Origin of the sequence: Desulfovibrio psychrotolerans (assembly GCF_013340305.1) — a bacterium.
GTDB classification, from domain to species: Bacteria; Desulfobacterota; Desulfovibrionia; order Desulfovibrionales; family Desulfovibrionaceae; genus Halodesulfovibrio; species Halodesulfovibrio psychrotolerans.
Window position 1 is genome coordinate 1 of record NZ_BLVP01000003.1, and the last position, 55,855, is coordinate 55,855.

The window sequence follows — 55,855 nt, forward strand, 5'->3', positions numbered from 1 at the left end:
TTTGATGGTGTTCAGCATTTCCATCAAAAGGGAGAACCTCTCGATTTTCAAGAGGAACTGTCAGATCAAATCGAAACTACTTCAAATAAGTGGCAAAACCCTCAGCAGAATACGCACCTGCCTTTCATAGGGGCTCAAAACAGCACCTCTTCGCTCAATACTGGAACAGTTATCTGGAACTCTTTGTCCAACTTCCCACCCTTCACGATAACTCGCTTGCCGGAACCAAGGTCAACCACATCTTTTTCCAAGTCTTTGTACCATCTGTGGCCGGACTCCCGTGCCATATACAGAAAAAGCCGTTTAACCTTGATCGTTGCGCATTGCTCCAAAAGCTCTTGCATGATGCCCGGGCGCAGAGTGCCCATACCACCCACGAGCTGGAAGGCTTCATTAAAACCGACCTTCGCGGGAACATGGTAAAGAAGCTCCAGCACTGCCCGCTCAGGAGCTGAAACTGTCACGGCAAAAGCACCGGCGTCATATCGCGTGAAGCTTGTCGCCAAAGAAAACGGCAAAAACGACGATGCGCTGAAGACGATATCCGCCCCCTGAAAGCGCTTTCTAAACCATTCCGGAAGCTTGCACTTATGAGGACCAAAGAGGAAAAATCTCCGGTCGTCCATCGCCGCGTAATGAGAATACCCCAATAGCTCAAGAGCGGTCCTGCCTCCTGCATGGACCAAGTGCGCACTCTCGTACTGCATTCCGTGCAATGCTCCAAGCTTGGTTACTTTGCCGTGGGTTTTGGCATACGCCCCTCGTCCCACAGACACGAGCCATCCCTCCTTGATATAACGCTGCGTCAGGGAATTGCTCACGCCCAAGTCGGCCAATTCGGTTGCAGTCTTCACAGCACCCTCTGGCCACCCCTGTATCAGGCGGTTTATTTTTGTTCCTATTAACGTACTCATAGTGCTTTTATTAGCGCAATTTTAAACCATAGGCAATCATCAGTTTAAAATTTCACCTGTTAAAACACTATTAGTACGTTTTCTTGAGCGAAAACAAACCACCACCCGACCAGAAGCTCTAATCAAGCGAGCAGGACAACTTCTGCACATGAAGCCGCTGGGCATAACCATCACCACGCTTGCGAAACGGCTCGGCATATCCCGCAAGACGCTTTCCGTCACCGTGAACGAGCACCCGTCCCGCCCGTAGCTGCGTTCCCGCGTGCGGGCTGTTGCGACATGGCTGCGCGGGCATTGCCGCCCGCCTTTTGTGCGTAGGTTTCCCCCTCCCCGCCCCCATTGCCATCGGCATCGTCCTGTGCTATTCTTTCATCCAAGGGAGACATGTTCCGATGGTCGTCCTCCGCAAGGAGGCTTGGGCTTCGACCGGGGGTGCCGCCGGTGCTCGGACCGTCTCCCTGCTCCCCACTGCGCACGCCCTCAACAAACGGTTGCACTTCCTTCGGGCTTGTTATACATCGCCGCCTGAAACAGCACCCCCTCCCCCAACTGCGCCTGCTGCCCCATCTGCACACGCTGCAAAAACTCCACCCCGTCCCGCCCGTAGCTGCGTTCCAGCGTGCGGGCAGTGCGACATAGCCGCATCGGGCCGCACTCCTGTCTTCTGATAATATGTCGCCCCGTCCCCACTCCCCTTGCTACAGTCTTCGGGAGATGCTATATTTTCATCAGACGAGGATGTAGTGACCTGCGTACCGCAAGAGCCGTCAGGCTGATAGCGTACTTGATCCAAGGTATTGTTGGAGCGCAGGCGAGCATCCTCTTCTTTTTGTAGCTGAACCAAGCGCCCAGTGAAGTGCCCTATAGGTGACGGACACGAAGCGATAGGTTATCGCCCGCCCATGAGGAGAAGTACATGGGAAAATCGATCAAGTATTCGAAAGAGTTCAAGCTGTCCGCCGTTAAGCTCACCACGGAGTTGGGGGGTATCGATAATACGCCTCCCCACCCTCCAGCCCCTTGCCCCCTGTCTAATCAGGTACTATATTAGTCGCCTCTATGTTGCTTTGGCCCGTAGCGGTGGGGCCGTTGTCCTCCGGCCTTGCGGACAACGGCAGCGTATCGGGGGCGGTGCCGGTTTCCGCCTGCGAGGGCTCGCTCCTCGACCACAGCAACACCCTTCTTTTCTTTCCCAAAAAGTTATCCCGCGCGGAAAACGCCGCCTCGCTGAAGACAGAATAGTCCTGCGTCACTACCAACATGCCATCAAACACAGAGCATACCCCCATTGGGGGGGGCATCCCTTTACTGTCCAGAAAACAAGAAGTTTGCCTTTCGCCTATGCAAAGGATATTCTTTTGCTATGAACAACACACGAACCTACACGTTCTCCAAGGCAAAACGCCCCACAACCAAGGCTGAAATACAAGCACGCCGACTCAGACATGCCAAGGCATCCTTGGAAATTGAAGGGCTCTACCTCACCTGTGAAGAAATCGTCGTGTTTGAAGAATGCATACGCAATGGCTGCTCGCTTGAGGAACGCACCTCCCTGCTGAAAAAGCGTTTCCCCCATTATGACAGATCGCTACGCACATAGGGACGGATATACCTATCCGGACTCTCCCGTCCTCCGGAACAAGGCAGGCCATACGGACCAAGGGGCGCTTGACAAATTTGAGCGCCTTTCTGTTACCAACCGCATGGTTGAAGATCCCCCTGCGGGAAATTTTGACTACCTCCACCTAAAGGCCATACACCATCACCTGTTTCAGGATGTCTATGATTGGGCAGGCGAAGAACGAAACGTTTCCATATCCAAAGGCCAAACCCGATTCGCCACACCATGCTTTATCAACCAAGCAGTAACAGAGCTTTTCAACCGTCTGGCCAACGAAGACCATCTGCGAACGGCCCCGCCAGAACTTTTCGTAGAGAGAGCTGCCTATTACGCACTTGAATTGAACGTTGCCCATCCTTTTCGCGAAGGAAATGGTCGTGCAATACGCTACTTCCTTTCCCTGCTCGCCCAAAATGCAGACTACGAAATCGACGAAGAAGTACTCAAGGGAGGCTGGCTGGAAGCATGCACCAAGGGCATGTTGGACGACGGACTCCTCATGCGCAACGTCTTGGCCCATGCCCTCATAATTCTTGAAGACTAGCTAACATCAACTTTTGATTCTCTCCCCCTACCCCAAATACTCCAGAATATGCTTGGCCACCCCATCCACAAGCCCCGGCGCGAGCATGGTTTCGTGGGTTCCTTCCGTCCATCGCAGGTCAATGTTCTCCTTGCGCAGAAAACGGCTCCAGCCCTGATAGTCGTCATCGGGCACAATCTGGGCGTTGCCTGAAAAATCCAGCGCACGCACAAGCAATATGCGCTTGTCAGTGGGCGTAGGCGAGGTATACCGGGCAACGGCAATGGTGTTGATGCGGTAAGTCTGCAACAGGTTATCCATCTGCACGGCGCTGAACCCGGCAGGAAGCAGCCCTTCCCTTTCACCGCACTCCACAAGGTATGCCAGCTTCCCTTCGCGCGGCAACGAACGCAAAACCTGCTCGTCAAACCCGAACGATTCCTGCAACAGCGTCTTCAGCAATTCCACATCATCCTTGGCCGCTATCTTCCGGCTTTGGCTGCTATCCGCCACGGTATCAAGAATAAGCACAGGCCCCGCTCCATACCCCATCCGCTCATAGAGGCAGGCGGCCTCATACGCCAGCAGCCCCCCGAAGCTCCAGCCCCCGAAGACGATATCGCGCGTCTCCACCTTGAGTATCTCTTCCAGATAATAAGCCGCCAGATCCTCCACCCGGTGCAGTTCCGTGTTCAGGGCCGTTCTCTCCGGCCTGAACCCCGCCGCCTCCACCGCGTACACGGTGTATTCATGGCCCAGCAGACTCGCAAGGCCGCTGTAGCAGAACACGCTCCCCCCCACCGGATGGAACAGAAACAGATTCTTCCCGCCTTCCTTATGGCAGAGTCGTATAACCGGGCTGTCATTCGCCTGCGCCTTGCCCCGGAACAATCCGGCAAGCTGCGCTATGGTGGGGTGCGCAAAAAGCTCATTCACCGTAAGATGAACCCCCATCTCCTTCTCGATCATGGCAATCAGGCGTATGGCCAGAATGCTGTGCCCGCCCAGATTGAAAAAGCTTACCTCCGCATCGGCCACATCCACTCCGAGCAGCCGCTTCCACATCCCTGCCAGCTTCTCCTCAACCTCTCCCTCCGGCCTGCGGCCCCCTGTGGCAACATGCCGCCCCACCGGCGAAGGCAGCCCCTTCCTGTCCACCTTGCGGTTCATGGAGAAGGGAAGCTCCACCATGGGAACATAATACTCGGGCACGCAGTACGAAGGCAGCTGCACTTCCAGATAACTCCGCAACGCCGCCGTATCCACCTCCCCCACCACATAGGCAGCCAGACTCTTCTCCCCTCCGCTGCGAAAAGCCCCCGCCACCACCGCCACCTGCCGCACGCCGGGAAAACCGGCAACGGCGTTTTCCACCTCGCCCACCTCAACCCGGTTACCCCGAATCTTCACCTGCTGGTCCTCGCGCCCCACATAAAAGAGCAGACCATCCTTCATAAACCCGTTGTCGCCCGTGCGGTAGCAGCGCTCATCCCCGGCAGTCACAAAGGCACCATCGCCCCCGCTTCCGGGCAGATATCCTCTGCAAACCCCCGCTCCCGAAATCCAGATCTCGCCCGTCACGGAATCCGGCAGCACGCGGCCATCCCTGTCACGGATGGTAATATCCACCCCCTGCAATGCCCGGCCGATGGGATACGATGAAAACGCCCTGTAATTGCTGAAATCTATGCGAAACGCGCTGCTGTCCACCGTGCACTCCGTAGGCCCGTACACATTAAACAGCACCACCCCCTCATTCCCCGCAATACCGTAAAACTTGCGTATGGTATCCGGCCTGAGAATCTCCCCCGCCAGCAGTATCCGTCTGACAGGCAGCGCCAGCTTGCGTTCAAAAAGATACTCCACCAGCACATTGAAGAACGCCGGGGTCATATCACACAGGTCTATGCCGTTGCGCACAAGGCAGGCATGAAAAAGCTCCGGGCTTTTCCGCTCCGCATCAGACATCACATACAGCGTATTGCCGCAAAAGATGGATACCGCAAGCTGCTGCACGGACGCATCAAAAGAAAGAGGAGCAACCAGCGCAACCTTTCCGCACCCCTGCGCAAACTCCCGCAACGCCCGCAGGATATGCAGAAGATGCCGATGCTCCACCACAACCCCCTTGGGAACACCTGTGGAGCCGCTGGTATACACAATGTACGCCGCCTGTTCCGGGGCACAAACGGGCAGTTCCGCAGCAGCGAGCGAATACATATACTCCGTGCCGAACCGGCACCTCCCGGCTGCCTGCACCACCGCAGGATTCTTGCGGATAACAACGTCATAGCGATACTCCGCCAGTTCCGCATTGCCCACGTCAATGCCCGTTATGGCAATCTCCACGGGAACAGGCGATTCCGCCGCCCACTCCGCGAAAAACCGGCCGGGTACAAACAGCTCAGCGGCGGCATCCAAACGCAGCAGCCCGCTGTTGCTGCCGGATGCAAGGGCATGGGCCTTCAGCGCGTCACGCAACGCATCCCGCCTGTCCATGTCCCATACGCTCCCAACAAACAGCACCCCCTCGTCAGAGAGCATCTGCACGGCGGCATCCAACACACGGCGCAGATAGGCATACCCCGGAAAATTCTCCACCACCCCGTGCAGCGCAATAAGGTCAAACTCCTCCCCTTCCAGAAAAGAGATATCCAGCGCGTCCATCTGATGCGTCCGCACCGGCACGTCCGCCTTCCAAAGCCCTATGCGGTCCAGCTCGTTCCGCGCCAGTTCAACAGCCGTGTAGCAGTCCGATGCGCCCATGAGCGTGCGTGCCACAACACCCGAGCCGCTTCCGATATCCAGCACCCGCTTTTGCCGCATTCCGGCAATGCCGCTCTTGCCCAGCACATTGTCTGCCAGCGCGTGCAGCACCTCCCCGCCCAGCGGGGCGGCGTCAAACACGCTCTTCCACGCCCCATCGCTGCCCGCCTGCGCAACGTGCTCCCAGAATGCTGTGCTCGCAAGCTCGGTTCCCTTCTCCACGCACTGCGAAACCTCTGGCACGTCTATGCACAGCACATGCGCAATGCCGGGAAGCCGATACCGCAGATACTCCGCCTCCCGCAGGCAATGGCTGTCGGTTATGATCAGGCGCGCGGGCCTGAGCATGGCTTCCTGTCGGGCCAGCGGCTGCTCGCGTTCCACCGGCACATACACCGCTCCCGCCCGCAGCACCCCAAAGGCTGCGGCAAGAAACAATGCCCCGCGCCTGCAAAGCACTCCCACCGCCGCCTCGCTGCCATAGTCCATATGCACTATGAACCGGGCCACGGCAGCAGAAAGGCCATCCAGTTCCGAAAACCGCAACGATGCAGCCTCGTCCGCCAGTGCCGCACGGTCCGGATACCGCTCCACCACAGCGCGGATCATTTCCTCTAGGGTGGCACCGTCCCGCGCGGCCTCCCCGTTCTGCTCTCTGCGGTGTGCGGGCAAGTCGAGCCTGAGGTCGGAAAGCTTCATCATCAATGTCCTTTCGCCGTCTGACGATTAAGAAATCTTGGTCCCGCAAGCCGTTTGGAAACGACGTGCGGGACCAAAGAACCATGAAAAGCTGATACAGCGCAATACGGCACAATACGTCACTTGCACTTCGCCCCGGCAGATTCCCGGCCCTTAACGCGCTATGCCGGTCAGAAAATTCTCGTAATAACCAAGCCAGTCTTCCGCCGTTTCCACCGCCAGCACGCGGGTGTCATGGTCAAAGCGCACAACGGTTGCCTCCCTGCCGCCTGCACCGTCCTGCACAAGGCATACAAGATCATGCCCCCGTTCAAGCACGGCATTCTGCACACCGCTCCGTCCGGCATCACCATACCCGAACGCTATGCGCAGCACCCCACCCTCTCCCGTTTCCCCGTCAGTCTGCGTGGCTGGCCTTGTGTCAGGCCCCGCTGCTGCCTGATTTACCTGACTTGCCTTATTTACCTGATTTACCTGATAAGACTCATCGCCCGCATCCCGCACGGCAGTCAATTCCGCCTGCGTACGCAGAAGCAGCTCATCAAACTCGGTATCATCATCCAAGCGGAACGGAATCAAAACGCCATCCACGTCCACCGCAAGGTCCTGCCGGCCTGTAACCCGCCCCAGCAACACCGCAAAGGTCGCAAGCATCACCGCAGCCACAGAAACGCCCCTGCCCTCCGCCAGCACCCCCAGACTTCTCCGCAGCTCACCCGGCAGCACCCTGCGCACACTCGCCACCGCACGCCGCTCCCGGGGCACATAGGCAAAATCAACAGGCAACGCCGGGTCTCCTGTGGTCATCTTCTCCAGAATGCGCACCACATCTTCCGCCATGCCTATTACGTTGGCCCGGCTGAAGAGGTCCGCGTAATACTCCAGCGCAAAGCTTATGCGGTCGCCCACATCGCTGACAAAGATGGAAAGGTCCGTCTTGCTCACGGGCTTGCTGAACCGCAGCGATTCGAACAGGTGGTAATCACCAGTGCCGTACTCAAAATTCATATAGGAAAGAATTATTTCAGAAAGCAATGACCGCTCCGGGCACAGCGGCGGCTTCAGGTCCATGAGCAGATCGTTCAGGATGTACGAACTATGCCGCAGAGCCTCGTTGCTCACCGCCTGATTCTCCTTGAGCAGCCTTCCCAGCGGCGTTCCGGCTCGCACACCAAGCCGCAGGGGCTGCAGCGATGCCAGCATGCCCGCCGTGTTAAGATACTCCTTCCTGTTGTCCACGGTAATGGCCAGCACCACGTCTTCGTTCCCGGTATAGGCATGCGCAAGCACTGCCCAGGCAGTCATGACCACATGGTAATTGGTCACCCCTTCCCGGCGTGCCAGCCCCTTTATGCCCGCCACAACCTCTGCGGGAAGCTCAAACTCATACGTCCCCCCGCGGAAGGTATGCACCGGCGGACGCGGAAAATCAGAAGGCAGGTCCAGCGTGGGCACGCCATCACTGAACACACCGTGCCAGTATTCCTTGTCTTCCCGGCTGGCATGGGTGAACTGATGCCATGCAAAATCCTTCATCTGCAGCCGCACGGGTTCCAGCACTTGCCCGTGATACAAGGCATACAGTTCCACATTAAACAACGATATGGTTCTGCCGTCCGCCAGCGCGTGGTGAATGTCATAATACAGCACATGCTGCGTTCCGTTCACCACCAGCAGCAGCACCCTGAACCCTCTCTCCCGTTTCAGGTCAAAAGGCCTGATGAAGGTTTCCTTGAGGGCGATGTCGGCAATATGCACCTCTTCCAGCGTAAACCCTTCAAAGGGATGGATAATCATGTTGGGGTGTTCTGCATCGAAATCGCAGAACGATGTGCGCAGCACCTCATGCCGCTCTATCAGGGTGGCGATGGATTGCTCCAGCCGCGCCTTGTCCACATCGGCGGGAAGCCGCAAAAACGCCGGAAGATTGTATCCGGTGTGGTCGCTCCCCAGCATATCCGCATACAGTATGGAAAGCTGTTCACGGCCCACAGGATACGTATCGCGGACAGGCGCAGGCGCAATGCCCTGCGGGGCGGCTGTCTCCTGTTGCATCCCCGCCAGCACGCGGTCCATAAAATCACCCAGACTGTCGCTTTCCAGCAGATCCACCACGCTGGTACTTACACCAAGGGCCTGACTGATGCGGTTTACCACGCGCGTTCCGGCAATGGAGTCGCCGCCCAGATCAAAAAAGTCGTCCCCCCGGCCCAGCGGCGCGTCATAGCCAAGGCAATCCCGGAATATTTCCAGAATTTCGGCCTCCAGCGCATCAACAGACCTCGTCGTCCGCTCCGTCGGCGCATTTCGTGCGGTTCGTGCAGAACCTTCCCCACCCGGCTCAGGCGTGGCAGCCACGCCCCCCCCGGCCTGAGAGCCCTGCGTGCCAACAGGATACGGCACACCCGATGCCTGCGGCAGAACAGCCTGCCCCTTCATCTCCGCCGTCCTGAAGCGGGAAGCATCTTCGTCAGACATACCCACCACAACCACATCGCCACCGTGGCGGAGAGCCCTGTTCAGCACATCCAGCGCCTGCTCCGGCATCAGGGGCGTGCCACCATGGGCAGCTCCCATGCGCGCCGCCATGCCCACGCCCGACCACGTGTTCCAGCACAGAGAAAGGGCAGGTAGTCCCTGCCGGCGGCGGTACCGGGCAAAGGCGTTCAGAAAGGCGTTAGCCGCCGTATAATCCGTCTGCCCCGGCGCACCAACCAGCGATGTTCGTGAAGAGGCCAGCACAAAGAATTTGAGATCGTCCGCAAGCGTGGCCTCATGCAGATTCCACGTTCCGGCCACCTTGGGCGCAAGCACAGCCTCATACTGCCCGCGCCGCTTGGAAAGAAGATACCCCTCTCCGGCAACCCCGGCAGCGTGTATCACCCCCTGCACGGGTCCCACCTCCCACCGTATCCGTCCCAGCGTTTCCTCCACCTGCGCGGCATCGGTCACATCGCAGCAATAGGCGGCAAAGGGAACATCCCCTATGCCTTCCCGTCTGCGGTGCAGCAATACCACCTGCACGCCTGCTTCTGCGGTCAGCTGCGCCGCAAGGGTCATGGCCATGCCGCCCGGTGCGCCTGTAATCACCACGCAGCCTTCCGGTGCCACAGCAGTTGCCACAACCGTTGTCGGAAGCACGGAAGAAGCATTTTCGGCAACAGGCTCAAGCACCTGCACACGCACACGCCCGCTTCCGTCAACGACATACGCCCCTTCGATAAGGCCCAGCGTCTCCATAAACGCCTGAACAGAGGCCTCATTCACCTCATCCAGCTCCGCATACGCACAGGATAAAAGCGGCTCTTCCTGCCGCAGTGCCAGCAGGGTGCCCAGAACAAGCGCGTGTCCGGGCCCGGTTTCGGAATGCACCAGCGCCCCGCTGCCCACCGCCGTAATATGCAGGGGCTTGCGCAGCCCCGCACGGCAGATTTCCTGCAACAACGCGCAGAACGCCCATGCCCCGTCCCCGGCGGCAGGCAGGTATACCACATGGGTCACGCCCTCGCGCAGTATCCCCGCCGCCAATTCCCGCGCAGCGTCCGTCGCCGTGTTTTCCGAATCACCGCCGGTGCGCGTCTGCTCCGTCCACACGGGCAGTGCCCTGCAGAGGCGGGCAACCGGGGCCAGCACCTCATGCAGCGCGCGGTGCGGACCGTCTTCCGCGCCGCCTAACAGCAGCAGGCCATCGGCCATGGCAGATGCGCCAGCCTGTCCCGATTCCCCGGCCACAGGCAGCATCTCCGGCAGAGCGGCTTCCGCCCACTGCACACCATACAGTTCCGGCTCCGCACGCCCCGCCCCCAAGGATACGAAGACCATATCCGTCAGTTGCAGCAGCACGCGGCCCGCCATGTCCGCCACAGTGCAGTCCGCCGTGATGGTCCCCGGCTGCCTGTCCGTAATCCGCACCCATGCATACACTTTGGCAGGCAGGGGCCTCAACAGGTGTGCCGCGCCGCAGCGTGCGGGAACAAATCCCGCTGTCCCGTGCAGGGCAAGGCTGGCGGCAAGGTCCACCATGGCCGGATGCCATTTAAAGGTATGCAGGTCGTGCCGGTATTCGTCCGGCAAGACAAGCAGTGCCAGCAGGCTGTCCCCGTCCGCAGAAACCCGCAGCTCCCTGCGGCAGTCCCAGCGTGCGCTCACGCTTACAAGCCCCTGCCCTTTCTGTCCGGCGACATTTTGCTGCCCGGAATGGTCACCCGGACCGCCTCCGGGCTCCAAAAGGAGCATGGAACTGCGCAGGGATTCGATGTCCAATTCGCTTGCCCCGATCGGCCCGCGTTCCCCGTTCGCCTGCCCCATCCCCGTACTCCGCACTTCGGCACGCACGGCCACGCTCCATGCCCCCTGCACCGCATGATGCAGTTCCATGGCAACAGCATCCCCGTCCCCGTTCAGCAACAGGGTAGCCTCGCTTCCCTCCGTATACGTTACGGGCTTGTGCCAGCGCAGGTTCTCCACGCGCAGCGGCATCCTGCCCACCGCCATACCTATCAGGTCCAGCACACCCATGCCCGCCAGCGTGGGCACACCCCGCAACCGGTGCTCGGCCACGGGCCAAAAATCATCCCGGCCTATGGCAACGGAACAGGCGGCTCCTTCAGGGGTGCGCACAGGTGCGGAAACAAACCGGGCGGCCAACTTCGGCCACAACGCCGTGCGGCTGAACACCGTGGCAGGCAGGTGCGCCCTGTGCAGCGTAACCCCTTGGGGCCAGAACAACCTGCTCCCCCGTAAAAACTCGTCCGCAGCACTCTCAGCCTCCTCGCGGGTAGCAAAGGCGGCTCCGGCAATCCCCGGTCCCGGCACCCGTGTGCAGGTCACAATCCGCGCGTCCCGGTCAAACAACTCAGGCTGCTCAAGCTGCTCACGGAGCGACTGCGCAGAATCCGCCACCAGCACCGTCCGCACATCCAGATGATCCCTTCCCGCCACCAGCGTCCCGGCAATGGCGTGCAGGGGCAGGTCCGGATAACGGGACAAGGCGTCCCGCATCCGGCGGCAGTACTCCCGCAGCGCCGCCTCATCATTGGCGGAAAGCGGCACGCAGTACCAGCCCCCGTTGCCGGAAGCCATGTCCGGCATCACGGACGCGGGAACATGCTCCCGCAGCATCACGTGCGTGTTGATGCCGCTCAGCCCGAAGGAACTCACGCCGCACACCCACGGCCGTCCGTCAGGCGGAAGCGATTCCAGCGTCCGCGCAACGCGCACGGGGGCGGCGTCAAAATTAATATGCGGATTGGGCGTTTCAAAATGCGGCTGGGGCGGAACCTGCCCCTTCTTCAGGCTCAGCACCGCCTTGGCAAGCCCCACCGCCCCTGCGGCGGCGTCCAGATGCCCCACATTCCCCTTCACCGAACCTATAAGCGCTTTGCGCCGCAGGTTCGCTCTTTCACGGGCAAAAGCCTTGCCCAATCCTTCCACCTCAACGGGGTCACCCAGAACAGTCGCCGTGCCGTGGGCCTCAAAAAAGCTCACATCCGCCAGAGAAACCCCTGCGTTACGGGCCGCAAGGGCAATCACCTCACCCTGCGCAGCCGGATTGGGCGCGGCCATGCTGGATGCCCGACCATCCTGATTGACGGCGCTTCCCGCAATGACGGCGTGAATGGCATCGTTGTCCGCAAGTGCCCGGTCAAGGAGCTTAAGCACAAACACGGCACCGCCCTCACCCGCTCCCACGCCGTCCGCCTTTGCGTCAAAGGTCATGGTGCGGCCCGAGGAAGCCTCAATGGTAAATGCCCTGTCTCCCTTTACGGGAAGGTCTATGGTGTGCACCCCGCCCACAAGGGCCACGCTGTTTTCGCCCGCACGCAGGCTCTGGCAGGCGTCGTGCAGGGCCTTCAGAACAGACGAACAGGCCGTGTCCACCATAGAGGCGGAACCGCTCCAGTTCTTGAGATAGCTCAACCGCGCCACACTATTGGAAGGCACATTCAGCAGATATATCTGCTCCGCCTGCTCAGGAAACGCCCGTGTCACCGCGTCCTGAAACAACCGGAAGGGGCTTGCGCCCACAAAGACGCCCACATTCCTGTTCTCCAGCGCCGCCCCGCCGTATCCGGCGTCATCCAGCGCCTGCAAGGCCACTTCCAGAAAAACGCGCTGCTTGGGGTCCAGCAGGCTCGCATCATTGGGCGACAGCCCGAACCGCCTGTGGTCGAATGAGGAAATATCAGAAAGGTACGCGGCGTCCCGCAGCCGGGAAGGGTCGTACGCAAATCCCACCGTCTCAAGTATCTGCCGCACCTCGCGCTGCCGCACGGCAGGCAGCGGAACATTCTTGTCCGCACCGCGCACAAGGTCTTCCCAGAAACGCTCCGTCTCTTCATAATCGCCCAGCCGCACGGCCATGCCTATGATGGCCACCGGGACATTGGCGGCAGCCTGCGGTGCCGCGTCCGCCGCCACGCTGCGTGCCTGCCCGATATACTGCGCCTGCGCCCGGATGGTGCTTTCCGCAAAAAGCCCGCCCAAGGTGAACACGCCCTTCCACCGCTCGTCCAGCAACGCATGCAGCCGCACAAGCAGCAGCGAATTGCCGCCCGCCTCAAAGAATCCCGCATCGGCATCGCGCACGTCCGCTTCCGGAATAACCTCACGCCATATCTGCCGGATTTCCTCTTCCAGCGGCGTCAGCCCGTCTGTTGCCGCCCTTGGCTCAGCAACCAGCGGCCTGCCTTCCGCCCGCTTCCGGTCAGCCTTGCCCGATGCGCTGAGCGGAATGGAATCCGCCTCAAAGAACCGCGCGGGCCACATATACTCCGGTAAATATTCCGAAAGCCCGCTGCGAATTTCCTTCAGGGAGGGCAACCCGCCGCCGCGGGGCACCAGAAACGCCTCCAGCGCGTCCTGCCCGCCCATGCGGCATACCCGCACCACCGCCTGCGAAACACCGGAACAACGCCCCAGCGCGGCCTCCACCTCGCCCAGTTCAATCCTGTGACCGCGAATCTTGACCTGATCGTCGTTCCTGCCAAGATATTCAATAGTGCCGTCAGCACGCCAGCGGCCAAGGTCGCCCGTGCGGTACATGCGGCTGCCGGACCGGAACGGGTCTTCAGAAAAACTGGCCGCCGTTATGTCCGGCCTGTTCACATAGCCCCGGGCAACCTGCACCCCGCTTATATACAACTCACCCGTAACCCCCACGGGCACCATGCGCCGCCGGTCGTCCAGCACATACACCCGGGTGTTGCTGATGGGCCTGCCTATGGGCACGCCATGTTCCGGAACGTGCGCACAGGGATACCACGTCACGTCAATGGCCGCCTCCGTAGGGCCGTACAGGTTGTGCAGTTCCGCCCGCAGCATCCTGTTAAACCGCCCCGCAAGCTCGGCAGAAAGCGCCTCGCCGCTGGTAAACACATAGCGCAGCGTTGCCAGCCTGGCCGCCTCATCCGGGCGCGTTTCCAGATAGTCCAGAAACACCCTGAGCATGGAGGGAACAAAATGCACCACGGTCACACGGCGCTCAAAGATGGCCCGCACCAGCGCGGCAGGGTCCTTTTCCCCTTCCGGCTCAAGCAGCGCAAGGCTGGCCCCGCACCACGACCACCAGAACAGTTCCCATACGGAAACATCAAAGGATACGGTCGTCTTCTGCAACACCACATCGCCCTCTCCTATGGGAAAGCGCGACTGCATCCACAGCAGGCGGTTGCAAAGGCTGCGGTGCTCTATCTGCACGCCCTTGGGCCTTCCGGTGGACCCGGAAGTAAAGATGACATAGGCCACAGCCCCCGGCGAAACAGGCCCCGCGTCCAGGAACATATATTCCTGTGAACCATGTTGCCGGAAAGCATGCTCCTGCCCGGACAGGTTCCCCATATCCGGTGCAATCACATGCTGCCCGCACCGGGCAAAACGCTCCGCATGGCGGACATCGCTTATAACCGTGCAAATTCCCAGATCGTCAAAGATGGATTGCAGCCGCGATTCCGGCAGGTCCGCGGCAAGGGGAACATAGGTCGCGCCTATGCGCATCACCGCAAAAATGGCAAGCATCATCTCCGGTGAACGGTCAAAACACACGCAGGCATAATCGCCGCGCGAAAGTCCTTCGGACTCCAATTGCGCAGCAAGGGCGGAAACCCGTGCAGAAAACGCCTCGTAGGTGCACGAAACCCCGTCCGCGTCCACAATGGCAGCAGCCTTGCCGTTTGCACGCACCTGTTCCGCAAAGCAGCTGTCCGCATCGCGCTCAATGTCAAAGGCTTCATCCGTGTGGTTGAACGACTCCACAAGCGCCCGTTCCGCCTCCGCAAACACGTCCAGCGTAGCCAGCGGGGTGCCGTCTCTGCGCAGCACCCCGTCCAGCAGCGTGATAAACCTATCCCGCATGCGGTTCAGGGTATCTCTGCTGAACAGGTCGGTGCAGTATTCCAAGTGGACTTCAAAACGGTCCGGTTCCGTCTCCCTGAAATAGAAGCTCAGGTCAAACTTGCTTCTGTCATGCCGCAATGACAAGGGCTGCATATGCAGCGGGGCGTGCCCGTAGTTGGTGAACGTCTGATCTTCCAGTGCCACAAAGACATCAAACAGCGGATTCCGCGCAGGGTTGCGCCCCGGTTCCAGCGCCTCCACCACCTTTCCGAAGGGGTACGACTGCGTGGCAAGCGCGTTCTGGAAGTTGCCCTGCACCTCCGCCACAAGGCTGTCGAAGTCCTTGTCCGCATCCAGCCTCGTGCGTATGACCAGCGTGTTCACGAACAGGCCGATCATGTTCTGCACCTGTTCCAGTTCCCTGTTGGCTGTCGGACAACCTACCACCAGATCGGTCTGCCCGGTATGGCGATACAGAAAGGTCTTTACCGCCGCAACCAACACGGAAAACAGCGTCACGCCCAGATGGCGGGCACGGCTCCTCAGCTCACGGCTGCGCTCCTCTCCAAGTTCAAAAATCAGCGCTCCCCCCGCAAAGCTCTGCATGGGCGGCCTCGGGAAATCCACAGGCAGCCGCAACCGTTCCGGCAGAGGAAGAAGGGCGGCTTTTATGCTCTCAATTCCCGCCGCATCCTGCCCAATCTCCCACTCCACGTAACTGGGGTAATCCAGTTCCTGCGGCTGCCATGCCGGTGCGGCGTTCCGCAGCACGGCATCATACGCCTGATTCAGTTCACGGATGAAAATTTCCGCCGACCACCCGTCAATGATGATGTGATGGAAGCAAAAGAACAGCACGCCCCCGGATTCTCCCTCACGGAACAAAACCACTCGTGCAAGCACGCTGCTTTGCCCGAACGGCATCTCCATAATGCTGTCAGGCACGCTGTCCGTATAAGGTTCATCACGCACCTCCAGCCTCAGACTGCCGGCAGCCACAAGCCGCTGCTCGGGCCTGTCCGCATCCACCCGCAGCCGCAGAGCGTCATGACGCTCCTCAAGCATGGTCAGCGCCTGCTGCAACGCCTCCACATCCACAGGAGCCTGCACCCGCGCCGCAAAGGGAACCAGATGCACGCGGCTGTCTCCGTGCAGCCTTTGCAGGAACCATATGCGGGTCTGGCTTGCGGACAGCGGATACACCTCCCTGCGCGGAGCACGTTCAATCCTCACCGCCTTGGCAGATGCCTTACGCATCCGTGCCGCCAGCCTGCGCACACTGGAATGGACCAGAATATCCTCTATGGCCACATCCAGTTCCAGCCGCTTGGAAATCTGCGCCATCACACGCATGGCCAGCAGGCTGTGCCCGCCAAGCTGAAAGAAGTCCACGTCCGCAGAAGGTACCCTGCACCCGAGAACAGACTCATAAATTTCCAGAAGAACGGCCTCCAGTTCGTCCGTTCCCTCTGCGGGGGCGGCTTCTGCACCTGCCGCACAGGCAACCCGTACTCCTTCAGGCTGCCCTTGTGACAATCCGTCTGGCTGGCCGTCTGGCTGACCGTCTGGCTGACCCGTAACGGCTGCACCCGCTTCCGACGCACCCCCTTCCACGCCCCATGCCGCGATGCCAGAATCGGTACCAACGCCTCCGGCCACGTCCTCCAACTGGCGGCACGTCATATCCCGCCCGGATTTGTGTTCCTCACCCCTGTCCGCGCTCCGGGCCATATCCTGTTCAGACGCCACAGCCCGCAACAACGCATGCAGCTTGTCGCGCAGGCCGCACACATACCTGCGGTTCAGGGCCGAAGGGTTGTACAGGAAGCGGAAGAGAAGCTTCTCGCCCGGAATGACAGATATACCCAAGGGATAGGGTATCTTCTCAAACCCGCTCACACTCCCTATCTCCAGCCCGCCCCCACCGGAGACCGCTTCTACGGGGTAATTCTCAAAGACCATCAGGTGATCCAGCAGGTCCTTGCCCATTTCCGCAAGGGGCAGGTAGCCGTGACGCATCTGCTGCAACCCCTGCTCCTTCACGCTGTCCAGCAGTTCGGAAAACGCACTCTGATCAGTCCACCGCGCACGCAGGGGCAGGGTCTGGATGAACAGCCCCACGGCCCTGTCCATGCCTTCCAATTCCGCCGGACGGCCGGAGGTGACAACCCCGTAGACAACATCCCGGCATCCGCCGTTCTCACCGCTGAGAACAATGGCCCACAACGCCTGAACCAACACGGACAGCGTAACGCTGCGGTCGCTGGCCGCCCCCTGCAACGCCTTGCTGTCTCCGCCGTCCATTTCCAGCGTCAGTGTTCCCGGCTCGGCTGGGGTTCCCGGCTCGGCAGGGTCTGCTCCTGCCGCCAGTTCCGGGGCAGCCCCCCGCCCCGCCAGCCCGGTCATGGGCCGGAAGTCCTGCAGCAGCACACGCCAGTAGGCTCTGGCCGCATTTTCATCAAACCCGGCGCGCCAGCGCGTATACCCGGCAAGGGGCACCGGCTGCGGCAGCGGCTTTGCCGGTCTTCCGGAAAACTGGTTGTACAGGCTGAACAGTTCCCGCAGCAGAATGCCTATGCACCAGCCGTCCATAAGCAGGTGATGAAAGCACCAGCTCATCGCAAGGCTGCCGCCGGTAAGGCTGAAAAACTGCGCCCGGATCAGCGGCCCCCTGCCCAGATCAAACCCGCGCCCCCTCTGCCCCGCCAGCAGCGACTCCATCTCGGCACGGGCATCCGCCTCCGGTAGGTGCGAGAGGTCATGGTATTCCGTGCCCGTTCTGGCACGATGCAGGACAACGCGGTAGAACTCGCCGTCATATGGCGCGGGAAAAAGGGACCGCAGGCTCTCGTGCCGGACAACCACCGCGCCCCACGCCCGCATGAGCACAAAAACGTCCGCCTCTCCCCGGAAGTGGAACGTTATCTGCTGCGTATACACTCCCTTGTCCGCCGTCAGCGACTGAAACAGCAAGGGTTCGTGGCAGACATCCGGTGGAATGATGCTCTCTATATCCTCCGCCGCGCAGCCGCAAACTTCCGGAATCCGCACCCGAACCGCATCCGGCAGCGGCTCCCTGTAGGCGGGAAGCGTCTTCAGGGCTTGGGTCCATCCGTCCAGCAGGCCGTTCACCCACTCCGGCGGCAGCTTCTGCCCGCTGAAATAGGCCCCAAGATGCAGCGTGCCGCTCTCGTCAAAAAAGGCGCACAGGTCCAGCGGGCTGTCCGGTTCAAAATCCGGGTGCAGCAGTTCCGGCACGGTGCCGGGAACAGCCGCCGCAGCCAGCACTTCGGCATCGCCTCCGCCGCCTGCCGTGAGCGTGCCCAGATAGTTGAATCCTATCTGTGAAGCATACCCGAACCGCTCCGGGTCTTCCTGCTTCAGATATCCGTATGCGTTGCAGCCAAGGGGGGTAAAATGTTCCTTCAGCCATGGCCGTACAGTGCCGCCCGCCTTCTCGCAGGTCGGTGCCGGTTGCAGCGGCATGGGGCACACGGCGGTAAACCAGCCCACGCTCCGGCTCATGTCCAGCCCGGGAAGCAGGGCATCCCGCCCGTGACTTTCCAGTGTGAGGAATACGGCCTCCCGCTGTCCCTGCGTATACAGTGCCACGGCAAGGGCACACACCAGATCCGCCTGCGCAGACTGCGTGTATTCCGGGCTGAATCCCGCCACCTGCCGCACTGCCAGTCCGCGTTCCGCGGCAACATCCCTTCCCGGACGCATCGCCGTCAGCGCGCAGACAGGCGTAGAGCACACCGACTGCCAGAACTCCCGGTCTTTGGCAGCGGGAAAAACGCCCTGCTCCACTAGCCCGGCAACGGCAGCAGCCCGTGTCGCCACGCCATACGCCTCTTCCGTCCGCCCCCTGTTCAGGCAATAATCGAGCAGGTCACCGCGCAGCACATCCAGCGAAAAGGTATCCAGCACCAGATGGTGCCCCACGAGCACGAGGAACCGCTTCCCTTCCTGCTCCGCCAGCCCCGCGCCGAGCGTTCTGCCCGCCTCCGGGTCAATCCCGGCGATAATCTCCCGCGCCATGTCACGGCACAGTGCCGTTTCCGTCTCCTGCGCACCAAACGTTCCTCGCAGCGGCACAATCCTCTGCGGCTGCTCCAAAACCACAGCGCCCTCAGGCGTAAACGCCAGCCGCAACGCCTCATACCGCTCCGGCAGGGTTTCCAGCCACGCCACGGCACCGTGCGCCACACGGTCGCTCACGACCATGGGCAACATCATGTAAAAACGGCTCCAGTGACCGGGGTGTTCCCGCATAAGGGCGTGCTGCACGGGCAGCAGCGGAACCGCGTCCCCTGCCTGCACCCGGTTGTACACAGCCGCCTCCCCGCCGGACAGGCTTTCATCCTCCCTGATCACAAGCGCGCCCAGTTCCGCAAAAGACGGCGTCCGCATAAAATCGGGAGCGGTCAGCGTGCGGATAGCATTCCTGTGCAGAATGCCCGTTATCTGAATAGCCTTAATGGAGTCGCCTCCGTCCCGGAAAAAGTCGCTCCCCTCGCCCGGTTCGGTACGCAGGATATCTCTCCATGCATCCGCCAGCACCTGTGCGGAACTCTTGCGCTCCAATCCTCCGCAGACTTCCGCCACCGTCCGTTTCAGTTCCTCCAAAAACCGCATGCCGTCCGGAATAAGCCCTTCGTCATATTCCAGAAACAATCCCGCGTCCGTTCCTGTTTCCAACGTAAAACTGCCGGAAAGCTTGCTCGCCCTAAGCTGCGGTTCCAGCCTGCGGAGCATAACCCCCTGCGCTTCCACATGCCCAGTCTCCGAGTGGGTCGCCAGAAATTCCGGCACAATCTCCGTATGGCTATACCGGCTGTGGGCAAGGGCTTTTCGCAGTTGCAGCGCGGTGTCCTTGATAACGGCAACCGTCTCCGCCGCCCCGCTGCGCCGCACCCGCAGAGGCACCGTGTTCACAAAGAATCCAGCGGTCCTGAATTCTTCCTGCGTTTCGCGCATAGCCACCGGAACGCCTATCAGCACCTCCTCCCTGCCGAACTGCTCGCAGAGAAAACGGGCAAGCTGCGTAGCAAAGCAGGAAATGACGGTCACCCCCGTCTGCTGCGCCATACGTTCCAGACCTGCCGCAAACTCTTGCGTCAGGGCCGTTTTCACCATGGCTCCCTTGCGTTTTGAGCCGGGATTCACGGCAGGCGGCGGAGGATTGAGCACCTCTTCCCAGTACGCCCTGTCCGCAGCAAAATCGGCAGACCGGAAATACTCCTCCTGCCTGCGGCAATACGCAGCCTGCACGGCAAGGTGGCCGTTCTCCACAGCCTCGCCGCGCAAATACCGCAGGGCGTTATTCATCAAAATATCCAGCGTCTCTCCATCACCTGCAATGTGATGCAGCACCACAAGCATCCGGTACGAACCATCCGGCAACTTGGCCGCTTCCAGCCGCACGGGCGGTTCCGTCCGCAGGTCAAAAGACGTGTGGATAATGCCGTCAAAATACGCGTCCGCCGTCTCCGGGCTGGAAAATTCGCCCATGCGAAGCGCTATGCCCCCGGCATGGCTCTTCCGGAAGCAGGGGGAATCTATGGCGCCGGCCACGGTGCAGAGCAGCAGTTCCTGCCCGTTCACCGCCTGCCGGAACAACTCCACAAACGTTCCGGCCTTCTCGCCCCGCACCTCCAGCAAAAAGGGCATGTTGTAATCAATGGACCGGTCATTGGCCTGCTGGTAGGCCCATACATGAAACTGGTTCCGGCTCAGGGGAACGGTATCGCCCGAAACATCTTCCTGCTTCGGCCGGCTCCTGCGCAGCAGATCTTCCACCTCAAACAGGCTGTCGCACTTCACAAACTCCCGGAACACCACATCCACGGCATACGCCTTGCGCAGTTCGCGCAGCAGCGTCATGGCCTTCAGGCTGTTGCCGCCCTGATCGAAGAAATTCCTCTGCGGGTCATACGCCGCACCCAGCACCCGCCCGCATATCTCCAGCAGCACAGGATCAACAGGCTGCCGAGCCACATCCCCGTCAGACGGCGCATTCACCAGCCGTTTCAGGGCATTGCGGTCTATCTTGCCGGTCACGGTCACGGGCATGGCGTCCAGCACATGCCAGCGGGAAGGGATCATGTATGCGGGCAGATTGTCTTTGCTCCAGCCGATGACCTCCTCAAGCCCCGCCCCGTCGCGCAGAACCAGAAACCCGGCCAGCATGGTCTGCCCGGACGCGTCTTCGGCGGCTACGGCAAACGCTTGGCGCACGCTCCCGCAGCTTTCGAGCAGAAACGCCACTTCGCCCAGCTCCACCCTGTTGCCACGAATCTTCACCTGATCATCGCCCCTGCCCACCAGAACAATCTCGCCCGCCTCCGACCACACGGCCATATCACCTGTGGCATAGACCCTCTGGTTTCGCTGGTCTCTCTGGCCCTTCTGGACGGGCACTCCGCACAGAGGCGGCAGCTCGCAAAACCGCAACTGCGTCAGCTCAGTGTTCCCGTGATAGCCAAGGGCCACGCTGGCACCGCCTATCCACAGTTCCCCTGCCATTCCGGCGGGAAGCGGCTGCCTTTGGGCATTCAGAATATAGGCCGTTCCGTTGGGGATGGGCCGCCCTATGCTTATGGGCAGCACGTCATCCGGCGCAACCCGCTTCATGGAGGCGCACACGCAGGTCTCCGTAGGACCGTAGGCGTTAACATATTCCAGCCTGCCCGCGTAATGCAGGGCATCTTCCGCCACGGGCGGCTCACCTGCCGTAATCAGCACCCGCAGACCGGGAAATTCTTCCTTGTCGAACACATGCAGGTATGAAGGGGGAAAGGTCGTCACCGTTACGCCGTTCTCCGCCATATACCGGTTCAGCGTCCACGGTTCATTACGCAGCCTGTCGCTCACAGGATACAGACACGCCCCGGCGTACAGAGCCATGAACATCTCGGAAAGGGACGCATCAAAGCTGGGCGAGGCAAACTGCAGCACACGGTCATCCCCGCCTATGCCAAAGAACTCTATCTGCCCCTGTATCATGTTCACAAAGCCGCCGTGCGGCACAAGAACGCCCTTGGGCCTGCCCGTGGAACCTGAGGTATAAATGAGATACGCCCCATCTCCTGCTGCGGGAACCGGGCCTTCTTCAACCATGCTGTGAAGAGGAGCCTGCCTGTACCCGGTATCGTCCGGGTCCATGGTCAGAACCGCCTTGGCATCGCTGATGATGTATTCAATGCGCTCTGCGGGCGATGTGGGATCCACTGGCAGATACACGGCTCCGCACCGCATTATGCCCAGTGCAATTTCCGGCAGGGTAATAACTCTCCGTGCCAGCACGGCCACAATATCTCCGGGCTTCACCCCCTGCGCAGCAAGCCATGCCGCGCACTTCCGGGCGTTATCACGCACCTCGGCATAGGTCAGCACTGCGCCGTGTTCATCCCGCACAGCGGAATGCTGCGCAAAAAGCAATGCCCTCTCTTCAAACAGAGAGGGCATGGACCCCACCGCAAACTCCCGCCGCACTCCCTGCTGCCACAGAAGAAGCTCTTCTTTTTCCACATCAAGCAGATACTCCAGATCCGGCAGATCCACACCGGACGCCATCTGGTGCGTCAGCAGTTCTATACGCCTGACATACCGCTCCACATCCTGCTCACTGAAGTGGTTGCGGCTGCTGCGCACGGTCAGGGAGCACTCCCCGGATGCAGGATCATACAGCACAAGCGCGCCGAACAGAATGGGCTCCTGCTCGCTGTGCCACTGCTCCACCGCACGAATGCTGAAATCCGCGTTCCCTTTGGGCGCGCCGGGCAGGTAGTTGACGAAGGTGTCCGCCACATAGGTCAGGTTCTTATGCGTCAGGTTGCGCATAGCCTGTTGGTAGGGCGTGCGTATATGGCGGAAAAAACGGGCGTTCTGCCCGCCTATGTCCGCCGCGAGTGAGGCAAAAGAGTCATGCGCGCCCACATCCACAAACACGGGCGGGGTGGCTATCTGCGCCCCCAGCCGCCTGCCGTGAGCCTTCCGTTCCCCAAAGGCTATGGGCGTCTGTATGGCAATGCCCTTCTCCCCGCACATGAAAGCGGCAACAAGGGCATGCAGTGCGGTAAAATAAACAGCCGGACCAACACCGTATCCGGCGAACAGGTCCGCAAGTTTTGAGGAAGCCTCTCCTGAAAGGGGATATTTCCTGTACCGTGTGTTGCCCAGCACATCCACACAGCCGGGGCGGGCACGAAAGATTCTCTTCTCAGGCATCCGCTCCAGATGCTCTTCCCAAAAAGCAATATCCTTGGCGTACCGCGCCGATGCACAGTGCTCCCTGTCCTGCAGATACAGGTCGTCACACGGGCATGTCCCGTCCAGACCGGGGTCTTTGCCCTGCACCAGCGCGCTGTAAATCTCGGTTATGAACGATACGTGGAAGAATATCCCCAGCCCGTCGAGCACCAGATGGGAGCACTTGCACAGAAAAACGCACCGCTCCTCTCCCGTGCGCAAAACGGCATAGCGCACCGGCTGCTCATCAACAGACTGTTCCAAAAAGACAGCAGTAAACTCGCGGGCTGCCCCTTCAGGGTCTCCGGCCTGACGAAAATCCAGAGAAACAAGGTCTACATGCGCCCCATTCCGCACCCGGAGGTACGGTCCATGCTCATCCTCACGCAACACCGCGGTCAGCAGAGGAGCATACTCCTGCACAAGACGTATGGCCTCCCGCAGCCTGTCCGGGCACAGGGCGTTCTCCACATAGAAGCAGCCCCGGATAGACGTTTCGTTGTATTCCGAAAGCGATGCCTGACGGGAAAGCCATAGCTCCCTCTGGCTGCTTGTGAGCGGAATCCTCTCCCCCATGCCAACATCCACCGCAGCGTCCTTCATGGATAACCTCGCTATTCTGCAAGGAATATCTTACAAAAACAGGGTTGGCAAGGTCCATGGATTTATTTGGGGGCTGTACTAAGCCTCGTCTCTGGAGTATCTGAACGAAGATGAACCGCACAGACTGTGTGATGCCTGCATCCGGGACTCCGGCAAACGGCCTGCGGACATCAGTACCATCACGGTCCATTTTCTCTGCGCAGCAACGGATATGGTACATTGGGGGCATGCAATATGACTGATGAGACAAACGGCTGGGAATCACTCGACTGGAAAAAGGAACTGGCCCGCAACATAATTGGCGTGGACCAGCTTGCCGGATACGCCGCGTTCTCTGCGGAAGAACTGTCCAAACTCAGGGAAGTCGAACAGGTCCATCCCGTCAATATTCCCCGGTATTACCTCAGCCTTATCAATGCAGACGATCCGCGTGATCCCATCCGCAAGATGTGCTTTCCCAGCGCGGAAGAACTGATTGTCGCCGGTTCCATGGGAGAAACCACGGCAGACCCCTACGGGGACGACAAGCACGATAAGGGCAACGGCGTACTGCACAAATACGACTACACCGCCCTTGTGGTGGCAACGGAATGCTGCGCCATGCACTGCCGCCACTGCTTCCGCAGAAGAATCGTTGGGCGACCCGGAAACCAGTTGCTGAAAGACTTCTCCGGGGCGGCGCAGTACATTGCGGAACATCCGGAGATAAACAACGTCATCCTCTCCGGCGGCGACCCCCTGCTGCTTTCCACCCCCATCCTGCAAAAAATGCTCTCCAGACTGGCGGAAATTGACCATCTGGATTTCGTCCGCATAGGTTCACGCATCCCGGTCACCTTTCCCATCCGCCTGTTCGACAACGAACTCATGGATGTCCTTTCCGCCTTCAACGAAAAAAAGCCCCTCTACATCGCCACGCATTTCAACCATGTGCGGGAAATAACCCCCACATCGACAGAAGCGGTCAAACGCCTGCGGCAATGCGGTGCCATCATCAACAATCAGGCTGTCCTGCTCAGGGACGTCAACGATACGCCGGAAGCACTCGTCTCACTCATGAACAGGCTTCTGGGCATCGGCATAAACCCTTATTATCTCTATCAGTGCATGCCCGTTTCCCGGGTGCGCCACCACTTCCAGATACCGCTCAGGCGGGGGATAGAAATCGTGGATACAGCACGCGCAAAGCTCAACGGCTACGCAACGCGCTTCAAGTACATCCTCGGTCACGATATCGGAAAACTGGAAATATGCGGCATGTCAGACAACAACATCGTGCTCAAGCAAATTCACGCCCGTTCCGGACACGGCGAACAGGCTTCGCGCATCATCCTGCTGCCGCTGGATGATACCGCAGGCTGGGTAACGCTGTAGCTCTCCGGCACCTGCATCAGGCATCCCGCAGCGGCACACCGGATACGCCATGACCATGACGAACGGAACCACCACCCTCTTCTGCATACCCCACGCGGGAGGCAACGCAGCCTTCTACACGCCGTTCGGCCGGTTTTTTCCGCAATCCGTCTCCTTCCGCCCTCTGGAGCTCCCGGGCAGGGGGCGCAGACACAGGGAACCGCTCCAGTCCTGTCTGCACGCCATACGCCGCGATCTCTTCAACAGCATTCTGCCCGTTGCGGAACACGCCCCCTACGCCCTGTTCGGACACAGTATGGGGGCGCTGCTTGCCTTCCTCTTCACGCAGGAGGCGCGGGAACAGTCAATTCCCCTGCCTGCTGCACTCTTCCTTTCCGGCTGCGCAACCCCCGGCAGCCCGGAACACACACCGCCCGCCCCCGTGGCTTCCCTTTCTCCCGCAATGCTGTGGCAGCACGTTCTCACCCTGGGCGGCGTGCCGGAATGCGTTGCCGCGTCCGAAGAATTCTGCCGCTACATGGAACCCATCCTCTACGCAGACTTCACCGCTCTGGAGCGGTGGCAGCCCGTATTCGCAGCCCCTGTTCCCGTTCCCATCACCGTTTTTCTGGGAGACTGCGACATCATCACGGAGCAGGCGGCACGGGAATGGAGCCGGCAAACCTCCGGCGCGTTCTCCCTGCGCACCTTCCCCGGCAACCATTTCTACCTGCAGGAACATTGGGCAGAGCTTGCGGCGCACATCACGCGCACGCTGCATCCCGCGCAGCGGCACGCGGAACGTCTGCCGGAACGTCTGCCGGAAAATTTGCCGGAACATCTGTCGGAAAATACGTAGAAGCCGGAAAAGGGAAGAACGAAGAAAGGGATGAAGACAAGGGGATGAAGGCAAGGGGAAAGAAAAGAAGGGGAAAGAAGAGAGGGGAGCAGAAAGGAAAAAAAGCCAGCCTGAACACGGCGGAATGAAAAGCCGTCCGCTTCAGTTCTGTTCGATTCAGTTCAGGTCAGCTCACAGTTCGGTCCAGTTCGGTTCTGTTCAGTCCGGTTCAGGCGAGCAGAAGCCGCACGGCATCCACTCCCGCCCCCGTGCGGCAGTCAACGCGCAACATCTCACGCACTCCGGCGTTCTGCAAATACCGCTCAGCCCGCTCAGGCTTACTTCCCGCCGCCTCGCAGTTGGTGACCAGCCCCGCCACCCGGCGGTTGAACATGGTGGCAAACTGCGGGGGAAACAGGCTGTTTCCGCGCGTGGCGTCCTGCAGCAGCACAAGTATGTCCGCCTCTGCCGCGGTAGTGATGAGGGCGGAATAAAAACGCCTGTTTTCCAGAAACTCGCCGGGGGTAATGATAAACCGCCCGCAGTATTCCACCGCCATGGCACGGCGGGGAACATGGTCGCAGCCAAGAACACGCATGAGCGCCCCTTTGCCCGTCCCGGTTTCTCCCATCAGCATGACTTTGTTCATACTCTCCGCCTACAAAATAACAGCACGCCCCTGAAAAGGGGCGCAACCACAGGGTATCACAAACGCTGTGTGCCGGAGCGGATCATGACCGCATAAGGGGCACAGCAGGGCTGTGACATACATACGTACATACATAATAATCAGGGGCGCATCAGAAACCCATCAGGGACGTATCAGGAGCGCGTCATCTCCACGGAAGCATACCGCAGCACGCCGTCAAAAAAGGCAAGCACGGCCTTCAGCGACGCCTCCACGCTGGAAACATCGCCCACCAGCACCAGTGACCCGCCGAAACGGTCCAGAAACCCTATCTCCACCGCGCCCGCCTTGGTGGCAATATCCGCTGCTATAATCACGCCCTCGCTGGGCGTAATGGTCAGAATGCCTATGGCGTCTCCCGCCTCGCCATCCAGACCCAGCTTGGTGTAAATGCCCTTCTGCGGGCTGGCTATCACGTGGGCAAGGGTTATCTGCTTGCCCGGCACGTATTCCTGTATCACCCGCTGCTTCGGGCTGTCCGGTACCATCGTCATTACGCCTCCCTATGCACAGCCGTCAGAATACCTGTCCGCCTGTTTCAGGCTCCGTGCTGCCGCACCGTCTGCGGTTACGGCACACGCCTCTTTTCCTTTCCTGTGCATCCTCAAAGACCCACCGTTCAGGAATGCCCGGCGGCTTGAACCGCCGGGCATTATTTCTGTACACGGTATTATCACCGTTCCGTGGCCCCGCCTGCTACCAGGCCAGTTCCAGCAGGGACCGGATATTGTCGTGCGAAGGACGCCGGGGGTTGCCCGCCGTGCAGATATCCTCCAGCACGTTACCGGACATCACGTCCAGATGATCGCGGAAGATGCGCTCCTCAATCTTCAGAGCGCCAATACGCGCAGGAATGCCCATAGCCTCGTTCATGTCATGTATGGCCTGAATCAGGCTCGCGGTCCCCTCTTCCACCGTGGCTGCGGGCAGAGAAACCATCTCGGCTATCTCGCGGTACTTCACACCCACGTCAAAGCTGTTGAAGCGGATAACATACGGCAGCACCACCGCGTTCGCCAGTCCGTGGGGCACATGGAACAGGCCGCCCAGACTATGCGCAATGCTGTGGGTTATGCCCAGCCCGCTGTTGTTAAAGGCCATACCCGCCATGCAGGAAGCCAGCAGCATCATCTCGCGCGCCTCCATGTCGTCCCCGCAGCGGTAGGCCCGCAGCAGGTAGGTGAACACGTAGCGTATGGCATATTCCGCATAGATGGATGTAAAGGCATTTGCCCCGCGCGAGGTATAGGCCTCAATGGCGTGGGTAAGCACGTCCATGCCCGTAGCAGCCGTCACCGAGGGCGGCAGCGTGCGGGTAAACCGCGCATCCAGAATGGCTATATCCGGTATGAGCAGTTCGTCATTGAGGGGAATCTTCACCTCATTGACCTTGTCCGTAACCACGGAAATAGCCGTAACCTCAGACCCGGTGCCGCTGGTGGTGGGAATGGCGACAAGCAGGGGCTTGGGCTTGCCCCCGCTTGCCTTATGGGCAAAGAACATGATGGCCTTGGCGGCGTCAATGGCCGAACCACCGCCTATGGCAATCACCACATCCGCCTGATCCTTGAGAAAAAGCAACGTCCCTTTGGTAACGGTTTCCAAAGACGGGTCAGGTTCCACGCCGTCAAAGGTGCTGTGCCCTATGCCGCTGCGGTCAAGGTGGCTCTTTATGCGGTCCGCAAAGCCCACCTTCACCATGAACGGGTCGGTCACGATAAACGCCTGCTTTGCGGACAGATGCTCCAGAGTCTCAAGGGCATCCTTTCCGTAGCAGATTTTCGTTTTTCCGTAGAACTGTGTCACCCTAGAAACCTCCGGGCATTGGAATGAAAAATGTTCTCGCAGCCTCGCCGTTTCCGCGCACAGGCGGCAGCGTAACCGCTGCGGATGCGGGCCGTTCGTCCGGGAGGCGGCAGGCTGGTTTATGGCACGGCCCTTTCCACACCGTGCCCCAGCCTGCCTCCGGAACGCGCAAACCGGCAGGCGAAAAAGCCCCCCGTCCCGCGCGTCAGATACACGCTACTTTTCAGAGCGCTTCGGCAGAATAAGCTCCACTTCGCTGTGGGGACGGGGAATAACGTGCACGCTCACCAGTTCGCCCACGCGGTCTGCGGCTGCGGCACCGGCATCGGTGGCGGCCTTCACCGCGCCCACATCGCCACGTACCATCACGGTCACCAGACCGCCGCCCACCTGTTCGCGGCCGATCAGTTCCACATTCGCGGCCTTCACCATGGCATCCGCAGCTTCAACGGCGCCGACAAGTCCCTTGGTTTCAATCATGCCCAGTGCGTTCATCATTGTATTCTCCTTTCAAACGCCCCTTGCGTGGTCTCTCAAATGTTGTCCCTGATGACCTTCACAGCCTCGCAGCTGACGGCCTTCAACTCTTCCGGGTCGTGGATGCCGAACTCATTCTTCAGAATGGCGGCCACGCCGAGCACCAGCCCTTCAAGATCGGTATGCCCCGCCGCCTCGGCCGTGCAGGCTGCCACCGCTCCTGCGGCGCATGCCGCGCAGGTGCATCCGGGCGGGCACGTGTAACCGGGCGGGCAATCGCCGTGGGCGGGTGCATACGCACCGGCACCGGGCCGGGGACCGTACTCCACGGCAATGCCGCGGCGGGAAAGCTCGTCACGGGCTCCCGCAGTCAGAATCACCGACCCGTCCGCGTACAGTTTGCCGTCTGCCTTGCAGATAAAGGAGTCCAGATTGTCCGCTCCCACAAGTTTCTTCTTCATGTTCACCTCACACCGCTTGTTCACAGCCTGTTGAAAATATGTTCAGCGCCCGGTCAGCGCCGCCACCACCGAGGCATCGGGCCCGGGAAGAATGACCACATCCACAAGGTTTGCCCCCAGAGACTCTCTGGCGGCCTCTGCAGCTTCCCGGACAGAGGCAATGTCTCCGCCAAGGATAAAATATGATTTCCCGTTAATGCCCTGCCCTGTCACCAGCCGCAGAATACGCACGGCAGAACGCTTCACCGCACTGTCCGCTGCCGCCACCCCGGAAGAGACGTTCCTGCATTCCACCACGCCCACGGCCTCTCCCTCATGCGCGGCAGCCCCTTTGCGCAGCGCCTCCATAACCTGCGGCGACACGTTGGAAAGCACAAAACTTCCGGCAAGGGGACGGTCCGTTTCTCTGGCCGCCTGCACGGCGGTTTCCACGGCTTCGCGGCTGCCGGAGACGTAGATCATGTACCTGCCGGAGCAAATGGTCCCCGCCCGCACCATATCCACGTGCGCCGCCTTCATCATCCGGTCCGCCAGATCCGCACCGGCGGCAATGCCCCTGCTTTCCACTATCCCCAGCGTGTCCAACGTACGGGGCGCATCGGGCATATTCGGCATAGCAGGAATATTCGGCGTATTCACGGGCTACTCCTCAGAGGGAACCTTCACCTCGTCGATAATGCCCACAATGGCAGCATCCACGGGTGCATCGGGAGTACGCAGCGCCATGCGTGCGGAACTGCCGGTAACCACAAGCACGCGCTCGCCTATGCCTGCGCCCACGCAATCCACAGCCACAAAGCTGTCATCGCCGTAAGGCCCCCCGGCGGCACACGCCGCCTCGCGCCGTACCACCATCAGCTTAAGACCGCTCAGAGCCTCTTCCTTGCGGGTGGCCCATACATTGCCTATGACCTTTCCGATAATCATACGCCCCTCGCCTTCATAAACATTTCTGAATGGCCAGATGGCCCCTGCCAGCAATCTCCGCAGCCAGCGGCGTTACCACGGCCCCGGCGGGAACCTGAAGAACGGCGGCTCCCTTCTCCAGTGCCGCGTTCACGGTGGCTTCCGTCACCAGCCCTTCACGAACACGCACCGTATCCGGCTGTCTGCGCCGGAACTCCCGCATGCCGTAGCCCGCCAGCGTCTTCTCATACGATTCGTACAGGCTGTAGAGCGGACCGGGTGCGGTTTCCGCATAGGCCCGGTAGCCGAACTCCAGCACCTCCACGGTCACGCCGGAAAGCAGCAGCCGCAGCACCTCTGTCATCAGGGAACCGGAGGCCCTTCCCAGCGCAAGGTCAGCCATGGCGGCGCAGCACAGGTGCGGCAGAATGTAACGCTGCGGAGTGCGTCCGGCCGCAGGTTCGGCAAAGAAGAGAAAATCCGCCTCTTCCTCAAGCTGCGCACGCACCTTGGCCGCCACCTGCCCGTCCCGTGCGCACAGAATCATGACGCAGGGCTTTTCCTTCGCGCCGTTAAGCTGCTTCAGCACCTCTCCGGCAATGGTGCGGACCAGTTCGTTCACATCCACGGGGTTCTCCTATGCGTCCTGTACATCTGTCGGAAAAATCTCAATCAGCAATTCAGGGCTATGCCCAGAGGGGTGACCAGAAACGGATTGGCGGGCTTGCAGACAGGGCGCCCCGTCTCCCGTTCCATCACCTTTTCCATATCCTTCAGGCAGCAGGTGCCGCCTACAAGATAGATGGCGGAAACGTCCCTGTTGCGGATATGGCTGTTCACTATGGAGGCCATCTTCTGAATCACCGGGCGCACCACAGGCAGAATCTCCGCCTGCATGTCCTCCCGCTTCTTCAGGGTCTCGGCCTCCTCAAAGCTCACCCGGTAGTTGCCAGCCAGCACCAGCGTAACGTGCGTGCCACCTGTGGCTTCGTCCGCCACATACACCACACGGCCCCCTTCAAGCACCGAAAGTCCGGTGGTGCCGCCGCCTATGTCCACTATCACCCCGTTCTCCACGCCGAGCACGGCATTGGCGGCAGTGGGTTCATCCAGAATAGCGGTCACTTCCAGCCCTGCGGCCTCCACCACATGGCGGTGGGTGCCGCAGTCGCGCTCCCCGGTTCCGGGCGGAACCGCTATGGCCGCATGGGTAAGCTTGCGGCCAAGCCGCGCCTCCAGTTGCCCCACCAGCCCGCGCACAATGCGCGCGGCTCCGGTATAGTCCACCACCAGTCCGTCCCGGACTACCTGTGCAAACTCCATGGCGCATGCCACCGGCTCGCGCAGGCTGTTCAGCACAACCACCACAATGTAGGCCGTGCCCAAGTCCACCCCTACGAACAACTTCTCCTCAAGCCCCACGGGCACCGTGGTTTCCAGGCAGGCCTCAAGGGCGGCCAGTCGGGCGTCAATTGCTGCAAAGTCCATTGCCTGCTCCGCGGGCCCGGCCCACAATCCGTCCGGTTACGTCGGAACTCCAGCCGGAGCTGTTCCCCTCGTCCGGGTCTATGTGCATGGACAGTCGAAAATTCTCGTGCACCCGGATAAGCACATCCTCCAGCACCACCGGACGCTCGCCGCCCAGCCGCACATTCACGAGGTCATTATCCGCAACACCGAACCGGCTGGCGTCTTCCGGCGACATGTGAATATGCCGCGCCGCCACGATAAGGCCTTCTTCCAGCCCCACAATGCCGGTCTGCGAGGCAAGGATGATGCCCGCGCTGCCCGCCGTATCGCCGGACTGCCGCACAGGTGCCACCGTGCCCAGAATACGCGCATCGGTCTTGGAAACCTCTACCTGCGAGGAACCGCGTGCAGGTCCCAGCACCGCCACGTTGTCTATGACGCCCTTGGGACCGATAAGCCGCACCCGTTCCTTGCACAAAAACTGTCCCGGCTGGGAAAGTTCCCGCACAGGCGTAAGCGGCCCGCCGAAAAGAGCCACGGCGTCCTTTTCGCTCAGGTGAACATGACGCCCGGAAAGTTCCACCGGAATCTCTTCCTGTGTGTTCGGGCCGCACTCTGTCGCGCCATGCCCAACTATCTGGCTCAGCACGTTGCGGACCACCCCTTCCAGCACTTCCCTTACGGCTTTCTCATCCATAACGGCTCCGCGTTCGTTACACTGCATACCTGTCACATTTCCGTTCATCGCTTGCGGGAGCTGCGTACCATACCCGGACAAGCTCTGGTCGCCGCCTTGCCACGACCACGCCGCGTCCACCCCCAGTTCCAGACCATCTGCCGTATGCCCTTGCCCGGCACAGGGAAACAGCTTCCTTTCCCCCGGCACAGGCGAACAACCTGATCATGCCCATGTGTGCAGCGGAGGGGGATGGAGCTCCCCCTCCTCCGCTTTCCGTGTCCCCGCGTGTCCGCCAAGACACACAAGGAACCGCACACACATTCTTTACGCGCCGGCCTTGGGAAGAATGGTTTCCACTTCGCCGTGCGGGCGGGGAATAACGTGCACGCTCACCAGTTCGCCCACGCGCTTGGCGGCTGCTGCACCTGCGTCGGTTGCTGCCTTCACTGCGCCCACGTCGCCGCGCACCATCACGGTTACCAGACCGCCGCCCACCTGCGTACGGCCCACCAGCACCACGTTGGCTGCCTTGACCATTGCGTCAGCTGCTTCGATGGCGCCCACAAGACCCTTGGTTTCAATCATTCCCAGTGCGTTGGAAGTCGTCATGGAATACTCCTTGCGATATGCTGTTGTTTTGCTCTGTTATTGCGTGCCCCAAAGGGGCGCTAAGCCATTTTCTTAAGCTGTTCCAGGATCATGGCCGTTATGGCCTGCACATCCAGACTGGCGGCGTCGGCCTGCGCCTCTGCCTGCCCGTACGTCTTTCCATGCGTCTGGCCATGCGTCTGGCCATACCCCTGCTGTGCCGGTGCGGCGCAGACGGCGTTCCCCAGGTCATAGGCCACACGGCGGATGTTCATCAGGTTCAGCGGAGTCACGTTGTCCGAGGTGGAGCTTCCGCCCACAGTGCCGCACCCCAGCGTGAACGAGGGGAACAGCGAAGTGCTTATACCCACGGCGCCATGGGTGGACGGCGTGTTCACCAGCAGGCGGGAAACCGGCTTCTTCAAGCCGAACTCGCGGATGACCTCTTCGTTGCGGGAATGGATGGCAAGCGAATGGCCTATGCCGCCGTTCTGCAACAGCGCGTGGCACATTTCGCAGGCTTCCTTCCAATCGTTCACCACGTAGAATCCGAGCAGCGCGGTGAGTTTTTCCTTGGAGAAGGGATAGCGGGGGCCCACGCCCTTTTCGTCGGAGACCAGCAGACGGGTTCCGGCCGGAACCTCAATGCCCGCCTTGGCGGCAATGTACATGGCGTCGCGGCCCACAATTTCCGGGTTCATGGCTCCGTTGGAACGCTCCATGACGCGCTTGACCTTTTCCAGCTTCTCGCCTTCAAGGAAATACGCCCCGTGCGCCACAAGCGCGGCCTTCACCTTGTCTGCAATCACCGCCTCGGTCACAATGGACTGCTCAGAGGCGCACACCGTGCCGTTGTCAAAGGTCTTGCTGGCAAAAATCTTGGCAACGGCGTCTTCAATGTCCGCACTGCGTTCGATGAAGGCAGGCACGTTGCCTGCTCCCACGCCCAGCGCAGGTGTGCCGGAGCTGTAAGCAGCCTTGACCATGCCGGGACCGCCCGTGGCCAGAATAAGGTCCACAATCTTCATCAGTTCCGTGCTGCCTTCAAGGGTAGGCACACTCATCACGCTCACCACGTCTTCGCACACGCCGCAGTCGTGCAGCACGCCGCGGATAAGCTCCACGGTTCTGCCGATGCACTTGCGTGCGCTGGGATGCGGCGTAAACACAATGGCGTTGCCCGCCTTGAGCGCGATCATGGATTTGTAGATGGTCGTGGACGTGGGGTTGGTGGACGGGATGATCCCGGCGATAACACCCATGGGAACGGCTATCTCGGTGACCTTGTGCTCTTTGTCCTCGCTGAGGATGCCGATGGTCTTCATGTCCTTGATGGCGGCATACAACTTTTCGCTGGCGAGGATATTCTTGACCTTCTTGTCCTGCACCTTGCCGAAGCCGGTCTCTTCCACCGCCAGCGCGGCAAGGGGTTCCGCCTGAGCGTACAGGGCGTCGGCAATGGCCTTTATTATGCCGTCGACACGTTCCTGTCCCAACTGGGCGAACTCAGCCTGCGCCTTACGCGCGGCACGCACGAGGGCCCGGGCTTCCTGAATGGACAATAAATCCTTGTCTACCATTGCACTACTCCTCTATCTGCCTGTATGCGTTGATGATCGCGTCAATCAGGTCCTTCTTGGCGGCTGTCGTCAACTCGTCCGCAGTAAGGGAAACGCCCTTCAGCGACCGGGCAACCTGCCGCAACCTGCCCACGTTCATCTTCTTCAGTTGAGAAATTTCGTATCGTGCGGGCGTTGCTGCATCGCCCTTCCCTGCTGTCTTGCCCGCTGTCGTTTCGGGCACCTTCACACCATCAGCCGCAGGCACGGCTGCCTGCGCAGATGCCTTTACGGCAGGCCCCGCAGACGCGCAGCACACCGCAGCCTGCGCAGCGTCCGTAGCCGGATGCAGAGCCAGAATCGTTGCAATCTCCGCATCAGGGCGGGCAATGACATGCCCGGAAACAAGCGCCGCTCCGTCAATACGCCCTATGGCAGCCACCGCCGCTTCCACAGAAGCACTCACGGCCGACACTTCACCCGCAACGGTTATGGTCACCAGACCGCCGCCCACCATATTCCGTTCCAGAAGCCGCACGTCCGCCGCCTTGAGCATGGCGTCCGCCCCTTCCACGGCTGCGAGCAGGCCTTTCGTCTCAATCAGTCCCAGTGCCGTCATGGTCTTCTCTCCCCGTGCGGGGTGCTCCCGCACTCCGCTCTCCGGCGTCCGCCCCCGTCAGGGGCGCATGCGCCTGTTGTTCCGTTGCTGCGCCGCGCTCTGCACTAATGGCGGATAACCGTGACCTGAAAATCGTACTGCCCAAGCCGGGATTCTATCCGGTCCAGATCCGCGTCACTCAGGCCGCATTCCCCCTTCAGGGGATACTCCCAGCCCAGTTGGGCATATTTCCCCACTCCCATTTTGTGATAGGGAAGCAGGTCCACACCCTTGAAATTCTTGTATTCCTTATAGGGGCGAAGGAACTCGATCAGCTGTTCCAGCTCACCTTCACCGTCATTCACACCCTTCAGCAGCGGCACCCGCACCTTCACGTTGTGCCTGCTTTCCAGCAGCCAGCGCAGGTTGGACAAAATGGTCTCGTTGCGCACTCCCGTCAGCTCGTAATGCCGTGCAGAATCCATGTGCTTCACGTCATAGAGGAACAGATCCGTGAACTCCGCCACCTTCTTCACCACTTCCGGGCGGGCGTAGCCGCAGGTTTCCAGCGCGGTGTGTATGCCCCGCTGCCTGCATGCCATGAGCAGGCTGCACGCTGCTTCCGGCTGCATAAGCACCTCGCCGCCGCCCAGCGTCACCCCACCGCCGGACACCTCGTAAAACGGCCGGTCTTCCTCAATAATCTCCAGAAGTTCCGATATGGTCTTACTCTCACCCACCACCGCAAGGGCAGAAGCGTTGCAGGCCTGTTCACACTTGCGGCAGCCCACGCACTCGCGTCCGGCAACTATCTCATGCCGCCCGCTTCCCGGTGCCATCCGGTGAACCCCGGTGGGACAGACAGCAACACAGGCACCGCAGTCCACGCACAGGTTCCGCTTGTACAGCACCTGAAACTGCCGGACCTGCCCTTCGGGATTCGAACACCACACGCAACGCAGGGGACACCCCTTGAAGAACACCAGTGTCCGCACACCGGGACCGTCATACATGTTGTATTTCTGTATGTTGAAAATGAGTGCTTTTCTTTCAATCACGGTGTCTTCTCTGTTGTTCCGTTTGTCGCGTCAGTGCCGAATCCCGAAGAGGCCCGATATCCGTTAAAGCGAATGCAGCATGGTTCTGCTGATAATCTCGTCCTGCACGTCCTTGCACAGTTCCACAAAGAACGCGCTGTATCCGGCCACCCGCACCACAAGGTCGCGGTACTTTTCGGGATGCTTCTGGGCGTCCAGCAGCACCTCGTTATCCAGATAGTTGAACTGCATCTCACCGTTGCCCAGCATGCATGCCGTGCGGATAAGCGTGATGATGCCGTTCTCGCCTTCCGGCGTATCCAGCAGGCCGGACATGAGCTTGAAGTTGTGCACCATGCCTATGTTCATATTATCGTTGGCCATCTTGGAAACGGACTTGATAATGGCCGTGGGGCCCTTGTAGTCCGCACCCTGCGTGGGGCTTATGCCGTCGGAAAGGGGCATCCATGCCCGGCGTCCGTTGGCAGAGGCACCCAGCAACTGGCCGAAGGGAGTATTGTTGGAAATGGAGAGCGTGCCGTGGCTCAGCACCGAATAGAGCGTCTTGAACTTGCGGTGCTCCTGCTCGGTAAAGTGCACAAGGTCCGCCGCGATAAGGTCGGCATAGTCGTCGTCGTTGCCGTACTTGGGCGCGGCAAGGCAGTCTGCCAGCATCTGCTCGTGGCCCTCAAAGTTGGCCTTCAGGGCTTCGTTCATCTGGGCAAGGGTGTACTTTTTGTCTTCGTAGACCAGCTTGCGGATGGCGGCCATGGAGTCCACATAGGTGGCAAGTCCGCTCCACACCACGCCGGGGCCGAAGTTGTACATGGCACCGCCGGAGGCAACGTCGCGGCCAGATTCCATGCAGCCTTCGTACATGATGGACATAAGCGGCTTGGGAGCCAGATCACGGTGCACGCGCTGCGAAATCACCGTGGCAACGCTGGACCACTTGGTGATGTAGCGAATCTGCTCCTTCACGGCGGCTTCAAACTTCTCGTAGGTGTCAAACTGCTCCAGCGGCCCCATGTCCGGGCAAACCTTCTTGCCGTACCACAGCGGCACGCCGTGGTTGAGCACCAGCTCGATGCAGATGGGCCACTGCGTATACGCGGTGGAGGTCCACTGATACAGGCGGCCGGACTTCTGAGGCTCCACGCAGCCCATAAGGCAGTAGTCGCGGGCATCTTCCATGGAAACGCCCTTGGCCAGCATCATCTTTATGTGCGCATCGTCAAAGTGCACGGCGGGAAAGCCCATGCCGGAGCGGATAACATCCACGATCTTCTTCAGATACTTCAGCGGCGACCTGTTGTGCACGCGGGTGGCAAGCGAAGGCTGGTAGATGCGCACGTGGCGCACGGCGTCCATGAGCAGATAGGTCAGGTCGTTGGTGGCATCGCGCCCGTCACGGGTCACGCCGCCCACGCACATGTTCACGAACGGCTGGTATCCCGCAAAGAACTTGGACCCGCCTTCGCTGGTTATCCACATCATTTCGGACATCTTGATGAGCATGCAGCCCGCAAGGTCAAACGCCTCGTACTCGCTCAGACGGCCCGAATCGATATCCGCCCGGTAGAAGGGATACATGTACTGGTCCACACGGCCAATGGACATACCCGTCTGGTTTTCTTCCACCACCAGCAGCGATTCAATGGTCCACACGGCCTGAATGGCTTCCCAGAAGTTGGTGGGCGCGTGCGCGGGAACCCGCGCATTCACTTCAGATATCTTCAGCAGCTCAGCCTTGCGCCGGGGGTCGGTTTCCTTGGCGGCAAGTTCGGCTGCGTACTGCGACATGCGGCGCGCATAGATCATCACGCCTTCGGCGGTGTCGATGACAGACTTGTAGAAGTAGATCTTCTCGATATCGTCCGGGTTCTCGTAATCCAGATGTTCCAGATGCTCGCGGGCTTCACGCTGAATATCCAGCATCCCCTTCTTCATCAGAATCACGTCATAGCCGGGGTTGGAGTCGCCCCCGCCGTTCACGGCGTGGTAGGAGCAGTCAGAAACATACGACTCGCCGGAAAGCTCCCACAGTCCCGCCTCGCGGTACTGGCTTTCGCAGTATTCGTCCACGGACTGGCTCTTCCAGAAGGGGAAGATTTCCTCGCGCATGATGCGCTTGTCTTCATCGGAAATGTAGAAAGGGTCCTGCGGGCGGCTGCCAATGGTATCCATCTCGGCTTCCATCCAGCGCCATGCGATGTCGGGAGAAAACGCCCCTGCGCGCGGTGCGCCGTTGGGTGCGCCCACGATGAGTTCGTGGTCCTGAATAACCAGCGGCGCGGTTTCGCAGCAATACCGGAAGCTCTTGCCCCGCAGCAGAACCTTGGGCATGCCCGGATTTTCCTTGGCAATCTTGGTGATGGCCCGGGCACGGTGGGTCGTTACGCTGGGAACGTGCTTAAGGAAATTCTCCTTCAGCCGGACATGGCGCTCCGTGGGTCCGTCAGGAATCCCGCCGGCAACCGCAGAAGCGGCAGCATACGGCGCGGCGGCAGGCTGGCTGCGGACAATCTCTGCGGAAACGCCTTCGAATATCTTGCGCAGCGAGGCACGTTCCGCCGGGGTCAGGTTCTTTGTAGCCTCTGCGAGCTTGGTTGAAAAATCGTGAAGATCCACTTTGCATCCTCCCTTTATCAGCTATTGACCATCACCTGAAGCAGAGCCGTCCATGGCGCGGATGGCTTCCTGCAGCAGCCGGTGCAATGCCTGCATCTGTATGGAATTACAGTCTTCCTTGTTCAAAATATCTGCCTGCCCCGTAGCCGCCAAATCTCCGGCTGTCACTCCGGCTGTCGCTCCGGCTGCCGTTCCGGGCGCAGTGCCGTTCGCATAATGGGTGCCGTCCATGTCCCGCACGCCGTATCCCACCCTGCGCGTGTACACGAGGTGCAGCGGAGAAACGTTGTCCGAGGTGATGCCCTGCCCGGTGGAACCGCTGCCCAGGGTCATGGAGGGGAAAAGATTGGTGGTCGCGCCCATGCCGCCAAAGGTGGAAGGCGTGTTAACCAGCAGCCGCGCAACCGGTTTGCGCAACGCAAACTGCCGTATGACTTCCTCATCTCTGGAGTGGATGACCAGCGTGTGGGCGCTGCGTTCGTGCACCAGCAGTTCAATGCACTTCTCGCAGGCATGCATCCAGTCGTCTTCCACGTACAGGGCAAGCACAGGGCAAAGCAGTTCGCGGCAGTAGGGGTCAGAAACGGAAACATACCTGCGGTCCGCCACAAGCACAGTGGTTTCTTCCGGCACGCAAAACCCTGCCCGGCGGGCAAGGGCAGCAGGCGCAAGGCCCACCATGGCAGGATTCCTCCTGCCATCCGCGCAGAAGAATAACGCGCCCAGCCGGTGCGATTCCTCTTCAGACATGAAATACGCCCCGTTCTCCCGCAGTGCCCGGCGCACCTCCTGCTCAATGCAGGCGTCCGCCACAATGGACTGCTCCGCCGAAGAGGCGATACCGTTATCAAAGGTCTTGCTGGCAATGATATCCCGCACCGCGCGGTTCACGTCCGCCGTGCGCTCAATAAAGGCGGGACCGTGCCCCGTGCCGCCGCAGATGACGGACTTGCCCGCATCACGCGCTTCGCGCACCATGCCCGGCACCCCGGTCACCATGACCAGCGATACCGCAGGGTGCCGCATCAGCTCGCGCGTGCCGCTCCGGGTAACCGTGTCCAGATAGGCAAGGGCGCCTTCGGGCAGACCGTGAGCATAGGCGGCAGTGGCCATAATCCCCAGCACCTTGCCTATGCTGCCGCACGCGCGGGGGTGCGGGGAAAAGATGATGGCGTTGCCGGACTTGATGGCGATAAGGGCATTGTGAATGGTGGTGGAAACCGGACTGGTCACAGGGCAAAGGGAAACAACCACTCCCACGGGCACGCCGATATCCAGCAGACGCCGCTCCCGGTCCTCGCCTATCACGCCCACGCACCGCATGCCCCGCAACCGCATGCGCACGGTGTCGCACACAAAGCGGTTTTTCAGGTACTTGTCCTGCCATCTGCCATAGCCGGTTTCTTCCTGCGACTGTACGGCAAGCGCACGCACATGCCCTTCCACGGCATCGGCCATGGCTTCCACTATGGCATCCAGCCGCTCCTGCGTGAACGCGGCAAGCCGCCGCTGCGCCTCAAAGGCGTTCTCGGCCAGAATTCTGGCCTTCTGCATGGAGAGCAGGTCGCTGTCGACTATCATCATGCACCCCTCAACCCTTCACCGCGTCTTCGCACGGCTGCGCACACCACCACCGTCCGCCTGTCCGCCCCTTGCAGGCCGGAACCGCAAAACGCATTTGCCAACAGCCTGCTAGGCCAGCAGGTTTTCCAGAGCGTACCGCTTGGTAATCTTCATCAGGTCGGGATGGGGCGTGGGAATGACCAGCTTGCTGTACACATTGGCCCCCATGGCTTCCACAGCCTTCACACCCGCTTCAACAGCGGACACGCAGGCGGCCACATCGCCCTGAACCAGAACGGAAATATACCCGGAGGCAACGTTCTCGTACCCGATGAGTTCCACATCCGCCGTCTTGAGCATGGCGTCTGCAGCCTCAAGCACGTACACAATGCCAAAGGTCTCGATAAGGCCCATAGCCCGCGGTCTGCCTGTCGGCTCTGCATCGGCGTCATCCCCGCCCACACCGTGCACGGAAACAATGTCGCCCACCGGACGGATGGGACGCGGCATCACGTTGCAGGCCGTCATCTTGCCCACTTCCGCCGCAGCCGCTGCACCGGCATCCACCGATGCCTGCACCGCTCCCACATCCCCCTTGACCATAATGGTCACAAGCGTGGACCCCACGTTCTCGTAGGCTATCAACTGCACGTTGGCTGCCTTCAGCATCCTGTCCGCCGCGCCTATGGCGGGCACCATCCCCAGCGTCTCGACAAGTCCGAGCGCCTCTTCGCCGTAGTACCTCATATAGTCTCCCTTACCGCTGCAACTTGTGTCGTTGTCTGAAAAAGCACCCCGGCTCCAAACGTTCCAAGCGTTCCGGCCCTAAAGTGCCTACTGTGTGCTACCCTACCCCTTCCCCCATAGGGGAAAGTCAACACCCTTTTTCAAAAACATGTGAAAATTTTATTTATGGCCGTAATCATTGCTCTTCCGCACGCAGAACTGCGTAAAAATCCTTGTCCGGAAGGGTAAAAGAACCCTCCCGTCCCCGCTCATCAGCACGCCAACGCTCCCCGTAAGGGCAATGGACTCACCGCCATCCACGCGTTACCGGCGGATATTGCTATTTTTTTCACAAAGCCTGTAATGTTCCGGCCCAGCCCAAGTACCGGACAGAACGCGGCTCATGCCCCGCAAACAGGGCCGCATAAGCGCCGCACAGCGGCTTCAGGCGCTCTGGGAAAGCACAAAAATGATGCTTCCCGTTGGGGCAAGGTCGGGTACTGCAAACAACAAAAGCACAGCCACACAATCGTCACAACATTCTGAATTAAAAAGAAATATCACATATCAACAATTCGAACCTGCATCCTTTCACGGTACAGTTCATCCCCAGGTTCCTTGCAGACAGGCACACTGTGCCAATTTCGCGTTGACCTTCCCCTTAAGGGGAATGCTATGACCATAATGCGGAGTACTTTGTGGACACGCAGTGAGCACACCAAGGGCACGCAGGGGGCATAAGGGTTTAGGTCGGAAGTTATTTTTCCATAGACTACAACAGGTTCAGGGAGGAGCTCATGGCTCAGACACTGGTGATGGGTAACCCGGCGGCGGTAGCCGCCAAAAACAAGCTGGCAGCCGACTTCCGGAAAAAGGGCATCATCATCGCCCTGCTTTCCGGCCTGCTGTACGGATTTTACACAGCGTTCATGACGCTGGGCATGTCGCTTGGCATTTGGGTGGAATGGTACGGAGAGAATTCCGGCCTGTCGGCCTTTGCCGTCATGTTCCTGCTCAGCGCCATCGGCGCCGCCACAACGGACACATGCAGCGCAATATGGGCCATGAGCATAGCCAAGGCACGCGGCAGATTCGGTGACTTTGTGCGGTGCATAAAGACCAAGCCCGGTCTGGTCATGGTTGCCGCAGCCGTCATCGGCGGTCCGCTGGCAAGCACCGCATATGTTGTTGGTCTGCAGCAGGCGGGTTCCATTGTGGTGCCCATCAGCGCACTCTGCCCCGCCGTGGGCGCCATTCTGGGCAAGTTCCTGTTCAAGCAGCAGCTTAACGCCCGCATGATGCTCGGCATATCCATCTGCTTCTTTGCCAGCTTCCTCATCGGCAGCACCGGTCTGGGCGAAGATGCGCCCGCCAACCTGCTTGTCGGCATTCTTTTCGGCTTCATCGCCGCCATATGCTGGGGCATAGAAGGCTGCGTCTGCGGATACGGCACCTCCATGATCGACCCCGAGGTGGGCATTACCATCCGTCAGGTCACCGCCGGCGTATCCAACCTCATCATCCTCGTGCCCCTTTTCGGCATCATCTCCGGTGTAGACGCCTTCGGCATGGTCGCCCAGTCCTTCACAGACATGAACGCCCTCCCGTGGTTCATTCTGGCGGGACTCAGCGCCTATCTCACCTTCATGTTCTGGTACAAGGGCAACGCCATGTCCGGCGCAGCCCTCGGCATGTCCTGCAACGGCACCTTCTCCTTCTGGGGCCCCTTCTGCTGCTGGATTGTGCTCGGCGTCCTCTTCGGGTTCGAGGGCTGGTCCATGCCGCCCATCGCCTGGGCTGCGGCAGTGATCATGGTCATCGGCATATTCATCATTGCCATGAACCCCATGGACCTGTTCAAAAAGAAGAACGGAGGCGCGCATGAAGCCGCTTAACTACGCCATTCTTAAATTCTTCACCAAGGTGGAAGAAGCCTGCGCAGACGATGTGATGAACGCCCTGCGCGACCAGTACGGCCATTTTGCCGCCTTCAAAAAGCATTCAGTCATCAATGCGCTGATGACGGCAGAGGCAAACGGCCTGCTGGAAGAAACACGGTTCGATCTGGACAGCGCCAACGACCTGCGGGTGTACTACCGCGCCCATGAAGAAGGCGCGGCCACCATAAATCGCTACATCACTGACTAATCGCGACAGACATACAAAAGGGGCTGCCTCACAACGGGGCGGCCCCTTTTCGGATAAAAACCCTCTGGCAGCAAAGGCGCACACGGCACATCCGGGCCAGGATGGAAAAGACATGCACAGCTTGGTATCCCCGGTAGCAACCGTATGGGGCGGCGTGCCTTCCGCAGGAGCAAACAGATTGCGCAACGCGGCAGGCTGCAACAGCACGGCAGGTGCCACGATTCCGCACCGGGCAAAGCCCATTCCCGCCGGAGCCGCTGCACCGCAAGGATGACGTTCAGAGGATTGTTCTGTACACTGCCTGTCCATACGCTGTGATCGCCCGCCCCCTTTCCGCATCGGCGGATATTCCTCCGGGGGGCGGCTGCCGCAAGGGGAAGCGAGCAACCGGGACGGATTCCGCTCTCAGGGCATTCCGGCGATAGACACCTGTCGCGTTCCACGCCGCCACGCGGCAAAGGCGACCGTTGAGGAGACACTTCCATGAAATCCAAGGCCCGCTATTCCATCGGCGACATGAGCCGGATATGCAACATCTCCAAAAAAGCCCTCAGATACTACGATAAAATCGGACTCATCACCTCACAGCGGCAGGACTACAACAACTACCGGTACTATACCGAGCAGTCCCTTCTGGCCGTTCCCGTTATCAAGTATTACAAGCAGATGGGCTTCAAACTGGAAGAAATGCGCGTCTTCATAGAAGGCAACATAGCCAATGTCTACCGCGCCATCCAAACCTCGTTTCAGGCAAAAATTCAGGAACTGGAAAAGGAACAGGAAGAACTGCGGCGCAAGTACGTTTCCGTAAAAGACTGGCACGACCTCATCCGCGAAGCGGAAATGGTCATAGAAAACGGCATTCAGGAAGTCTCCATCAAATTCGTGGACCCCTGCGATCTCATCTTTCAGGAACAGGATTTCGACAACGACATAGAAGCCTCCATCATCAACATAGAATTCACCAATTTTGTGGAAGGACAGGGCAACGAAATAACCGGCCCGGTCATTCTGCACTTTCCCTCCTTCAAAGAGCGTATGCAGGGAACAAGCAGCCGGGTGCGCGTTCTGCAAAAAACCCTCATGCCCTGCCCGGAGGAGGCAAGAGCCATCTTCGGCGGACACATGATGCTCGGCTGCTACCACATAGGCAGCCACGATACCATCAGTCAGACCTATGAAAAGATGTGCCGCTGGGCGCGACGCCGGGGCTACTCGCTGGGCGAAGACGCCTACGAGCGCTATGTCACGGATTACTGGACCACGCGCAACACATCCCAGTTCGTCACCGAGGTACTGGTGCAGGTTTCCCGGCAGGGAGTCCATACGGAATGCGACCTGCCCAAAGGCAAACGCAACAGCGAAGACTGACAGGCCAACATTGCAAAATACTCTTCTGCGGCAGTACCGCAGAATATTGAAACCGCGCCCCGTTCAAACCGGGCCGGACATTCCTTGCGCCCTGCATCTTCTCTTTTTTGAACCGCCCCCTACCGGAACATGTATTTCAGCGCGTAGCCAAACGAAGGATATGCCCAGAGCATGGATTGGAGTTCATCCACGGTTACCCGCTTGCGCATTGCCAACGCAAAGAGATTCACCATCTCCTCCGCTCCGTCACCCAGCACATGCGCGCCCAGAAGAAGGCGGCTGCCTTTCTCCACAAACAGCCGGAATCCGGCACACGTCTGCCCGATACGACGATACTCCGACCACGAAGCCGCATCGCCGGAAACGATGTCAAAGCTCCTGCCGCTGTTGCGTGCCTCCTCCTCCAGCATTCCCACTGCGGCAAGGGGCGGGTACGTGAACAGGGCATAGGGAGTCACATTGTCCTCAACGGCATGCCCGCCGCCTTCCAGAATATTCCGGACAACAACCTCCGCCTGCACAGAAGCCACAGGCGTGAGCGGCATCCCCCGCCGCACCACATCGCCCGCAGCGTACACAACGGGATTGGAAACACTCCGCAACTGGCTGTCCACAATAATACCACCACTTCCCCGCCCTTGCTCCGTGCGCACTCCCCCGACGGCAAGGTCCAGATGCTCCAATGCGGGAACACGGCCGGATGCGTTAATAATCAGGTCAGCGGCAAAACGCCCGTCCCCCGCGTGCAGTTCCATGCCTCCGCCCATGCTTTTGCCTGTTCCCTTGCCGGAACCGCTGTCCGCAAGCACCCTGTGCGGCGGGCAGTTCATATGAAAGGTAATGCCCAGTCCCGTCAGGTGCTCCCGCAAACGGTCCACCAGTTCGGCATCAAACTGCCTGAGCAACCTGTCGCTGCGCACAACAACGGACACATCGGCACCCGCAACCGCTGCAATATGTGCCAGCTCGCAGGCAATAAACCCGCCGCCGATAAAGACGACACGCTCAGGCATGACATCCAGTTCCAGAAAACGCCGGCTGGTGACAAGCAGGTCTGCACCGGGAATATCCAGCCGTCTGGTCGCCGCTCCGGTCGTAATACAGATATGCCGGGCCTTGAGCAGCCTCCCGCCGCATGCAATGGTGTCCGGGCCCGCAAATTTTCCCGCTTCCGTATAGGTGGCTATGCCTTTCTTTTCATAGTAGCGGCGAATACGGTCAGGCAGTCCCTCTGTAAATGTGCGCTTAAAGGCCATCAGCTCCCGCCAGTCCAAACGCGCACTGCCCGTCACACCCCTGCCCGCGCCGTTTAGCAGGCGTTCCGCAGTGTGCGCCGCATCCGCCAGCACCTTCTTGGGCTCACACCCCCGCAGCGGACACGTTCCGCCGAACCCGTCATGTTCCAGCAAGGCGACCGAAAGCCCTGCCTCGCTGCACCGCGAAGCAATATGTCCCCCGGCCACACCGGCACCAAGCACCACCACATCATACTGCGTAACCGTCATGGCAAGTCTGCCTCCTTGTTTAACTTCAGACTACCACACATCACTCCCCGTGCAACCCTGCCATGCCCTGCCGTGTTCACAGGGTACGGCCGCCCATGAGCAAGCCCTCCCCCCGACGACTTTCTCCTCCCGTAGGAAGACCGCCTCATGCCACACTATCCGCACGGTTCTCCCGCCCAAAAAAAACTTCGGCCCTTTACAGAGCCGAAGTCGCCGTTAGCCTATCCTTTTTAACACTCCATTTTCCGGCTGCCGGAAGCCTGCCTGCCGGAGCCGGGCGGGTTTCGCCCGCATGGAGCGCGCCATCATCAATACCTGCCTGCAATCCCCGGACAATGCTCTCCGGGCGGTACCATCCTGTCAGGCAATCCCTACCCGTCGGGTGCCACCTTCGTCGGGCGGCACCGTCCGCGCACCATGCTAACGTACCGGCGTTAACGCACAGCATTTAACCTGAGTATGATCTCCTGAAGATTCTTCGCCAATCCGGTCAGGGTGCTAATTTCCTTGGTCGTATGGGTAATGCTCTCACTCGTGTCTGCGGTTATGGCGCGGATTTCCTCCGTGGAACGCGTAACCTCTTCGCTGGCCGCAGACTGCTCTTCCGCCGCCGTGGCTATGGACCGGACCCTGTCAGCCGTATCGCTAACTATCTGCATAATCGTCTGCAACGATTCGCTTGCCGCATGCGTCAGCTCCGTGCTGGTACTTATGGCGCGCGAGGCCTCATCCATTGCGCCTATGTTGACGCGTGTGCCGTCCTGAATGCCGCGTATGGCCGCCTGCACCTCACCCGTCGCTGTCATGGTCTTTTCCGCCAGCTTACGCACTTCGTCCGCCACCACGGCAAATCCCCTGCCTGCTTCTCCGGCCCGCGCGGCCTCAATGGCCGCGTTCAGGGCAAGCAGATTGGTCTGATCAGCAATATCAGTGATAACACCCATAATCGCGCCTATAGACTGCGCCCGCTCGCCCAGCAGGTCCAGCGAAGACTTCATGGCTATCGCCTTGTCCTGCGCCTCACTCGTGGCCGCCACAACATTCACCATGCGCTGCACGCCCTCTTCAGCAAACTGACGTGCCTTTTCCGCCCCTTCCGCCGCACCGGAGGCATTCTGCGCCACCTCCAGCACCGTGGCATTCATCTCCTCCATGGCGGTGGCCACCTCTTCGGTCTGCCTGCGCTGCCTCTCCGCCCCGGTATTAATCTGAGAAGCCTGATCAGAAAGCTCGGCAGTAGACGCAGCAAGATGACGGGAAATTTCTTCGGCCTTCCCTGCCACGTCACGCATGGTTTGCAACAGCGCTGCAGCATGTTCCTTTTCCTTGGTGGCTTCCAGCATTGCCGTTCTGGCTCTCTCAGACTCGCGGACAGCTTCTTCGCCCTTCTTCCGGGCATCGTCCATGCTCGTCTTCAGTTCTTCCACCATACTGGCAATATCCAGCCGCAAAGCTTCCAGTTCTCCGGTAAAACTCGTCTGGTTGCAGGCATCATATTCACCGGAAGCCACCCTGCGCGAGCATTCCCGTAACCGCCCCAAAGCACTCAGAATGGAACGGACAACCAGAGAAATAAGGCCTATCAGAAGAAAGGCCGTCACCAGTTCCGTAATCATCATCCCCCGCTCGACAATGCTGCGCTCCGCCTCAACAGCTTCCCGCGCCTCTACGGCCAATGTTTCCAACATGGGCTCCGCAGTGCGGATTACCCCCACAAGTTCCCCGAGGCTGGCCTCCACCCGTTGTGCACCCTCAACATAACGCCCGAACGATTCCTGATAGGCCAAAACAAGTGCTTTCATTTCCTGCTTCAAGGAATACTCATACCTGTCGGAAACATCCAGCCGTTCCAGCATCTTGCCAGCATCTGCCGTAAATCTCTCCAGATACTTTACATCACCGCGAAGCATAAAATCCTTCTCGCGGCGGCGGAGCATGAGCATATCTGCCTTCAAGCTGTCATCATCCTGCCTGTCGATAATCTCTTCGACCTTATGAATGGCGGCGCGCAACGTTCCGCTGAGTCCCTCATTCTCATTAAGCCCCAGTAACTGAACGGTTGCGGCCACGTCCATGAAACTGGTCTTGTACCGCTCAAGGTATCGTACAGCCTCCTCCGCACGGGCGGCATAAACTGGCTGATTAGCGGCCACGACCTTCAGGTTTCGTGAAGATTCCTGCACAGCACCGGAAAACCGTTCAATGAGTGCCGGGTCCTTCCGGGCCAGAAAATCCTTCTCCGCGCGCCGAGCCTGAAGCATGGCAATGGTGGATTGCTGGGCCGCAAGATTAACCAGAATAGCCCGGTCCACGGTGCGCGCCCCGAACAGGTTTACCAGATAGATAGCACTGAGTCCCAAAATGGCCACAAGGCAGATGCTGAGAAGCTTGGCTTTTATGCTCATGGATTAATTCCTAAAAATCCCCCGATGGGGGAAGAAATAAGTATACTATGCGATTCCTGCTCTCCTGCAGGCATCAGGCAACTCACCAGAAGTATAGAAACTGCGGGCAACGCGGATGCGTCACCCCTATGTAACATGCAGAGACATGTTGACAATTGTGTGACAAAAAACCCCTTCCCTAAATTTATCATGCCGGTTTCGCCCTTCACGGCGTTGCCCCCACGCCCCGTTTGCCTATGTCGGTCCAAAACGGAACCGCTTTCCATCCGAATCGGCACAGGAAACCACACCCATGACGACTGATGGTACAGACAACACAAAACGGGCGGAAGGCCCGACAGCCTTCCGCCCGTACTATGATCGTTCTCGGCACCACCTGCGTCAGGTGCGCGCCATCTGCAACGGTAGCGCTAGTCCCCGTTCTCCAGCGGCATTATCCACTGCATAAGCAGCCGCGTCTCCTCCACATCCAGATCAAACTGCGTGCGGTTGCACAGATCCTTCACATTACGCATGAAGGCCTTGGCAACCTCCTTCAGACTCACGCCCTTCTGCTCTGCAAGGGCGTACCCGCCGCGGGTTATTCCCACCAGCACAAAATTGACATGCGCCCTGCCCACAGGCACGCCCCGCTCCACGCACTTGTCACGGACGCTGCGCGAGGTGTTGGTCAGGAAAAAGCCGTTTTCATTCACCTCTTCCACAATGAACCCCAGCACATCCCGGTAGTGTTCGGGCATCAGCAAGGGCACATCGGTCAGACGGTGCACTCTCAGGGCAAAGTCATAGAGTTCCGGGTAGCGTTCCTTGAACTCCGTTCTGGCACTGGTCTCCTCGGGCTCTTCATGGCGGGCGGGATCGTACACATACCCCGGAACCACGCTGGAAACCTCCAGCCTGTCCAGTTCCAACGCCTCCAGATAGTCGCGGAACCTGCCGAATCCGAACCAGTCCTGCGCAGCATCCAGTTCTTTCTGCAACGTGTGCGAAAGCTGCGCCAGCGGCACGGGCGTTGACGATTCCGAAACCATACGCTTGACGATCTGCGCTCCCCTTTCCATGTGCCCGCTTTCCGAGCGGGAGGCGGGGCGCACTATGCGCGCGGATGTGGATAATGGCGGCTGATACTCGTCCATGGGACGATCTTCCAGCGCCTGCTGTACGAACCAGTCTTCCCGTATCCGCCACGAGCTTGCCGCCGTGTACGCGGGGGAAGCGTAGCCCACAGAAAGCACCAGCGTTCTGCGCGCGTGCTCCTGAAGCCGTATGAGCAGGGGGGTAAAATCCGCATCTCCGGAAAGGATGATGAACTCGTCAAACTGGGTCTTGTGGTTCAGGGTGTCCATGGCATCCATAACCAAATGGATATCCGCGCTGGTCTTGCCCTGATTCGTCAGCGGCGGGCAATCGATAACGTTGAATGCCGCCCGGATAAAGAACGGACGGTACTGGTGGTAGCAATGCGGGTTAAGGTAGCAGCACCGCTTGAGAATGCGGCGGCGCACTCCATCGCCGTACAGCATGCGCACGGCATGGGTTTCCAGCCAACGCAGCCAGCGCTGCGGATTGGTGGCAAACGAACGGGCGGCTGCGGGAGAAAGCTCCTCCAACCTTGTGAAAATGTTGTCGAAATCGACGAACAATGCCGTGTACACTTCATCAAAACTCGTTACGCGGGACTGTCTTCTTTCCATGGCTCTCCTTCTCTCTTCGGCTTCCCGAAATAACCATTCTACCCATGTACCCATATCTTATGGAAAGGTCAGCTATCCTTTCAGGCGGACATGCCGCTCCCTTTCCAAAAACGAACCCGTAACCGACTGCGGGTCCGCCACTATTTCCTCCGGAGTTCCGCAGGAAACCACTCTGCCGCCGTTTTCGCCGCCTCCCGGTCCAAGGTCAATAACGTAATCAGACGCCAGAATCATATCAGTGTTATGCTCTATGACTACAACGGTGGCACCCTTGTCCACCAGTTGGTCCAGCACACGGATAAGCTTGCCCACCTCGTGCATGTGCAGTCCCGTGGTAGGCTCATCCAGAATATAGAGCGTGCCCGGCAGGCTGCGCTTGCCAAGCTCGCGCGAAATTTTTATGCGCTGCGCCTCACCCCCGGAAAGCGTGGTGGCGGGCTGCCCCAGACGCAGGTATTCAAGCCCCACATCTTCCAATACGGCAAGGCGGCGTTCCAGCACAGGATAATTCTCAAAAAACGCCCTTGCCTGGCGCACCGTCATGTCCAGCACATCCGCAATGTTGTTGCCCTTGTAACGCACCTCAAGCGTCTCATGACTGTACCGCTTGCCCTTGCACACATCGCAGGTCACGTATACGTCCGGCAAAAAGTGCATCTCCACGCGAATCTGCCCGTCGCCGCCGCACGCCTCGCACCGCCCACCCCGCACGTTAAAGCTGAACCTGCCGGGAGCATAGCCGCGCTTCTTGGCATCGGGCGTCATGGCAAAAATAGTGCGTATCTCGTCAAAAACCTTGGTATAGGTGGCGGGGTTGGACCTCGGCGTCCGCCCTATGGGCGTCTGGTCTATGGCGACTATGCGCTCAATGTGTTCCAGCCCCTCAATACCCTGAATCTGTCCGGGAGAATCCACCTTTATAGACTGGTGCAATGCCACATGCTTGTACAGCGAATCCACCACAAGCGAGCTTTTTCCCGAACCGGAGGGACCGGTAACGCAGGTAAGCGCCCCCAGCGGAATGCGCACGTCCACATTGCGCAGATTGTTGGTGGTCACCCCCTTGAGATACAGCGTTCCCTTGCCGTTACGCCTTGATTCCGGCAGGTCTATGAACATCTCTCCGCGCAGGTACTTTGCGGTAAGCGATTCGGAATGCGCCAGAAGCTCGGGAACCGGACCGTTAAACATAATCTCGCCGCCCAGCATGCCGGAACCCGGTCCCAGTTCGATAACGGTATCCGCCTCGCGGATTGTCGCCTCGTCATGCTCCACCACCAGCACGGTGTTGCCGCGCCGTTGCAGGCTGCGCAATGTACTTATGAGCCGCTCGTTATCCCGCGGGTGCAGCCCTATGGAAGGTTCATCCAGCACGTAGGTTACCCCCACAAGACCGGACCCGAGCTGCGATGCCAGCCGTATGCGCTGCGCTTCTCCGCCCGAAAGGGTGGTCATGTTCCGCCCGAGCGAAATGTAGTCCAGCCCCACGTTCACCATGAAACTGAGCCTGTGGGTGAGCTCCTTGAGCAGCGGCTCCGCTATGGCAGAAAGCGATGCGGCAAACCTGCGCCCTTGCAGCCACTCCAGCGCCCGCCCCACTGAAAGAGAGCAGAAATCGAAGATGGAAAGGTCATCCACCCGAACGGCAAGCGGCTCTTCGCGCAGACGCGCCCCCTTGCAGACGGGGCACGGCCTGCTCTGCCGAAAGCGGGAAAGTTCGTCGCGCCATGTCTGCCCAAAGTCCATGCCCCGCTCAAGAATAACGGCAACCCCCTCCCATCCGGCAGCAACATCGCCATGAAACAGGGCGTTCCACGCCTCACCCGAGTACTCCTTGAACGGGGTTTCCAGCGAAAAGCCATGCGCCTTGCCCAGCCTTTTCAGCCCCGCCTCATACCGGGCCATGACCTTTGCATTCTTCCACGGCAGCAACCCGCCACCGGCAAGCGACAACCCCTTGTTCGGGGCAAGCAGGTTGGGCTCAAAATACTCCACCGCACCAATGCCGGAACAACGCGGACACGCCCCCTGCGGGCTGTTGAACGAGAACAGCTGCGGCGACAGTCTGGGCAGACTTATCTTGCAGGTGGGGCATACCGATTCCGTGGAGTGTACCGTCTCTTCAATGCTGCCCTCTGCCGTTATCACCGCTACGGAAAGCTGCCCTTCGCCATATTTCAGGGCCAGTTCCACCGAATCTGCCAGCCTGCCGCGCAGACCTTCCTTCATCACCAGACGGTCCACCACCAGCTCAATGGTGTGCTTGCGGTTCTTCTCAAGCACGGGCACGTCATCAATGGCAACCACCTCGCCATCCACCCGCACCCGCACAAAGCCTTCGGCCTTCAGCTTCTTGAACCGGTCGGCGTGGGTGCCCTTCTGGTGCGCCACCAGCGGGGCAAGAATCATAAATCGCGTGCCGGGGGCAAGGGCAAGAATATCGGCAATAATCTCGTCCGCCGCTCGGGCGGCAATGGGCTTTCCGCACACGGGGCAGTACATGATGCCAAGGCGTGCATAAAACACGCGCAAAAAGTCGTATATTTCCGTCACCGTGCCCACAGTGGACCGGGGGTTGCGCGATGCAGCCTGCTGCTCCAGCGATATGGCGGGAGAAAGCCCCTCAATCTTGTCCACATCCGGCTTGTCCATCTGGGGCAGGAACTGCCGGGCGTACGCAGACAGCGATTCTACATACCGGCGCTGCCCTTCGGCATAGACAATGTCAAACGCCAGCGTGGATTTCCCCGACCCGGAAGGGCCGCACACCACCACCAGTTCATCACGGGGGATATCCAGCGTAAGATTTTTCAGGTTATGCTGGCGGGCCCCTTCAATATGTATGGCGTTCTTCTGATTCATTCCGTTCTCGTAAACTCGTGGCGGGTGTTGCATCGCCATGCTCCGTTCCGCCACCGGCGGGCCGTGCACACATAGTGCTGGCGTCTCTTCCGCAGAATAAAAACGCTGTCACATGGCGAACGTTCATAAGGCATGGCTGGCTGTTAAAACTCCATTCCGCAGAGAGCGATACACCGGCACATTGCGAACTCAATCCATTTCAGCAATGCTCAAAATGGTGCAAAGAAAGGCAGCGGAACCGTTCGCAGCAGCGCAACGGACTTCCTCATTCCTGCGGCCCCATAGCATAAGGCGTGCAACAAAGAGTGCAAGCCCTGAAGCGGTAATGTCCGCAAAAAACAACGGAGCGGCGACTTACATGAGAAAATGCGCCAGAATGGGAGCGTAGAGCAACGCGGGCAGCATGTTGGTCAGGGGTATGCGCCGCAGTTCCATCAGATTCACGCTGATGCCTATGATAAGCGTACCGCCTGCCGCGGTGAGTTCCGTCATCATCGGCTCGGAAAGAATGGGCTGCAGTACGGTGGCAAACTGGGTTAGCCCCGCCTGATACACAAACACCGGTACGGAAGAAAACAGCACCCCCAGCCCGAAGCTGGCGGCAAAGGCCACAGAGGCAAACCCGTCAAGAATCGACTTGGTGAACAGAATGGTGTGGTCCCCGCGCAGTCCCTCGTCAAAGGCTCCAAGAATGGCCATGGAGCCGATGCAGAAAAGCACCGAGGAAGAGACAAATCCCTCTGTGAACCGCTCGTTGCCGCAGCGCAAACGGCGTTTCATCCACTCGCCAAAGCCGGTAAGCCTGTCCTCAAGCCGCAGCAGTTCACCCGTAATGCACCCCAGCAGAATACTGAAGACAAGGACCAGCGGATTCTGCGTCTTCAGCCCCATCTGCAACCCGATGATAAGGGTGCACAGTCCCAGACCGGTGAACACAATGGCCCGAACCCGGTCCGGCAGACGCCCGCCCAGAACCAAACCAACAACGCCCCCCACAAGGATGCAGACCACGTTGAACACTGACCCGAGCGGAAATACCATGAAAGACCTCCCAAAACGGTTGCGACAGAAAGAGGGTTAGGTATCCTATGCGCTGCTCCTTGTTAAGTGTTTTTATTGCCTGTGCGACACCAAAATATTGACAGAAAAGCCCATCTCCTCTATCAATCATGCCTCACACACGCCGGGGTGGTGGAATTGGTAGACGCAGCGGACTCAAAATCCGCCGGGAGCAATCCCTTGCGAGTTCGAGTCTCGCCCTCGGTACCAAAGAATTTAAGGCACCTACAGCCAAAAGCTGTAGGTGCCTTTTCTTTTGCCTTGTGATGAGTGCCACAAAACTGCCACAAAATTTGGCGTGATGCCCAACGTCTCGCTGTGACAGCTTGTGAAGATAAACCATCTGCTCCACACAGCACCACAGCACAGTCCCACCTCTTTCAAATCCAAGTGGCTATATCGCCTGCTATCCACATCTCATTTCGCACCCCATCTAATACATCAAAACAATGGCTGACACACTCAGCCAACCCTTTTTGCATTTCAACATACTGAAATTTAATAAAAAAACAAAATAAGTCATAGCATATTTTATAACAAAATTTAATTCCAATAACCAATATATAATAAATTCAGCATGTTAAAATACAAAAAGCTGACCTCCCAAAAAACTCTACATTAATCCACTTTTGCGAATTTTCACAGCATCTTAGCTGCGTTAATTATTTAACAAATAACGCAACGAGCGTTTCCAGAAGGAGGATTCAAATGACTGCCAAAGATAACTTCATCGGGGCCATCCGTGAACTACTACCCCCGATCTTCGCAAGGCATTCACTAACCGAAATTACAGGAGGTTTAATTAACTCACGAACCATTGCAAATTTGCAGGCCAAGCGCCAAGGCCCCCCCTCTATCCTTTTTAAAGGTCGAGTCGGTTTTGAGCGTGGCTCATTCCTCAGCTGGCTAGACGGCAGAATTGAGGACGACCCCCGCAACCAGTTAGACAACTAACCCCCAGTACGGAAGGAGTACAAAAATGGAAAAGAAAATTGGAACAAACCTCCCCTGCGTCGAAGTAGAACTTGACCGGTCAGAGCTCCTTGAGCACCCCGACCGGCTCGCAAATTCAATCCTCACCACCCTCCAGATGCCTCCCGAACAATTCCCGGCAGGCAGAACTGTGGTCTACAAACTGAAATTTTGCACAGCTCTATCTGACGCCACGATTGAAGTTTCAAGCAAATAACCCATAACCCGAGGGAGGATCACCTCCCTCGGCCTTAAAATGAAAGACGTATGCAAAATACACTCGACGAAACAATCGCCGCAGCACTAGCCACCAACGCAACCACGACCGTTAGATTCAACGAGCAACCAGAAGTGCAGAGTTCCACCGCCCCCCTGCCAGCCCCCCCTATTGCTATGGCGGTCGATGTTAGCCATCTTGGCAGCGACCTATCAGTTCATCAGTATCCATATTCCAACTCCCCAGGGACAGCAGTGCAACAGCGCGGGTTCATCCAGGCCGCCAACCAGCAGGAAAGGCTGCAACGGGCAGCTGCCTCGGCGGATAAACAGTTCCACCTTGCGCGGATCAGGGAAGACATCCGGTATCGTGCGATATGGGAACTGCCTCCGCCTCTGCACTCGCCTATTCAGTTTCCTCTTGGCGACCTACCGGAAACCTTACAGGTGATCCTGCTACAAAGTTGTGGATACCCAGTTAAGCTACTATCCTGACTCAAACAGGAGCAGTGGATGAGTAACACACGACG

At 59.5% G+C, this 55,855-nt stretch carries 37 protein-coding genes and 1 tRNA gene; 12 read left to right on the forward strand and 26 right to left on the reverse strand.

Annotated features, from left to right (window positions below; genetic code table 11):
• Positions 1-134: 134 nt before the first annotated feature.
• Entirely contained in the window at positions 135-914 is a 780-nt protein-coding gene (locus HUV26_RS04390) for a type IV toxin-antitoxin system AbiEi family antitoxin (RefSeq protein WP_174408902.1), read from the reverse strand.
• 148 nt (positions 915-1,062) lie between these two features.
• On the opposite strand from HUV26_RS04390, the gene HUV26_RS17075 reads away from it, so the two are divergent.
• The gene (locus HUV26_RS17075; protein WP_507762563.1) at positions 1,063-1,164 is read left to right on the forward strand and encodes a helix-turn-helix domain-containing protein; all 102 of its coding nucleotides are present in this window, start codon (positions 1,063-1,065) and stop codon (positions 1,162-1,164) included.
• Between the two features lie 230 nt (positions 1,165-1,394).
• Here HUV26_RS17075 and HUV26_RS04400 read toward each other — a convergent pair whose 3' ends face one another.
• The gene (locus HUV26_RS04400; RefSeq protein WP_174408903.1) at positions 1,395-1,559 is read right to left on the reverse strand and encodes a hypothetical protein; all 165 of its coding nucleotides are present in this window, start codon (positions 1,557-1,559) and stop codon (positions 1,395-1,397) included.
• A 414-nt stretch (positions 1,560-1,973) separates the two neighbouring features.
• Between HUV26_RS04400 and HUV26_RS04405 the strand changes: the two genes are divergently transcribed.
• The 3 genes from HUV26_RS04405 to HUV26_RS04415 all read left to right on the forward strand — a co-directional run bounded on the left by HUV26_RS04405 (position 1,974) and on the right by HUV26_RS04415 (position 3,079).
• Positions 1,974-2,156: a hypothetical protein gene (locus HUV26_RS04405; protein WP_174408904.1), complete on the forward strand. Its 183-nt coding sequence runs from the start codon at positions 1,974-1,976 to the stop codon at positions 2,154-2,156.
• 121 nt (positions 2,157-2,277) lie between these two features.
• Positions 2,278-2,514 (forward strand): hypothetical protein, encoded by a 237-nt coding sequence (locus HUV26_RS04410; RefSeq protein WP_174408905.1) that lies wholly within the window; start codon positions 2,278-2,280, stop codon positions 2,512-2,514.
• Positions 2,492-3,079: a Fic/DOC family protein gene (locus HUV26_RS04415; RefSeq protein WP_174408906.1), complete on the forward strand. Its 588-nt coding sequence runs from the start codon at positions 2,492-2,494 to the stop codon at positions 3,077-3,079. The genes HUV26_RS04410 and HUV26_RS04415 overlap by 23 nt, the downstream gene beginning before the upstream one ends.
• A gap of 27 nt (positions 3,080-3,106) precedes the next feature.
• On the opposite strand, the gene HUV26_RS04420 is transcribed toward HUV26_RS04415, so the two are convergent.
• Both HUV26_RS04420 and HUV26_RS04425 read right to left on the reverse strand, forming a co-directional pair.
• Positions 3,107-6,523, reverse strand: a complete 3,417-nt coding sequence (locus HUV26_RS04420; RefSeq protein ID WP_174408907.1) for an alpha/beta fold hydrolase — start codon at positions 6,521-6,523, stop codon at positions 3,107-3,109.
• Positions 6,524-6,676: 153 nt separating this feature from the next.
• Positions 6,677-23,713: a non-ribosomal peptide synthetase gene (locus tag HUV26_RS04425; RefSeq protein WP_174408908.1), complete on the reverse strand. Its 17,037-nt coding sequence runs from the start codon at positions 23,711-23,713 to the stop codon at positions 6,677-6,679.
• Positions 23,714-23,947: 234 nt separating this feature from the next.
• Between HUV26_RS04425 and HUV26_RS04430 the strand changes: the two genes are divergently transcribed.
• Positions 23,948-25,087 (forward strand): KamA family radical SAM protein, encoded by a 1,140-nt coding sequence (locus tag HUV26_RS04430; protein ID WP_174408909.1) that lies wholly within the window; start codon positions 23,948-23,950, stop codon positions 25,085-25,087.
• Between the two features lie 49 nt (positions 25,088-25,136).
• Positions 25,137-25,925 carry a thioesterase II family protein gene (locus HUV26_RS04435; protein WP_174408910.1) on the forward strand — a complete coding sequence of 263 codons (789 nt, stop codon included), beginning with the start codon at positions 25,137-25,139 and terminating at the stop codon, positions 25,923-25,925.
• Positions 25,926-26,133: 208 nt separating this feature from the next.
• Here HUV26_RS04435 and HUV26_RS04440 read toward each other — a convergent pair whose 3' ends face one another.
• The 17 genes from HUV26_RS04440 to HUV26_RS17070 form a co-directional block, all read right to left on the reverse strand.
• Positions 26,134-26,553 carry a EutP/PduV family microcompartment system protein gene (locus tag HUV26_RS04440; protein WP_174408911.1) on the reverse strand — a complete coding sequence of 140 codons (420 nt, stop codon included), beginning with the start codon at positions 26,551-26,553 and terminating at the stop codon, positions 26,134-26,136.
• 173 nt (positions 26,554-26,726) lie between these two features.
• Positions 26,727-27,086 (reverse strand): BMC domain-containing protein, encoded by a 360-nt coding sequence (locus HUV26_RS04445; protein ID WP_174408912.1) that lies wholly within the window; start codon positions 27,084-27,086, stop codon positions 26,727-26,729.
• Positions 27,087-27,288: 202 nt separating this feature from the next.
• Entirely contained in the window at positions 27,289-28,398 is a 1,110-nt protein-coding gene (locus tag HUV26_RS04450) for a 1-propanol dehydrogenase PduQ (RefSeq protein WP_174408913.1), read from the reverse strand.
• Between the two features lie 216 nt (positions 28,399-28,614).
• Positions 28,615-28,896, reverse strand: coding sequence for an ethanolamine utilization microcompartment protein EutM (eutM, locus tag HUV26_RS04455; protein WP_174408914.1), 282 nt, complete (start codon positions 28,894-28,896; stop codon positions 28,615-28,617).
• Between the two features lie 35 nt (positions 28,897-28,931).
• Positions 28,932-29,336 (reverse strand): hypothetical protein, encoded by a 405-nt coding sequence (locus HUV26_RS04460; RefSeq protein ID WP_174408915.1) that lies wholly within the window; start codon positions 29,334-29,336, stop codon positions 28,932-28,934.
• Between the two features lie 42 nt (positions 29,337-29,378).
• The gene (locus HUV26_RS04465; protein ID WP_243451261.1) at positions 29,379-29,975 is read right to left on the reverse strand and encodes a BMC domain-containing protein; all 597 of its coding nucleotides are present in this window, start codon (positions 29,973-29,975) and stop codon (positions 29,379-29,381) included.
• Between the two features lie 3 nt (positions 29,976-29,978).
• Positions 29,979-30,263 (reverse strand): EutN/CcmL family microcompartment protein, encoded by a 285-nt coding sequence (locus HUV26_RS04470; RefSeq protein ID WP_174408916.1) that lies wholly within the window; start codon positions 30,261-30,263, stop codon positions 29,979-29,981.
• Positions 30,264-30,276: 13 nt separating this feature from the next.
• Positions 30,277-30,870, reverse strand: coding sequence for a hypothetical protein (locus HUV26_RS04475; protein WP_174408917.1), 594 nt, complete (start codon positions 30,868-30,870; stop codon positions 30,277-30,279).
• A 44-nt stretch (positions 30,871-30,914) separates the two neighbouring features.
• A complete protein-coding gene (eutJ, locus tag HUV26_RS04480; protein ID WP_174408918.1) occupies positions 30,915-31,730 on the reverse strand; it encodes an ethanolamine utilization protein EutJ in 816 nt (271 codons plus the stop codon).
• A complete protein-coding gene (locus tag HUV26_RS04485; protein WP_174408919.1) occupies positions 31,711-32,409 on the reverse strand; it encodes a phosphate propanoyltransferase in 699 nt (232 codons plus the stop codon). The genes eutJ and HUV26_RS04485 overlap by 20 nt, the downstream gene beginning before the upstream one ends.
• Positions 32,410-32,715: 306 nt before the next feature.
• Positions 32,716-33,000, reverse strand: a complete 285-nt coding sequence (gene eutM, locus HUV26_RS04490) for an ethanolamine utilization microcompartment protein EutM (protein ID WP_174408920.1) — start codon at positions 32,998-33,000, stop codon at positions 32,716-32,718.
• A 59-nt stretch (positions 33,001-33,059) separates the two neighbouring features.
• On the reverse strand, positions 33,060-34,559 hold the full coding sequence (locus HUV26_RS04495) for an acetaldehyde dehydrogenase (acetylating) (RefSeq protein ID WP_174408921.1): 1,500 nt from the start codon (positions 34,557-34,559) through the stop codon (positions 33,060-33,062).
• 4 nt (positions 34,560-34,563) lie between these two features.
• Complete coding sequence (locus HUV26_RS16965; protein ID WP_308483147.1) at positions 34,564-35,190, reverse strand: BMC domain-containing protein; 627 nt, start codon at positions 35,188-35,190, stop codon at positions 34,564-34,566.
• A 71-nt stretch (positions 35,191-35,261) separates the two neighbouring features.
• Positions 35,262-36,194, reverse strand: a complete 933-nt coding sequence (cutD, locus tag HUV26_RS04505) for a choline TMA-lyase-activating enzyme (protein WP_174408922.1) — start codon at positions 36,192-36,194, stop codon at positions 35,262-35,264.
• Between the two features lie 63 nt (positions 36,195-36,257).
• Positions 36,258-38,804: a choline trimethylamine-lyase gene (gene cutC / locus HUV26_RS04510; RefSeq protein ID WP_174408923.1), complete on the reverse strand. Its 2,547-nt coding sequence runs from the start codon at positions 38,802-38,804 to the stop codon at positions 36,258-36,260.
• A gap of 21 nt (positions 38,805-38,825) precedes the next feature.
• Positions 38,826-40,388, reverse strand: a complete 1,563-nt coding sequence (locus HUV26_RS04515; RefSeq protein ID WP_174408924.1) for an aldehyde dehydrogenase family protein — start codon at positions 40,386-40,388, stop codon at positions 38,826-38,828.
• 108 nt (positions 40,389-40,496) lie between these two features.
• A complete protein-coding gene (locus HUV26_RS17070) occupies positions 40,497-41,114 on the reverse strand; it encodes a BMC domain-containing protein (RefSeq protein ID WP_174408925.1) in 618 nt (205 codons plus the stop codon).
• Between the two features lie 776 nt (positions 41,115-41,890).
• Here HUV26_RS17070 and HUV26_RS04525 point away from each other — a divergent pair.
• The 3 genes from HUV26_RS04525 to HUV26_RS04535 all read left to right on the forward strand — a co-directional run bounded on the left by HUV26_RS04525 (position 41,891) and on the right by HUV26_RS04535 (position 44,612).
• Complete coding sequence (locus tag HUV26_RS04525) at positions 41,891-42,988, forward strand: DMT family transporter (protein WP_174408926.1); 1,098 nt, start codon at positions 41,891-41,893, stop codon at positions 42,986-42,988.
• Positions 42,975-43,241 (forward strand): hypothetical protein, encoded by a 267-nt coding sequence (locus tag HUV26_RS04530; RefSeq protein WP_174408927.1) that lies wholly within the window; start codon positions 42,975-42,977, stop codon positions 43,239-43,241. The genes HUV26_RS04525 and HUV26_RS04530 overlap by 14 nt, the downstream gene beginning before the upstream one ends.
• 483 nt (positions 43,242-43,724) lie before the next feature.
• The gene (locus HUV26_RS04535) at positions 43,725-44,612 is read left to right on the forward strand and encodes a choline utilization transcriptional activator (protein ID WP_174408928.1); all 888 of its coding nucleotides are present in this window, start codon (positions 43,725-43,727) and stop codon (positions 44,610-44,612) included.
• Positions 44,613-44,731: 119 nt separating this feature from the next.
• Here the strand turns inward: HUV26_RS04535 and HUV26_RS04540 are convergent, their stop codons facing one another.
• The 5 genes from HUV26_RS04540 to HUV26_RS04560 form a co-directional block, all read right to left on the reverse strand.
• The gene (locus HUV26_RS04540) at positions 44,732-46,117 is read right to left on the reverse strand and encodes a dihydrolipoyl dehydrogenase family protein (protein WP_174408929.1); all 1,386 of its coding nucleotides are present in this window, start codon (positions 46,115-46,117) and stop codon (positions 44,732-44,734) included.
• A 434-nt stretch (positions 46,118-46,551) separates the two neighbouring features.
• Positions 46,552-48,522, reverse strand: a complete 1,971-nt coding sequence (locus HUV26_RS04545) for a methyl-accepting chemotaxis protein (protein WP_174408930.1) — start codon at positions 48,520-48,522, stop codon at positions 46,552-46,554.
• Between the two features lie 410 nt (positions 48,523-48,932).
• A complete protein-coding gene (locus HUV26_RS04550) occupies positions 48,933-50,216 on the reverse strand; it encodes an NYN domain-containing protein (protein ID WP_174408931.1) in 1,284 nt (427 codons plus the stop codon).
• Between the two features lie 72 nt (positions 50,217-50,288).
• A complete protein-coding gene (gene uvrA, locus HUV26_RS04555) occupies positions 50,289-53,078 on the reverse strand; it encodes an excinuclease ABC subunit UvrA (RefSeq protein ID WP_174408932.1) in 2,790 nt (929 codons plus the stop codon).
• 354 nt (positions 53,079-53,432) lie between these two features.
• Positions 53,433-54,119 carry a DUF554 domain-containing protein gene (locus HUV26_RS04560; RefSeq protein ID WP_174408933.1) on the reverse strand — a complete coding sequence of 229 codons (687 nt, stop codon included), beginning with the start codon at positions 54,117-54,119 and terminating at the stop codon, positions 53,433-53,435.
• A 141-nt stretch (positions 54,120-54,260) separates the two neighbouring features.
• Here HUV26_RS04560 and HUV26_RS04565 point away from each other — a divergent pair.
• From HUV26_RS04565 to HUV26_RS04575, 3 genes are all read left to right on the forward strand, one after another.
• Positions 54,261-54,347 (forward strand) — tRNA-Leu (locus HUV26_RS04565).
• A 498-nt stretch (positions 54,348-54,845) separates the two neighbouring features.
• On the forward strand, positions 54,846-55,091 hold the full coding sequence (locus HUV26_RS04570) for a hypothetical protein (RefSeq protein ID WP_174408934.1): 246 nt from the start codon (positions 54,846-54,848) through the stop codon (positions 55,089-55,091).
• A gap of 25 nt (positions 55,092-55,116) precedes the next feature.
• Positions 55,117-55,326, forward strand: a complete 210-nt coding sequence (locus HUV26_RS04575; RefSeq protein ID WP_174408935.1) for a hypothetical protein — start codon at positions 55,117-55,119, stop codon at positions 55,324-55,326.
• The last annotated feature ends 529 nt before the right edge of the window (positions 55,327-55,855 follow it).

Excerpts from the sequence above, each read along its gene's own strand:
- HUV26_RS04410 (WP_174408905.1), top strand. The coding sequence starts at position 2,278 with ATGAACAACACACGAACCTACACGTTCTCCAAGGCAAAACGCCCCACA.
- HUV26_RS04545 (WP_174408930.1), bottom strand. The coding sequence starts at position 48,522 with ATGAGCATAAAAGCCAAGCTTCTCAGCATCTGCCTTGTGGCCATTTTG.
- HUV26_RS04570 (WP_174408934.1), top strand. The coding sequence starts at position 54,846 with ATGACTGCCAAAGATAACTTCATCGGGGCCATCCGTGAACTACTACCC.
- HUV26_RS04415 (WP_174408906.1), top strand. The coding sequence starts at position 2,492 with ATGACAGATCGCTACGCACATAGGGACGGATATACCTATCCGGACTCT.
- HUV26_RS04550 (WP_174408931.1), bottom strand. The coding sequence starts at position 50,216 with ATGGAAAGAAGACAGTCCCGCGTAACGAGTTTTGATGAAGTGTACACG.
- HUV26_RS04430 (WP_174408909.1), top strand. The coding sequence starts at position 23,948 with ATGACTGATGAGACAAACGGCTGGGAATCACTCGACTGGAAAAAGGAA.
- HUV26_RS04460 (WP_174408915.1), bottom strand. The coding sequence starts at position 29,336 with ATGAAGAAGAAACTTGTGGGAGCGGACAATCTGGACTCCTTTATCTGC.
- HUV26_RS04535 (WP_174408928.1), top strand. The coding sequence starts at position 43,725 with ATGAAATCCAAGGCCCGCTATTCCATCGGCGACATGAGCCGGATATGC.
- HUV26_RS17070 (WP_174408925.1), bottom strand. The coding sequence starts at position 41,114 with ATGAGGTACTACGGCGAAGAGGCGCTCGGACTTGTCGAGACGCTGGGG.
- HUV26_RS04445 (WP_174408912.1), bottom strand. The coding sequence starts at position 27,086 with ATGACGATGGTACCGGACAGCCCGAAGCAGCGGGTGATACAGGAATAC.
- uvrA (WP_174408932.1), bottom strand. The coding sequence starts at position 53,078 with ATGAATCAGAAGAACGCCATACATATTGAAGGGGCCCGCCAGCATAAC.
- HUV26_RS04560 (WP_174408933.1), bottom strand. The coding sequence starts at position 54,119 with ATGGTATTTCCGCTCGGGTCAGTGTTCAACGTGGTCTGCATCCTTGTG.
- HUV26_RS04420 (WP_174408907.1), bottom strand. The coding sequence starts at position 6,523 with ATGAAGCTTTCCGACCTCAGGCTCGACTTGCCCGCACACCGCAGAGAG.
- HUV26_RS04440 (WP_174408911.1), bottom strand. The coding sequence starts at position 26,553 with ATGAACAAAGTCATGCTGATGGGAGAAACCGGGACGGGCAAAGGGGCG.
- HUV26_RS04390 (WP_174408902.1), bottom strand. The coding sequence starts at position 914 with ATGAGTACGTTAATAGGAACAAAAATAAACCGCCTGATACAGGGGTGG.
- HUV26_RS04485 (WP_174408919.1), bottom strand. The coding sequence starts at position 32,409 with ATGGATGAGAAAGCCGTAAGGGAAGTGCTGGAAGGGGTGGTCCGCAAC.
- HUV26_RS04400 (WP_174408903.1), bottom strand. The coding sequence starts at position 1,559 with ATGCGGCTATGTCGCACTGCCCGCACGCTGGAACGCAGCTACGGGCGG.
- HUV26_RS04540 (WP_174408929.1), bottom strand. The coding sequence starts at position 46,117 with ATGACGGTTACGCAGTATGATGTGGTGGTGCTTGGTGCCGGTGTGGCC.
- HUV26_RS04405 (WP_174408904.1), top strand. The coding sequence starts at position 1,974 with ATGTTGCTTTGGCCCGTAGCGGTGGGGCCGTTGTCCTCCGGCCTTGCG.
- HUV26_RS04515 (WP_174408924.1), bottom strand. The coding sequence starts at position 40,388 with ATGATGATAGTCGACAGCGACCTGCTCTCCATGCAGAAGGCCAGAATT.
- HUV26_RS04425 (WP_174408908.1), bottom strand. The coding sequence starts at position 23,713 with ATGAAGGACGCTGCGGTGGATGTTGGCATGGGGGAGAGGATTCCGCTC.
- HUV26_RS17075 (WP_507762563.1), top strand. The coding sequence starts at position 1,063 with ATGAAGCCGCTGGGCATAACCATCACCACGCTTGCGAAACGGCTCGGC.
- HUV26_RS04575 (WP_174408935.1), top strand. The coding sequence starts at position 55,117 with ATGGAAAAGAAAATTGGAACAAACCTCCCCTGCGTCGAAGTAGAACTT.
- HUV26_RS04525 (WP_174408926.1), top strand. The coding sequence starts at position 41,891 with ATGGCTCAGACACTGGTGATGGGTAACCCGGCGGCGGTAGCCGCCAAA.
- eutM (WP_174408920.1), bottom strand. The coding sequence starts at position 33,000 with ATGACGACTTCCAACGCACTGGGAATGATTGAAACCAAGGGTCTTGTG.
- HUV26_RS04530 (WP_174408927.1), top strand. The coding sequence starts at position 42,975 with ATGAAGCCGCTTAACTACGCCATTCTTAAATTCTTCACCAAGGTGGAA.
- HUV26_RS04435 (WP_174408910.1), top strand. The coding sequence starts at position 25,137 with ATGACCATGACGAACGGAACCACCACCCTCTTCTGCATACCCCACGCG.
- eutJ (WP_174408918.1), bottom strand. The coding sequence starts at position 31,730 with ATGGACTTTGCAGCAATTGACGCCCGACTGGCCGCCCTTGAGGCCTGC.
- HUV26_RS04495 (WP_174408921.1), bottom strand. The coding sequence starts at position 34,559 with ATGGTAGACAAGGATTTATTGTCCATTCAGGAAGCCCGGGCCCTCGTG.
- HUV26_RS04470 (WP_174408916.1), bottom strand. The coding sequence starts at position 30,263 with ATGATTATCGGAAAGGTCATAGGCAATGTATGGGCCACCCGCAAGGAA.
- eutM (WP_174408914.1), bottom strand. The coding sequence starts at position 28,896 with ATGATGAACGCACTGGGCATGATTGAAACCAAGGGACTTGTCGGCGCC.